This window comes from Pseudomonas sp. NY15356, assembly GCF_048068175.1.
Taxonomy (GTDB): domain Bacteria; phylum Pseudomonadota; class Gammaproteobacteria; order Pseudomonadales; family Pseudomonadaceae; genus Aquipseudomonas; species Aquipseudomonas putida_K.
Window position 1 is genome coordinate 55,116 of the sequence record NZ_JBLUPW010000016.1, and the last position, 54,917, is coordinate 110,032.

Here is a 54,917-nt window from a genome sequence, read left to right on the forward strand (position 1 = left end):
ATGAATGGTCGCGGGCGTGGAGAATGCCCAGGCCCTCGGGCAAATGCGCCGCGGCTGGCTAAGCTTGTTCTGTTCATTTCTTTCCACTGGAGCCAACCACCATGCGGACCCTGATCGCCGTCGGCCTGCTGCTCGCAAGCAGCGCCGCCTTCGCCACCACCAAATGCACCACTGCCGACAAAAGCACCTGGCAAGACCAGGAGAAATTCCAGGCCCAGCTCAAGGAGCAGGGCTATCGCATCAACAAGTTCAAGGTCACCGAGGGCAACTGCTACGAGATCTACGGCTTCGACAAGGACGGCCGCAAGGTCGAGATCTACCACGACCCAGTGACCGGCAAGGCGGTCAAGACCGAGATCCATGACTGATGGCCAGTGTGCGGCTCTGGGACCCGTTGCTCAGGTGCTGCCACTGGTCCCTGGCCTTGGTGTTCTTCGCCAACTCGTTCTTCAACGAAGAGGGTGACGACTGGCACCAATGGCTGGGCTACTACGCCCTAGCCTGCGTGGCCGTGCGCCTGGTCTGGGGCTTCGTAGGGCCGCCCAGCGCGCGCTGGGCGGACTTCTGGCCGACGCCGTCGCGGCTGGCGGCACACGCCAGGGCGTTGATAACGGGCGCGCCTTATCATCGCCTCGGCCATTCGCCGATCGGCGCGTTGGTCATGCTGTTGATGCTTGCCTGCGTCGTCGGGCTGGGCGTGACCGGCTGGCTGTCCCAGGAGGTCGATGCCCTGTGGGGCGTCGATTGGCCTACGGACGTGCACAGCGTGCTGGCCAATACTTTGTTGGCGTTGGTTTGCGTGCACCTGCTGGCCGCGGTGGTGGAGAGCGTGCGCCTGCGGGAGAACCTGCCGCTGTCGATGCTCACCGGCCGTCGCCGCCTGCCGGACGACCGGCGCTGACCCGCCAGGTTGTTTTGAATCGTGCCAATCACCTCCGTAATATGTGTCGGATAACCTGCGGGGGTAGTCTCACCCTCTGATCAAACGGAATCGTCCCCTGCGGCGCGCTTCCTCGGCACAAACCTGAAGAGGTACAGACATTGGCCATCATTCATCCCAAGGTTCGCGGTTTCATCTGCACCACGACTCACCCGAAGGGCTGCGAGCTCAACGTCCGTGACCAGATCGAAGCCACCCGCAAGCAGGGTGTGCGCGAAGATGGTCCGAAGAAGGTCTTGGTGATCGGTGCATCCAGCGGCTACGGCCTGGCTGCACGTATTACCGCAGCGTTCGGCTTCAAGGCCGACACCCTGGGCGTATTCTTCGAAAAGCCGGGCACCGAGACCAAGGCCGGTACCGCCGGCTGGTACAACGCTGCCGCCTTCGACAAGTTCGCCAAGGCCGAAGGCCTGTACAGCAGGTCGATCAACGGTGACGCCTTCTCCGACGAAGCCCGCGCCAAGGTCATCGAGCTGATCAAGAACGAAATGGGCGGCAAGGTCGACCTGGTCGTCTACTCCCTGGCCTCGCCGGTGCGCAAGCTGCCGCAGACCGGCGAACTGGTGCGCTCGGCGCTCAAGCCGATCGGCCAGCCGTACAAGTCGACCGCCATCGACACCAACAAGGACACCATCATCGAGGCCAGCATCGAGCCGGCCACCGAGCAGGAAATCCAGGACACCGTTACCGTCATGGGTGGCCAGGACTGGCAGCTGTGGATCGACGCCCTGGCCGGCGCCGGTGTGCTGGCCGAAGGCGCACGTACCGTGGCCTTCAGCTACATCGGCACGGAAATCACCTGGCCGATCTACTGGCACGGTGCCCTGGGTCAGGCCAAGCAGGACCTGGACGAAACCGCCCTGCGCCTGGACAAGAAACTGGCCGCTGAGGTCAAGGGCGGCGCCAACGTGGCGGTGCTCAAGTCGGTCGTTACCCAGGCCAGCTCGGCCATCCCGGTGATGCCGCTGTACCTGTCGATGGTCTTCAAGATCATGCAGGAGAAGGGCGTGCACGAAGGCACCCAGGACCAGCTGGACCGCATGTTCCGCGACCGCATGTACCGCGCCGATGGCGCTGCGATGCCGGTGGACGAGAAGGCCCGCCTGCGCCTGGACGACTGGGAGCTGCGCGATGACGTACAGGACGCCTGCAAGGCCCTGTGGCCGCAGGTGACCACCGAGAACCTGTTCCAGCTGACCGACTATGCCGGTTACAAGAAGCAGTTCCTCAACCTGTTCGGCTTCGAGCGTGCTGACGTCAACTACGACGAAGACGTGGCCACCGACGTGAAGTTCGACTGCATCGAGCTGTAATCGCCTGCAGTTTTGGGGGGCCGCTGCGCGGCCCTTTCGCGGCACAAGGCCGCTCCTACGGACCGAACCTCCGGCCCCTGTAGGAGCGGCCTTGTGCCGCGAAAAGAGGGCAAAGCCCTCCCAATACTCCAATCTGTCTGCGAAACGGCCCCCACAAGCCGCTTGTTTTTGCTAGCGTTGGCGCACCAGCACAGGAAGCGCGCCATGAGCAGCCTCATCCAACCCGCCACCGCCTTTCGCCACACCGCTGCCGACGGCTACACCCTCGGCGGTTTCTGCTGGCGCCATGCCGAACCCGACGCCCAGCGCCCGCTGGTGATTATCAACGCCGCCACCTCGGTGCGTTGCCGCTACTACGCGCGCTTTGCCGACTACCTCTTCGCCCAGGGCTTCGATGTGCTGACCTATGACTACCGGGGCATCGGCGAGTCACGCCCGGTATCGTTGCGCGGTTTCCAGGCGTCCTGGAGCGACTGGGGGCGGCTGGATTTCGAGGCCATGCTGCACCTGGCCGCTGAAGCCTTCCCAGGCCAGCCGGTGGATGTGGTAGGCCACAGTTTCGGCGGCTGTGCGGTGGGCCTGGCGCCGTCCGGCAGCCGGTTGCGGCGGGTGGTGATGGTGGGCGCGCAGTTCGCCTATTGGCGCGACTACGCAGCCGACCAGCGTTGGCGCCTGCTCGGCAAATGGCACCTGGTGATGCCGCTGCTGACCCGCTTGTGCGGCTACTTTCCCGGCAAGCGCCTGGGCTGGATGGAAGACACCCCGGCCGGGGTGGTGCACGACTGGACCACCCGCACGCCGCGCTACGAGCATCGCCCCAGTGGCCGGGCGTTGGCCGAGCTGCCGTTCGCCAGGGTGCGCGCGGCGACCCTGGCGATCAGCCTGACCGACGACCCGTTCGGCACCGTGGCCGCCACCGAGCGTCTATTGGGGTACCTGCAAGGCGCCGAGCGTCGGCACCTGCGCCTGGCGCCTGGGGATATCTCGGCGGGTGAGATCGGCCATTTCGCCTTCTTCCACGACCGTTTCCGCGAAAGCCTGTGGCCGATTGCCTTGGCCTGGTTGCAGCAGGGCGGGCTGCCCGATCAGGTGCCGGGACGAGTCATCGGTTGAGGTGGCCTGATCCGGCCCAATCGCGGGACAAGCCCGCTCCCACGAGACCCGTGGTTGCAACTTGCCGTGCAACTGCCTTGCGACATTTTCGGAGTTGCTGCGGCCCCTGTGGGAGCGGGCTTGCCCCGCGATTGGGCCGGCCCTGCTGACTTCAAACGTGATACCCATACAGCGTCGCCAGCAACCCCGCCAACGCACAGGCAATCAATACCTCCAGCACCCCGCGGCGGAACAGCAGCAAACCCACCGCCGCCAGCACCGCAATCAGCAACGCCAGCCAATCGACCCCCGCGCCGAACCCATGGGGCCAGAACACGTGGTAGCCGAAGAACAGCGCCAGGTTGAGGATCACCCCCACCACCGCCGCGCTGATCGCCGTCAGCGGCGCGGTGAAACGCAGCTGCCGCCGTGTGCTTTCCACCAGCGGCGCGCCGATCAGGATGAACAGGAACGAAGGCAGGAAGGTGAACCAGGTCACCAGGCACGCCGCCAGGGCGCCGGCGAGGAACGCCTGGTCGGCGCCGAACTGCGCCTGTACGTAGCCGCCCACGAAGCCGACGAAGGCCACCAGCATGATCAAAGGTCCCGGTGTGCTTTCGCCCAAGGCCAGTCCATCGATCATCTGCGTCGGCGTCAGCCAGCCGTAGTAGGTCACCGCTCCCTGATACACATACGGCAACACCGCATAGGCGCCACCAAAGGTCAGCAAGGCGGCCTTGGTGAAGAACCAGGCCATCTGCGTGAAGGTACCCTCCCAGCCGAACAGCAACGTCAGTGCGGCCATCGGCAGGCACCACAGTGCAGCGCCACAGGCCACCAGCCACAGCAGGCGTGGCCAGTGGAAGCGGGTGTGCTCCGGCTGCGGCGAAGGCTCTTCGGCCACCGGTTGCTGCCCGGCGCTGGTGCGCCCGGTCTGGAACAGCTGGGGTTGCCAGCGCCCACCCAGGTAGCCGAGCACCCCGGCACCGATGACGATCACCGGAAACGGCAGGCCCAGGCCGAACAAGGCCACGAACGCCGCCAGGGCGATAGCCCACAGCGCGGCGTTGTGCAGCACACGCGAGCCGATGCGCCACGCGGCCTGCAGTACGATGGCGGTGATCGCGGGCTTGAGCCCGTAGAACAGGCCGGCCACCACCGGCTGCTGGCCGTGGACGACATAGATCCATGACAGGCCGATGAGGATGAACAGCGACGGCAGGACGAACAACCCGCCGGCGACGATACCGCCCCAGGTGCGGTGCATCAGCCAGCCCAGGTAGGTCGCCAACTGCTGGGCTTCGGGGCCGGGCAGCAACATGCAGTAGTTGAGGGCGTGGAGAAAGCGCGACTCGCTGAGCCAGCGGCGTCGCTCGACGATCTCGCGGTGCATCAGGGCGATCTGCCCGGCGGGGCCACCGAAGCCGATGAAGCCCAGCTTGAGCCAGAACAGCATGGCCTGGCGGAAGGGGATAGGGGGCTCGGTCTGCATGCAGGTCTATCCAGGGGGCAGGGGAGGGCTGTGCCCTCCCGATCGCCGGCAAGCTGGCTCCCTCATGGCCAGTGGGAGCCGGCTTGCCGGCGATCGGGCGGTGATGTCAGGCGTTACGGGTCAGTGGCTGCGCCGCGAACTTCACCCCGGCCAACCCATGCTTGATCAGCGCACGGATATTGGCATGGTCGCTCCCTTCAGGGGTGGCCAGCACACTGCGGTAGTGCTCGCCAAACGCCAGCAACGCTTCCTGGTCGCTCAACCCTTCGAGCAAGGCCAGGCCCAGGGTCTTGCACGACCCTTCGTTCTGCCCGGCGGCGTTGGCCACACCGCCATTGTCGAATGCCTGTGGCTGGTAGCTGTAGTGGGTGGCAACGAACGCCAGGGTATCGGCAAATACATGCTCACCGCTGGCGAGGCTGGCGCGCAGGCTGGTCAGATCAGTCACGGGGCTTTCCTTTTTCGAACGTAGCTTGTTGCTCGGCGCTGGCTTCTTTCTGGTACTGGGCCTTCCAATCGGCATAGGGCATGCCATACACGCGCTCGCGGGCGTCATCCAGGCTCACCTCGATCTGACGTTCGTCGGCGGCGGCCTTGTACCACTTGGACAGGCAGTTGCGGCAGAAACCGGAGAGGTTCATCAGGTCGATGTTCTGCACATCGGTGCGTTTTTGCAGGTGTTCGACCAGGCGCCGGAACGCGGCGGCCTCGAGTTCGAGCTGTTGTTGCGGGGTCATGGGGCTTCCCTCAGGTCATGCGGTTCTTCAGGTGGCGGCCACCGTTGATGACCACCTGGCTGCCGGTGCTGTACTGGCTTTCGAGCAGGAACATCACCGCCTCGATCAGCGGGCGGGCGCCGGGCTCGAATTCCAGCAAGGCTTTCTTCAGGGTCTGCTGGCGGTAGGCGTCGTCGCCGCCCTCCTTGAGGATCAGCAGGCCAGGAAGAATACCGTTGACGCGCACCTTCGGCGCGTATTTTTCAGCGAACGAGAGCACCATGTTCTGCAGCGCGGCCTTGGTCGCGGCGTAGCCGATATGGCTCTTGCTGCCTCGCGAGGAGGTCTCGTCGCAAATGTGGATGATATCGGCCTTTTCCACCTTGGCCAGCAGCTCGCCGAGGGCCAGGTTGAGGTGGTAAGGCGCCTCGACGTGCAGGCGGAACATGGTCTGCAGGTTGTCCAGGCCATCGTCGAGCCACAGCGACGCGTTGTGGATGATCGCCCGCAGGCCGTCGTGGTTGTCCTGCAGGTAGTCGATCAGGGCCTGGCGGTCGGCCTCCTGGCAGAGGTCGGCCTGGAACTGGACGATGTTCGGGTGTGGCGTGTGCGGGTGGATGCTGCGGCTGGCACTGACCACCGTATGGCCGGCCTGTGCCAGTTCGAGGGCCAGGGCCAGCCCGACGCGCTGGCTGGCGCCGGTAACGAGGATTGGGCTGTTCATGTTCGAGGCAGTCAACTTGTCTGTCCGTGCATTGATGGCCCCAGCATACCCGAACTGCTTCCCTCTTGTGCGCTCGCACCCCGGAACCAGGGCGGCCGCGTCATGTGCGCGCAACTTTCATGAACGAATCGGGTAGCGCTTGCCTCTGGGCGTGGGCCGCTGACCGCCCACCGGTGGGCGGGCTGTGCTGGACCTCGACCCAAGCCATCGTAGAATGCGTTCAATCATCAGGATACAGGGTGCCCGTGCACATGATCAGTCAGCTTCAAACGCCCCTGGGCGTCGCGAGCCTGGAGCACCAGGAGCTGTTTCCAATTCGCGAGGTGGCCCGCCTGACGGGCGTCAACCCCGTGACCTTGCGCGCATGGGAGCGTCGCTACGGCCTGATCCAGCCGACGCGCACCGACAGCGGCCATCGGCTGTATTCCCAGGCGGACATCGACAATATCCGCAGCATCCTTGGCTGGTTGGAGCGCGGCGTGGCGGTGAGCAAGGTCGGCAGCATCCTGGCGCGCGACCAGGCGTTGGCGCAGGAGGCCCAGGGCTCCGGCAGTGAACATGAGCGGGCGCGCTGGCGCATGCAGGTGCAAGAGGCCGCCCAGCGCTTCGATGGCGCAGCGCTGGAGCGATTGTTCGCTCAGGTATTCGCCAATTACGCCCTGGACCAGGTGTTCGGTGAGGTGTTCATGCCGGCCTGGCAGGCCTTGCGCGCGGGGCAGAACGGTTTCGGGCGCGCCAGCCAGTGGCTGTTCCTCGACCAGTTCCTGCGGGCCCGGGTGCTGTTGCGCCTGCAACTGGCCCGGGAGCCCTGGAGTCGACGCGTGGTGCTGGCGCCCTTGTCAGGCCAATGCCAGGAATTGGAGCTGTTGGTGGCTGGGCTGCTGCTGGGCAGCGAGGAAGTGGGCGTCACGGTGTTGCCGGCCGGGCAGCCCCTGGAGGAGCTGATGTTGGTTTGCGAGCGCCTGGGGCCCCACGCCTTGGTGATATTTTCCAACCAGCAGCCCACGGCACAGCTGGGCAAGTGCCTGGCAAAGCTGAACCAAGGCGTTGGGTGCCCGGTGATGTTGGCGGGGGAGGCGGCGGAACTGGCCCAGGACAGCCTGGCGGGCAGCCCGGTGGCCTGCCTGGGGGCGGAGGGTAGCCTTATGCGCAGGCGCCTGCGACAGTACCTGGCCGGTCAGTTGGATACGTGAACGTGTAGTTCCGGGTGCGCCTGGCGGTGTGCCTGGAGAATGTATTCGCGCAGGCGTTCGATCTCTTCCTGTGGGCTGTTGCCCAGGTCGTAGGCTGCCAGATCCGGGCCGATGCGACGGCGCAACGTGCCATGCAGGTGAATGGCCGGGATGCCCTCGGGGGCGAAGCGCAAGTCGAAATCAGCGGGGGTCGTGGGCAGGTCGCGGATCTGTACCAGCACGCCCTTTGAGGAAATTTCCCGTACCCACAGGCCGCTGGCCTGGTCTTGTGCATCCAGCAGGGCTGCCGGTTGTTCCAAGGTCAGGCGCCATGGGCGTGGCTTGGGGCCGTTCTCATAGATTTCCGGTGAGCCCAACTGCAGGTGCAGGGCATGGAATTCATCTTCGACCAATTGCAGCGGGAAGCTGATCTGCTGGTTGTTGAATTGCGCCTGGAGCTGGACCTGCTCGTTGGCCACCAGGCGGGTCAGCAATTCCTGGATTCGACGGTCGCCATTGACCAGCAGGCTCGACATGGAGTCGGCTAGGTTCAACTGGGGCGAATGTTGCATGTTCTGGATGAAGTCCAGTTCGTCCTGGGTCAGGAGGGCGTCGGCTTGCATGATCGGGCTCGAAGGCGATGATTTCTTCAAGGTGATGGACAGCGTCCAAGGCGCTTCGTTCAGCTACGTTCGTCGGGTTCCTGCAGGCCCAGGCGCGCCCGGGCCTCGGCCAGTTCCCGTTCCAGCTCGACCTGGCGGCTGACGTCCTTCTGGATCCCGATGAAATAGGTGCGTTGGTCGGCGGCGTTGTAAACCGGGGTGATCGACAGCTCGTTCCAGAACGCGCTGCCATCTTTGCGGTAGTTGCGCAGCACTTCCCGGCACGGCAGCCCTTCGGCCAGGGCCCGGCGGATCCGAGCGCGGCCGAGCTGGTCGCGGTCGTCGCCCTGGAGGAAGCGGCAGTCCTGGTAGAGGATGTCGTCGCGGAGGTAGCCGGTCAGCCGTTCGAAGGCTGCGTTCACGTAGATCAGGATGGTGTCGTCGCCTTCCCGTTCGGTGACCACGATACCGTCGTTCGAGGCATCGACCATCGATTGCAGCAGTTGCGCGTTGATCATGTCCGGGCCATTGGCGTGAGGGGACTTTGGTGGAAGGCGGCCTTTTGCCACTGGTGAATGCTAGTATCCTACGTTTTCACTCAGTTTCGGAATCCTCTGCCCGATGAAAATCGCCATTATTTCAGGCTCCGTGTACGGCACCGCCGAAGAAGTCGCCCGTCACGCCGAGTCGCTGCTCAAGGCTGCCGGTTTCCAAGCCTGGCATGCTGCCCGCGCCACCTTGCAGGATCTGCAGGGCTTCGCCCCGGAGGCATTGTTGGCCGTGACCTCGACCACCGGCATGGGCGAGCTGCCCGACAACCTGATGCCGCTGTACTGCAGCATTCGCGATACCCTGCCGGCCGCCTGGCGTGGCTTGCCGGGGGCGGTGATCGGGCTGGGCGATTCCAGCTATGGCGACACCTTCTGCGGCGGCGGCGAGCAGATGCGCGAGCTGTTCGCTGAGTTGGGCGTACGGGAAGTGCAGCCGATGCTGCGCCTGGATGCCAGCGAGACCGTGACCCCCGAGGCCGATGCCGAGCCTTGGCTGGCGGATTTCATGGCCGCGCTCAGAGCCTGACCCCAGCCATCGCACGCCTGGCCTACACCGCCTTCCCTGTAGGAGCGGCGATGTTCCAAAGCCCAGGCTAGTCACTGATCGCCGGATGCTCGCGCACCAACTGCAACCACGCCTGTGCCGCTCGTGACAGGTACGCCCCGCGCCGCCAGATGAAAGCAATGTCCCAGCGCAAATGGCGCGGCGCGCCCAATGGCACCCGCACCACCCCAGGCCGCTCCAGCGCCCGGGCCACCACCCTGGGCAACAGCACCACCCCTTGCCCGGCGGCCACCAGCGCCGCCAGGAAGTCCGCCTGCCCACTGCGCCCCCCTTCCTTCGGGGTGAACCCCAACTGCTGGCACGCGCTCAGCAGCCGATCATTGAGCACGAAGCTGCGCTGGTACAGCAGAAACGGCGTATCGGCCAGTTGCTGCAGCTCGACCTGCGGAGCCTCTGCCAAGGCATGCCCCTGGGGCAGCAGCGCATCCAGCGGCTCGTTGCAGAATGGCTGGTAGTCGAACGCCGTGTCGCTGGGCGTAAGGCTGCCGCCCAGCTCCAGTTCCCCGCTTTTCACCGCCTGTTCCACGGTACGGCTGCCGCCTTCGAGCAGCTGGATCGCAATATTCGGGTGCCGGCGGCGGTACTCGGCGAACAGCCCTGCGAACAACGCATCGCTGCCCAGCAAGGGCAGGCCCAGGCGCAGCTCGCCGCGGGCCATGTGGCTGAGGTCGTCGAGTTCGTTCTGCAGTTCCTGACGCTGGCGTAACAAGGCCTCCCCCCGCTCCAGGACAATGCGCCCGGCCGCGGTCAGGTGCAATTGCGAGCCCTGGCGTTCCAGCAAGGGCTGGCCGATGTCCTGTTCGAGCTGGGCGACCTGCTTGCTCACGGCAGACTGGCTGATGTGCAGGGTCGTTGCCGCCTGGGTGAAGCCGCCGCGGTGGACCACTTCGATGAAACTACGCAGCTGTTTGAATTCCATGATCGAATTCCATTTTGGAATGGATGCAAGTCTAACAATTCGCTTCTGGCCTGGGCAGCGCAAATCTAGAATGGGAGCCTCTCGAGGACCTGTCTGATGAACCCTGCGTTACTGAAAAAAAGCCTGCGCCTGCTCACCGAACTGGCGGTGTTACTGGTCTTGTTCCTGCTCGGCGGCCAGCTGTCCACCTGGCTTGGCTGGCCCATTCCCGGTGGGGTGATGGGGCTGGCGCTGCTGTTGCTGTTGTTCGCCTTCGGCGTGCTCAAGCCGTCCATGCTCCAGCTGGGTGCTGGCTGGCTGATGGCGGAGATGCTGTTGTTCTTCATTCCCGCCCTGATGAGCCTGCTCGACTATGGCAGCCTGCTGCGCAGCGAGGGCTGGCGCATCCTGCTGGTGATCGCCATGAGCACCGTGCTGGTGATGGTGGTCACGGCCGTCACGGTGGAGCTGGTATGCCGCTGGAGGTTGCGTCATGAGCCTTGAACCCATGCCGCTGTTCTGGCTTGCCCTGACAGTGCTTGCCTACCTCGGCAGCCGTTGGTTGTACCGCCGCAGCGGGCGCTACGTATTGTCACCGCTGATCCTGGTGCCGGCGGTGCTGTTGGCCGTCGCTGTGCCGTTGCACACCGCCTACGCCGAGTACGCCCGCAACACCCACTGGCTGATGGGGGTGCTGGGCCCGGCGACCGTGGCCTTCGCCGTGCCGATCTGGCAGCAACGGGCAATGCTGGCGCGCCATTGGCCAGCTTTGCTGGTCGGTATGCTCGCCGGCAGCCTGGCCTCGATCGGCAGCTCCTGGAGCCTGGCGCACTTGTTGGCGCTGGATGATGCGGTCAGCCTGTCGTTGGTGCCGCGCTCGATCACCACGCCTTTCGCCATGCCGCTGGCCCAGGACCTGGGCGGTGTGCCGGAACTGACGGCCGTGTTCGTCATGTTCACCGGCGTGCTGGGCGCGATGTTCGGCGGCATCCTGCTGCGTGTGCTACCGCTGCGCACGCCCCTGGCCCGCGGTGCGCTGTTTGGCGTGGGGGCCCATGGCGCCGGCGTCAGCCGGGCCCAGGAGGTAGGGCGCGAGGAAGGCTCGGTCGCCGGCCTGGTCATGGTCCTGACCGGCCTGCTCAACCTGTTCGCCGCCCCATTGTTGGCCATGCTGCTCTGACCGTTCGTACCCCTGACCCGCAAAGCCAGCAAGCTGGCTGCCAACGCAAGTTCCGCCACCCGGTGGGCTGACTAGACTGAGGCTCTACATAGAGCGCACATCCAAGTGCCCAAGGGCGGGCCGCGAACGCCGCCTGCCTTTTCGCCAACACGTAACCACCGGGACAATTCTGATGCCACTGGCAGAGATACCTTTGTGCGTCTGGCGTACCCGAGCCCAGAATTTTGCCTTTCGGGGCCAGACCATCCGCTATTGGACCGCAGGGCAAGGAGAGCCACTGCTGCTACTACACGGTTTCCCCACGGCCAGCTGGGATTGGCATTACCTGTGGACGCCCTTGACCCAACGTTTTCGCGTGATCGCCTGCGACATGCTCGGCTTCGGCGATTCAGCCAAGCCTCTGGACCATGACTACAGCCTCATGGAGCAGGCCGACCTGCAACAGGCACTGCTCGCCTACCTGGACGTCGACCAGCCCGTGCACCTGCTGGCCCATGATTATGGCGGCAGCGTCGCCCAGGAGCTGCTGGCGCGGCACTGCGAGCTGCGCATCGAAATCGCCAGTTGCGCGTTCCTCAACAGCGGCCTGTTCCCGGAGTGCTACCAGGTGCTGCTGGTGCAGAAACTGCTGCTCAGCCCGTTGGGCTGGCTGGTGGGCCGCAGCTTCGGGCGCGACGACCTGGTGCGCAATGTCAGCCATATCTATGGCCCGTGCACCCACCCCAGCGAAAGTGCCTTGGACGATTACTGGAGCCTGATCGTCGCCAACCAGGGCACGCGCATCCTGCACAAGCTGATCGGCTATCTGCCCGAGCGCAGGCAGCACCGCGAGCGGTGGGTCGGCGCGTTGCTGCGCCGCTGTGTGCCGCTGCGCTTCATCAACGGTGTGGCCGACCCGATCTCCGGCGCGCGCATGCTCGAGCGCTACCGGCAATTGGTGCCGGCGGCGGACACCGTAGCGTTGCCGGGTATCGGGCATTACCCGCATACCGAGGCACCACACCAGGTGTTGCGGCACTACCTGGCGTTTCGCGAGCAGCCTGTGAGTTATGCCCCGCAGAAGGTCGCCTGGTCGTAGCGGGGTGATTCTTGCGGGCATAAAAAAGGCCGCTGCAGACGCAGCGGCCAATCGAGACGTTAGATCAAGGAGCTTCAAAATCAACGTCGGTGAACCTTGCAGGCGCGAAAGGCAGGGGGTAGAGCCCTTCGTGCCAGCCAGTGAGATCAGAATAAGCGCTTGATGGCGTAGGAAAAATAGCTGCTTCGGACATTCACCTTTACGTTTTGGGTAAAAGTGATTACCTGAGCGGGCTTGTCCCGCGATCGGCTGCAAAGCAGCCGCAAACTCCGCCGGGCTCGGTCGGCCTGTTATATCGGGATGTCTGATTTTACGGCTGCTGCGCAGCCGATCGCGGGGCGAGCCCGCTCCTACAGGGACGCAGTGCTGGCCGGTTTAACAGGGCAGGGCGCATAACCCATCCGCCAGCTGGTGGCCTGGGTCGCCGCCAGCAGCCGCTTGGCCGCCGGGCCGTGTTCATCGGCATGGAAGATCGAGGTCGGGCCGACCACGGTCATCACCGCTGCAATCTGCCCCATGGCGTTGAACACCGGCGCCGACAGGGCGTCCACGCCCGGCATCAGCAGGCCATGCACGTGGTGCAGGCCGCGCTCGCGAATCTGCGCCAGCAACGGCTCGTAGTCGCCATACACCTGGTTCATCGCCGCCAACTCCTGCTCGCGCAGCTCCACCGTCTCCCGCTCCGGCAAGTGGGCCGCGAATACCAGGCCGGTGGAGGAGCTCAGCAACGGCAGCACCGAGCCGATCTGGGTCACCACCGTCACCGCCCGCACTGCAGGTTCGATGGTCACGACCGTCGCCCCCTGGTTACCCCACACGGCGATGAAGCAGCTTTCGTTGAGCTCGTCGCGCAGTTGCGACAGCGGCAGTGCCGCCACCTTCAATACGTCGATGCTGCCCAGCGCCGCCATGCCCACCCGCAGTGCCTCACGGCCCAGGCCGTAGTGATTGGTGGCCGGGTCCTGCTCGGCGAAGCCGCTGGCGATCAAGGCCTGCAGGTAGCGGTGCACCTTGCTCGCCGGCATCCCCACATGTTCGGCCAGGCGTGACAGCGAGGTGGACGGGGAGAGCTCGGCAAGCGCCTTGAGTATGTCGGTGCCGACTTCCGCCGAGCGAACCTTCTGCTTGCCGTTGTCGGCAGGGGAGCTGGCTTTGGTCATGGTGCGGGTATCCAGGGAGACAGGTGGGCGTCTTTATAGCTTGACGCCTTTCGGCAATCAAATTACGTTATTCGTAATCTGATTACGATAAAAACAATGCAGACGTGCTGCCATGCCTGGATCGCTCGCTCGAATGCAGCAGCAGGCCCACAGCCAGCTGCCCACAACGGCTCCCATCGAGCCCGGAGGCACCGATGACCCGCGACTCTTCCCCAGACCTTCAGTACCTGAGCGGCTTCGGCAACGAATTCGCCAGTGAAGCGCTGCCCGGCGCACTGCCGGTCGGGCAGAACTCTCCGCAGAAAGCGCCCTACGGCCTGTACGCCGAACTGCTTTCGGGCACAGCGTTCACCATGGCCCGCAGCGAACAGCGTCGTACCTGGCTGTACCGCATCCGCCCCTCTGCGCTGCACCCGCGCTTCGAGCGCCTCGAGCGCCAGCCGCTGGCCGGTCCGCTGGGCGCCTCCACGCCCAACCGCCTGCGCTGGAGCCCGCAGCCGATCCCCGCCGAGCCCACCGATTTCATCGACGGCTGGCTGCCCATGGTGGCCAACTCGGCCGCCGAGAAGCCGGCCGGCGTGAGCATTTACATCTATCGCGCCACCCGCTCCATGGAGCGGGTGTTCTTCAACGCCGACGGCGAGCTGTTGCTGGTACCGGAGCACGGCCGCCTGCGCATCGCCACCGAGCTTGGCGTGATGCAGGTCGAGCCGCTGGAGATCGCAGTGATCCCGCGTGGCATGAAGTTCCGGGTCGAGCTGCTCGACGGCCAGGCCCGCGGCTACATCGCCGAGAACCATGGCGCACCGCTGCGCCTCCCGGATCTGGGCCCGATCGGCAGCAACGGCCTGGCCAACCCGCGCGACTTCCTCACCCCGGCAGCGCACTACGAAGAGGCCACAGGGCCCGTGCAGCTGGTGCAGAAGTTCCTTGGCGAGCACTGGGCCTGTGAGCTGCAGCATTCGCCGCTGGACGTGGTCGCCTGGCATGGCAACAACGTGCCCTACAAGTACGACCTGCGCCGCTTCAACACCATCGGCACGGTCAGCTTCGACCACCCGGACCCGTCCATTTTCACCGTGCTGACCTCGCCGACCAGCGTCCACGGCCTGGCCAACATGGACTTCGTGATCTTCCCGCCACGCTGGATGGTGGCCGAGAACACCTTCCGTCCACCGTGGTTCCACCGCAATCTGATGAACGAGTTCATGGGCCTGATCCAGGGTGCCTACGATGCCAAGGCAGAAGGTTTCCTGCCCGGTGGTGCCTCGCTGCACGGCGTGATGAGCGCCCACGGGCCGGATGCGGAAACCTGTGAGAAGGCCATCGCCGCCGACCTGGCGCCGCACAAGATCGACAACACCATGGCCTTCATGTTCGAGACCAGCCAGGTGCTGCGTCCGAGTCTGCACGCCCTCGAGTGCCCGCAGTTGCAGGCCGACTACGATAGTTGCTGGGCCACCTTGCCGAGCACCTTCAACCCGAATCGGAGATAACCCATGAACCAGACCGCCATCGCCCGTAGCTGGGTCGAGCACGCCAATGGGCACAGCGACTTCCCGCTGCAGAACCTGCCCCTGGGCATCTTCAGCCGCCCTGGCCAGGCACCGCGTTGCGGTGTGGCCATCGGCGACGCCATTCTCGACCTGGAAGCGGTGCTGGCTGCCGGCCTGTTCGATGGCCAGGCCAAGGCTGCCGTGGAGGCCACCCGTGGCGGTGCGCTGAACGCCTTCTTCGCCCTCGGCCGTCCAGCCCGTGTCGCCCTGCGCGAACGCCTGCTGGCCCTGCTCGGCGAGCACAGCGAACATCAGGACGCGCTGAAGGCTGCGCTGCATCCGGCCAGCGAGTGCCAACTGCACCTGCCGGCGAAGATCGGCGACTACACCGACTTCTACGTGGGCATCGAGCACGCCAAGAACGTCGGCAAGTTGTTCCGCCCCGACAACCCGCTGCTGCCCAACTACAAGTACGTGCCTATCGGCTATCACGGCCGCGCCTCGACCATCCGCCCCAGCGGCGCCGACGTGCGCCGGCCCAAGGGCCAGACCTTGCCGGCCGGGCAGGCCGAGCCGAACTTCGGCCCCTGCGCGCGTCTGGACTACGAACTGGAGCTGGGTATCTGGATCGGCCAGGGCAACGACATGGGCCAGTCCATTCCGGTAGGCGACGCCGCCGAGCACGTGGCCGGCTACTGCCTGCTCAACGACTGGTCGGCGCGCGACATCCAGGCCTGGGAATACCAGCCGCTGGGCCCGTTCCTGTCCAAGAGCTTCATCACCACCATCTCGCCGTGGGTGGTCACCGCCGAGGCGCTGGAGCCGTTCCGCTGTGCCCAGGCCAAGCGTCCGGAAGGCGACCCGCAGCCGCTGCCCTACCTGCTGGACGAGCGTGACCAGGCCGCTGGCGCCTTCGACATCGAACTGGAAGTGCTGCTGCTCACCGAGCGCATGCGCGAGCAGGGCCTGCCGGCCCATCGCCTGACCCTGAGCAACACCCGCAGCATGTACTGGACCGTGGCGCAGATGGTCGCCCACCACAGCGTCAACGGCTGCCAGCTGCAGCCAGGCGACCTGCTCGGCTCGGGCACCTTGTCCGGCTCGGCGCCGGGTTCGTTCGGCAGCCTGCTGGAGATCACCGAGGGCGGCAAGCACCCGGTGGAGCTGGCCAGCGGCGAGGTGCGCAAGTTCCTCGAGGACGGCGACGAAGTCATCCTGCGCGCTCGCTGCACCCGTGACGGTGTGGCGAGCATCGGCTTCGGCGAGTGCCGCGGCAAAGTCATCTCGGCCAACTGAGGGGCAGGGCGCATGGAGCTGTTCACCTATTTCCGTTCCACGTCGTCGTACCGGATACGCATCGCCCTGGCGCTCAAAGGCCTGGACTACCAGGCCCTGCCAGTCAACCTGCTCAAGGGCGAACAGCGTGGCGCAGGCTACCTGGCACTCAACCCGCAAGGGCGCGTGCCGGCCCTGCGCACCGACGGCGGCGAGCTGCTGGTGCAGTCGCCGGCCATCATCGAGTACCTGGAGGAGGCTTATCCACAGGTGCCGTTGTTGCCCACGGCGGCCGAGGCGCGGGCCAAGGTGCGTGGCGTGGCGGCGATCATCGGTTGCGATGTCCACCCGCTGCACAACGTCAGCGTGCTCAACCAGCTACGCCAGCTGGGGCATGACGAAACCCAGGTCAACCAATGGATCGCCCATTGGGTCGGCCAGGGCCTTGCCGCGGTGGAGCAACTGATCGGCGACGAGGGCTTCTGCTTCGGCGACCAGCCGGGCCTGGCGGATGTGTACCTGATCCCGCAGCTGTACGCTGCCGAGCGCTTCAACGTCGACCTCGCGGGCTACCCGCGGATTCGCCGCGTGAAGGCCTTGGCCGAGGCGCACCCGGCCTTTGCCAAGGCGCATCCTTCCCGCCAACCGGACACGCCGGCTCAGTGAATCGAACGCTTGGCCGACGGCAGTTGGCCAAGGCGTTCACTCAGTTTCAGGCGCTGTACCGGGTCGTCGGTCAGTAGCAGGGCATGCTCCAGGTCGTAGCGTTCGGCCTGGGGGCAGTCCAGTTGCTGATAGAGCGTGGCCCGGGCCAAATAGTCGCTGACCAGCACAGGGCCCAGCTGCATCACCCGTTCGGCGTCGACCAGCGCGGCCAGGGCATTGTCGTTGCTACCGTGCAGGTGGCGCAGGTTGCGCGACAGGCGTTGGAGCATCTGCGCGGGGGTGGCGCTGCGCATGTGTTCGGCGGTCAGCGGCATGTGCGGGCCGAACTGGCGGGCCAGCAGCTCACGGCAGTCCGCCGGGTACAGGCGCCGGCCGCCGCAGGGGTCGAGCAGGTGATCGGCACCGGGCACCCGGAGCAGGAAATGGCCGGGGAAGTTCACCCCTTCCAGCGGTATCGACAGGCGTCGCGCCAGCTCCAGGGCGAGGATGGCCAGGGTCAGCGGCTGGCCGCGACGACGTTGCAGGACCTTGTCCATCAACGCCACCTGAGGCCGCAAGGGGTGGTACTCGTCCTGTTGGAAGCCCAGGGCGCTGAGTTGACGCAGCAGCGGCTGGGCCAGCTCGTGCAGGGGCAGGAGCGGCAACTGCGTGCTGATCTCCCGTTGCAGGTCCTGCAGATGGGCGAGGCTCGGCGCCGGGTCCAGCGACCGGTCGTGTTCGGCAGCTATCCACAGCGTGGCTTCCAGCAGGGCGACAGGTTCGCGATCCAGGCAGGCCAGGCAGGCTTGGCGTGGGTTCATGGGCATCTCCACATACGCTTATCTTTTAGCCCTGGCGGGTGCTTTCGTCCAGTGGTCCGCCGGGGGATCAGGCCTTGGCGGGCTGCCTATACTGGTAGGAGCACCTCTCTGGGGAGCCCGTTGATGTTCGCGCTCATGCAAAGCACCCGTACCCAGTCGCTGCACCTGTGCATCGATCCGCCCACGGGCCTGAAGGCCGTGGTGGTGATTCACAGTGAGCAACTGGGGCCAGCCATGGGCGGCTGCCGCTACTTGCCATACGCCGATGACGAAAGTGCCATGACCGATGCCATCCGCCTGGCCCAGGGTATGAGCTACAAGGCGGCATTGGCCGGCCTGCCGTTGGGGGGCGGCAAGGCGGTGATCGTGCGTAACCCCCATGTGGAAAACCGTGCGGCGCTGTTCGAGGCGTTCGGTCGTTTCGTCGACAGCCTGCAAGGGCGTTTCATCACGGCCGTGGACAGCGGCACCTCGACCCTGGACATGGACTGTATCGCCCAGAGCACCCCCCACGTCACCAGTACCACCGCCTCGGGCGACCCTTCACCGCACGCGGCCATGGGCGTGTTCGCCGGCATCCGTGCCACGTCCATGGCACGCCTGGGCAGCGACAACCTCGAAGGGTTGCGGATAGCGGTGCAGGGATTGGGCAATGTCGGCTATGCCCTGGCCGAACAACTGCATGCGGCGGGTGCGGAGTTGCTGGTCAGCGACCTGGACCCAGGGCGCGTGCGCCTGGCAGTGGAGCAGTTGGGGGCCCACCCGGTCGCCAGCGAAGCGTTGGTCAACACCCCTTGCGATATCTTCGCGCCATGCGGCGTGGGTCCGGTGCTCAACGGCCAGAGCGTGATGCAGTTGCGCTGTGCGGCGGTGGCCGGGGCAGCGAACAACCAGCTGACCACGCTGCAGGTGGCCGACCAACTGGAAAAACGTGGCATCCTCTATGCCCCGGACTATGTGATCAATGCCGGAGGCCTGATCTACGTGGCGCTGACCCACCGAGGCGAGAACCTGGGGACGATCACCTCGCACCTGGCGCGCATCCCCACGCGGCTGACCGAAGTGTTCGCCCATGCCCAGGCGGAAAAACGCTCGCCGGCCAGGGTGGCGCAGATGCTGGCGGAGCGGTTGCTGTATGGGTGAGCCGGTGTTGCCTGTACGGGCGCAATTGCACACTCCAGTCCCTACTCCGTACCGCCCTCAAGCAGTTCCGCCAACGCATCCGGCTGGTTCTTGAACGCCCGGGCGAATACATCGCGGTTCTTGGCCATATAGATACCGGCCTCCTCGACCTGCTGCTCGGTCAGCGACGGCACCGCCTTGTGCAACACGTCGGCCAGGCGCTCGGCCAGTTCGAGCATTTTATCGTGACGGTCTGCCTCGGCCTTATCCATGAACAAGCGCTCCGGGTCGCGGCTGCTGCGGTACACCACTTCGACGGCCATTCATCACCTCTGTGCCTTTTGCTGTGGGTTGCGGTTTGCTGTATGCATATACAGTATCCGGTCAGGCCATGCAGATGCAACCACGGTGATGGCCTTTTTTCCACTAGCGTGCCTTGCGGCAATCGGTCGCCTTCCAAGCCAAGGGCCTGGCCTTTTAACTGCATGCAAAAGCGTCACAGGCGTGACGCATCATCCTTCAGCTCGTATCGGGGAATCGAACATCGTGAACATCAAATGGGCAGAAAAACTGCGCAAGGGCCTGCACGGCTCCGCCGACTCGCTGGGCAACCTGTGTGTCGAGGGTTTCCACTACCTGGCGTTGTTCGGCATCGGTGCCATCACGGCCTACGCGGCGGTGATGACTTTCCTGGACATGCTGGGCAAGGGTGGGGTCAGCGTCGATGACATCCTGCTGCTGTTCATCTACCTGGAGCTGGGGGCGATGGTCGGGATCTACTTCAAGACCAACCACATGCCGATCCGCTTCCTGCTGTACGTGGCGATCACCGCCTTGACCCGCCTGCTGATCGGCGACGTCTCGCACCACAAGGCACCCGACGTTGGGCTGCTGTACCTGTGCGGTGGCATCCTGTTGCTGGCGTTTTCCATCCTGGTGGTGCGTTACGCCTCGTACCGCTATCCCTCCACCAAGGTGCTCGATGCCAACGGCAAGGAAGTGGAAGACGGCAAGTAAGGGTGGTATGCCGCTAACGCCGGTCGGGGCGGGCAGGGTTGTGAAATCCGGGGCGTGGCCGCGGCCTGGGATCACGCCAAGGGGGCGTGAGGTTTGCGCGCCGCCCTGGATATCAACATGAGCTTTGACGACTACCTGCTGACCGACGAGATCCGCCAATACCTGAGCGCGTTCTTTCTCCCCCTGGGCATTGATCCGGACGCCACCTACCTCAACGAAATCGCCGATGTCATCGACGAAGAAGTGGTGAGTGTCCGCACCTTGGTCGAGGAGGCTGAATACTGGGTCGAGCGCGAGGAAGTCCCAACCTACGACCAAGGGCTGGTCGGCTTTTTCCACGCACCGGCCACCTTCGACCCGGCATCGCGTGTACGTGGCTTGCGCTTGTCCGACTTCGAGCGAGCCATAGACAGCCTGCTGCTATCGCGCTGAATGCGTGGCAGCCTGCGACTGTGTGCGTGGCAGGCTGGCGAGGATTTTAACCGCGCTGCCGTGGTGGTCCGTGGCCAGGCCCAGGCGGATGCTGTCGATGACACGCTGCAGGCGCTGCGGGTCGTTGCGCTGGGCGGGGGTGATCAACCGCTTGGCCGCTACCCCATTGTCGTCCGAGAGCGTGAGCATGATGCTGCCATCCAGGCTTTCGATACTCAGGTTGACCCGATAGTCGGGGGCGAAGGCGTCGCTGATCTGGTCGAATGGATTGTGCATGGTCGTTGTCTGCGAAGAATGACTGCAGGGGTTGACCGGGTGAACGCCAGGTTGGTTCAGGAAGGCTGACCAGCGGAAACGAAAACGCCCGGCATGTAGCCGGGCGTTGCCGTGCCCTACAGGGGGTCAGGCTTCGGGGTCACTCAGCTGCAGCACGCCACGTTTGCTGCGCAACTTGCCGTAGAAGTGTTCCAGCGCATTGTTCAGCTTGCTGGCGGCGCCATCGATCGCCTGGTCCAACGAAGTGGCGGTATGGGTCACGGAAATCGGTTGATGGCCTTTCGGGCGAGCCTCCATCTGGCAGCGTTTGTCATGCGGGCCGGGCTTGGTGCCGTTCTCGTCGCGCAGGTGGACCTCGATGCGGGTAAGGTCGTCCTCGTAGCGTTCGAGGCTGCTTTCCAGCGTACTGCGGACCCACTCATTGAGCCGGATGTTGCTTTCGATGTGGTTGCTGCTGTTGACCTGGATTTGCATGATTCAATCCTTATTCAGCTTGCTCGCAAGAGGCGCGCCTAGGCCACTGAGGCCCTTGGAATTTCTTCGCCTCTTGACTCTAAAGTCAGGCAACGGCGAAGCGAAATCAACCCCCTCCGGAAAATAAATTTCCTGTTGCAAATCCAGCCCGCGAGCCGGTGATACGCATCCCTTGTGGGAGCGGCGGTCCGACTTGCCCCGCGATCGCACCTTCAGCGACTGAACGCCGCCCTGTATTCCCCAGGCGTCGCCCCCAGTGCCTGGCGAAACCGGTTGCTGAAATGGCTGGCACTGGCGAACCCACACAGCAGCGCCACTTCGCCCAGCGGCAACGGGCCCAGGCGCAGCAGCCCGCAGGCCCGGTGCAGGCGCCGCGCCAGCAGGTACTGGTGCGGCGGCAGGCCGAAGCTTGCGCGGAACATGCGGGCGAAATGGTATTCGGACAGGTTGCAGCGCAGGGCCAACTCCCCCAGGGTGATGGGCTGCTCCAGGTGCGCTTCGATGTAATCGACCAGTTGCCGACGTTGATGCGGCGCCAGCCCGCCTTTCAAGCGCAGCCCCTGGCGCAACCCGGCCTGGCAGAGCACGGCATGGTCGATGATTTCATGGGCCAGGCTGCTGGCCAGCAGGCGTTCGCCAGGTTCGTCCCAGTCCATGGCTACCAGTTGGCGGAAGCGTCGGGCCTGTAGCGGGTCGTCGAGGAATGTCGCCTCCTGCAACTGCATCTCCCGGGGGTCTCGGTCGAGCAGGCGGATGCAGCCGAGGGCGAACTGTGCCTCGCTGACGTACAGGTGGGCCAGGCGGACCGCACCGTTGACTACCCAGTTGGATTCGTGGCCGGCGGGCATGATGCACAGCTTGTCCGGTGCGCCTTTGTCCGCCGGGCGCTGGCGACGGAAGATTCCAGTGCCGTCGGCGATGTAGCAGGACAGGGTATGGTGGCTGGGCGACTGGTAGTCGCGGGCGTCGTTGCGGTTGCTCCACAAGGCTGCAGCCAGGCCGTCACCCAGCTGCGCGCTCAGTTCCAGGCGGGCATGGGGCGAGGCGTGCATGGCATTGAAGACTTGCAGCTGGGTCAGTGGCGTCATGGGCGATTCCTCTCGACGCCATCCTACTGCGGCGCTGGGTGGCTGGCAGCCCCCGTGGCGGGAAAAGCGCAAGTTTGTGCAAGCGGGGCAATCGAAAGCGAGCAGAGACTGGTACCCGGCGAGGGCCGCACCGCGGCCCCGTTCAGGTAGCCTGGAGAAACCTCATGAACCTGTCGCTGTATTTGCTCACCGTCCTGATCTGGGGCACCACCTGGATCGCCCTGAAACTGCAGTTGGGCGTGGTCGCCATCCCGGTGTCGATCGTCTACCGCTTCGCCCTGGCCGGCCTGATCCTGTTCGCCATCCTTGTGCTCAGCCGTCGCCTGCAGCCGATGGGCAGGCGTGGGCACTTGGTCTGCCTGGCGCAGGGGCTGTGCCTGTTCTGCGTCAACTTCATGTGTTTCCTCACCGCCAGCCAATGGATCGCCAGCGGGCTGATCGCCGTGGTGTTCTCCACCGCCACCCTGTGGAATGCCCTGAATGCGCGAATCTTCTTCGGCCAGCGCATCGCCGCCAACGTAGTGGGTGGCGGCGCGCTGGGGTTGCTGGGCCTGGGGTTGCTGTTCTGGCCGGAGCTGGCCAGCCATGGTGCCAGCCGCCAGACGCTCTATGGCCTGGGCTTGGCGTTGCTTGGCACCTTGTGCTTCTCGGCGGGCAACATGCTGTCCAGCCTGCAGCAGAAGGCCGGCCTCAGGCCGATGACCACCAATGCCTGGGGCATGGTATACGGTGCGTCGATGCTGGCGGTCTATTGCCTGTCGAGCGGCATTCCCTTCGACATGGAATGGAACACGCGCTATATCGGCTCGCTGCTGTACCTGGTGATCCCGGGCTCGGTGATCGGTTTTACCGCCTACCTGACGTTGGTGGGGCGTATGGGGCCGGAGCGGGCGGCATATTGCACGGTGCTGTTCCCGCTGGTGGCGTTGAACGTGTCGGCGGTGGCCGAAGGGTACCAGTGGACGGCGTCGGCGCTGTTGGGGCTGGTGGCGGTGATGGCGGGGAATGTGCTGGTGTTTCGCAAGCCCAGGACAAGCAAGGTGGGCGATGCGGTTGCTGTCAGGTGAGGGCAGGGTACAGCGGGGGCCGGTGGGAGCGGGCTTGTCCCGCGATTGGGCCGGCCCTGCCATCGGGGTGGCATGGCAAGGGCTTCGCCCTTGATCGCGGGACAAGCCCGCTCCCACAGCGCAGCCCGAAGGGCTGGGTAATCTCCCACAGGATCTGCGAGGCCTTAGCCCTTCCAGACCTGCGGGTTCACCAGGTCACGCGGCCGATCCCCCAGCAGCGCCGCCCGCAGGTTGTCGATCGCCCGGTTGGCCATGGCCTCGCGGGTTTCGGCGGTGGCCGAGCCTACGTGAGGCAGGGTCAGGGCGTTGGGCAGCTTGAACAGCGGCGAGTCTGCCAGCGGCTCCTTCTCGTACACGTCCAACCCGGCGCCGCGAATCGTGCCGCTCTGCAACGCCTCGACCAACGCCACCTCGTCCACCACCGGCCCACGGGACACATTGACCAGGAACGCACTGGGCTTCATCAGCTTCAGCTCGCGGGCGCCGATCAATTTGCGCGTGGCCTGTGACAGCGGCACCACCAGGCACACGAAGTCGGCTTCAGCCAGCAGTTGCTCCAGGCTACGGTATTGGGCACCCAGCTCCTGCTCCAACGCCGGCTTGCGGTTGTTGCCGCTGTACAGCACCTGCATGTTGAAGCCGAAGCGGCCGCGGCGCGCAATGGCCGCACCAATGTTGCCCAGGCCGACGATGCCCAGGGTCTTGCCGTGCACATCGCTGCCGAAATGGGCCGACCCGACGGTGGCCTGCCACTGGCCGGCCTTGGTCCAGGCGTCCAGCTCGGCGACCCGGCGAGCACACCCCATGACCAGGGCGAAGGCAAGGTCCGCGGTGCTCTCGGTGAGTACGTCTGGGGTGTTGGTCAGGGCGATGCCGCGTTCGTTGAAGTAGTCCAGGTCGTAGTTGTCGTAGCCGACCGAGACGCTGGACACCACCTCCAGCTTGGCCGCGCCCTCAAGTTGCGCGCGGCCGAGCTTGCGACCGACGCCGATCAGGCCGTGGGCCTCGGGCAGGGCTTCGTTGAACTGGGCGGCAACGTCACCGAGCTTGGGGTTGGGCACGATCACGTTGAAGTCTTGCTGCAGGCGTTCGGCCATGGCCGGGGTGATGCGGCTGAAGGCCAGGACGGTCTTTTTCATCGGCAACTTCTCTGCAAGGCAGGGGAACGGAGTCAGGCAGGAAGACGGGGCCGCATTGCGGCCCTTTCGCGGCACAAGGCCGCTCCTACAGGGGGGCGCTGTAGCTGTAGGAGCGGCCTTGTGCCGCGATGGGGGGCAAAGCCCCCCAGGTTCAACTGCCTGGAACGAGTGACCGGCAACCTACCATTGTCTCTGGTCCTCGTGCAGCAGCTTTCTCAGTTGGCGATCAACAGCTCGTGGGTCTTGAGGTCCGCCTCGTGCGCCGCGAGGATCTCCGGCAGCGAGTTGCGCAGGTACTCGACCCAGGTCTTGATCTTCGCATCCAGGTACTGGCGCGACGGGTAGATCGCATACAGGTTCAGTTCCTGCAGGCGGTAGTCGGGCATGATCCGTACGATGCTGCCGTCACGCAGGCCGTCGATGGCCGAATAGATCGGCAGCACGCCCACGCCCATGCCACTGCGGATGGCGGTCTTCATGGCATCGGCCGAGTTCACCTGGAACGGCGAGCTGGTGATGTTGACCACTTCCTGGCCTTCCGGGCCGTCGAACAGCCATTTCTCCAGCGGGATCACCGGGCTGACCATGCGCAGACACGAATGCTTGAGCAGGTCGGCGGGCTTGTGCGCGGTGCCATGCTTGGCCACGTAGTCGGGCGATGCGCAGACGATGCTGTAGGTAATGCCCAGGCGCTGGGAGACGAAGCCGGAGTCCGGCAGTTCGCTGGCCAGCACGATGGACACGTCATAGCCTTCGTCGAGCAGGTCCGGCACGCGGTTGGCCATGGTTAGGTCGAAGGTCACGTCCGGGTGCGAGTCGCGGTAGCGGGCGATGGCATCGACCACGAAGTGCTGGCCCACGCCGGTCATCGAGTGCACTTTCAACTGGCCGGCGGGGCGGGCATGGGCGTCGCTGGCCTCGGCCTCGGCCTCCTCGACGTAGGTCAGGATCTGTTCGCAGCGCATCAGGTAGCGCTTGCCGGCCTCGGTCAGGGCGATACGCCGGGTGGTGCGGTTGAGCAGCCGGGTTTGCAGATGGGCTTCCAGGTTGGAGACCGCCCGCGAGACGTTCGCGGTGGTCGTATCCAGTTGCGCCGCGGCGGCAGTGAAGCTGCCGAGCTGGGCCACGCAACTGAAAGCACGCATGTTTTGCAGGGTGTCCATGGGTCACTCTCAAGGTAGAGGACAAAATTGTGACATGAAGTAACCGAAGCGGTCTTCAGACTAAAGCCGGATTATCGCTGTTTTGGTAACAAAGATTCGCAGGAATATACGCTTATCGCCAGTGCGACCGCCCCCTAGAATTGCCCGGCCTCATCCACCTCTTCCTCGGGAAATCGCAGCTGTGCCGCGTCGCATCATCAGAGCGCTGAATGCGCTCAGTGCCTGTGCCCTTAGCCTCACCTTGAGCGGCTGTATCGGAACCTGGGGCATCGCCCCGCAAAGCAAGACGCTGCAAGCCAACACCCTGACCACCGACGATGCGATCCGCGAAGCGGCCACCGACGCCCATTGGCCGGCCCGGCAGTGGTGGCGCGCCTACGGCGACCCGCAGCTGGACCGCTGGGTCACGCTGGCCCTGGCCGGCAGCCCGAGCCTGGCCATGGCTGCGGCGCGAGTACGCGAGGCCAAGGCCATGGCGGGTGTGGTGGAATCGGCGGAAAAGCTCCAGGCCGATGGCCAGGCCACGCTCAAGCGCCATAACTGGCCTGAGGACCCGTTCTACGGCCCTGGCGCGCTCTCTGGGGCCAACACCTGGGACAACAACGCCGCCATCGGCTTCAGCTACGCCCTGGACCTCTGGGGCCGCGAGCGCAATGCCAGCGAACAGGCCGTGGACCAAGCGCACATGAGCGTCGCCGAGGCCCGCCAGGCCCAGCTCGAGCTGGTGAACAACGTGGTGCGCGCCTATATCCAGCTGAGCCTGCATTTCGCCCAGCGCGATATCGTCAAGGCCGAACTGGAGCAGCAGGAGCAGATCCTGGCGCTGGCCCAGCGTCGCCTGGACAGCGGCCTGGGCACCCATTTCGAAGTCAGCCAGGCCGAGGCGCCGCTGCCCGAGACCCATCGCCAGCTCGACAGCCTCAACGAAGAAATCGCCCTGACCCGCAACCAGCTGGCCGCCTTGGCCGGTAAAGGGCCAGGGGAGGGGGCGCAGCTCCAGCGCCCGACCTTGGCCTTGGGCGTACCGCTGAAGCTGCCCTCGAACCTGCCCGCCGAACTGGTCGGCCAGCGCCCCGACGTGGTCGCCAGCCGCTGGCAGGTGGCCGCACAGGCCCGTGGTATCGATGTCGCCCATGCTGGTTTCTTCCCCAACGTCGACCTGGTCGGCAGCCTGGGCTTCATGGCCACTGGTGGCGGCCCGCTGGAGTTTCTCACCGGGCGCAAGTTCAACTACAACGTAGGCCCGGCAATCAGCTTGCCGATCTTCGATGGCGGCCGCCTGCGCTCGCAATTGGGCGCGGCCTCGGCGGGCTATGACATCGCCGTGGCCCGTTACAACCAGACCGTGATCGGTGCACTGAAGAACATCTCCGACCAACTGATCCGCCGCGAGTCGATGAAGGAGCAGGCGCATTTCGCCGCCGAGTCGGTGGCCGCTGCGCGGAAGACCTACGACATCGCCATGGTCGCTTTTCAGCGTGGCCTGACCGACTACCTCAATGTGCTCAACGCCCAGACCTTGCTGTTCCGCCAGCAGCAGATCGAGCAGCAGGTCCAGGCCGCGCAACTGGCCGCCCATGCCGAGCTGGTCACCGCGCTGGGCGGGGGCCTGGAGGCCGGTCGGGACGTGCCCGACGAACAGCGCCAGGCGGCCCCGAAAACGCCTGCCACGCTGGCCATCTTCGACACGCCAGGCCACGCCGAATGAGTACCTCGAGCCTACCCCTGCGCTGGCTGCAAAGCCTGGAGTGGCGCCGGGGCTTCTTCGCCTGGGCGCGCACCGACGGCGTGACCTGGGTCTACATCTTCAAGATCCTGGTCGCCGCCTTCGTCACCTTGTGGCTGGCCATGCGCCTGGAGCTGCCGCAACCGCGTACGGCGATGATCACGGTGTTCATCGTCATGCAGCCGCAAAGCGGGCATGTGTTCGCCAAGAGTTTCTACCGGGTGCTCGGCACCCTGGCCGGCTCGGCGATGATGGTCGCGCTGATCGCGATCTTCCCGCAGAACACCGAGCTGTTCCTGCCCAGCCTGGCCCTGTGGGTCGGCCTGTGTTCGGCTGGTGCCATGCGCTATCGCACCTTCCGCGCCTATGGCTTCGTGCTGGCCGGCTACACCGCGGCGATGATCGGCCTGCCGGTGCTCGAGCACCCGGACCAGGCGTTCATGGCGGCGGTATGGCGGGTGCTGGAGATCTCCCTGGGGATTCTGGTGTCGACCGCTGTCAGTGCCGCGATCCTGCCGCAGTCGGCCAGCGCCGCCATGCGCAACGCGCTGTACCAGCGCTTTGGCGTGTTCGCCGGGGTGGTGGTCGAAGCGCTGCGCGGCGACAGCCAGCGTGATCGCTTCGAGACCAGCAATGTACGCTTCATCGCCGAGGCCGTGGGCCTTGAAAGCCTGCGTAACGTCACCGCGTTCGAAGACCCGCACATGCGCAGGCGTTCGGGCCGGCTGGTGCGCATGAACAGCGAGTTCATGGCCATCACCACGCGCTTCAACGCCTTGCACCGCCTGCTCGAGCGCCTGCGCGCCCGCGGCCCGCTGCAGATCGTCGGCGCCATCGAGCCGGGCCTGGCGACGCTCGCCGAACTGCTCGAGCCCTATGTCGGGCGGGCACTGACCGATGCCGATGCACTGCGCCTGACCCTGGAACTGGCCGCCTACAAGGAGGGCCTGCAAGCCCAGGTGCGTACGCTGCGCGCCGAGTATGTCCAGACCGCCCCCAGCGAGGCCGACCTGCTCGACTTCCACACCGCCTTCGAGCTGCTGTACCGCTTCGTCGACGAGATGTACAGCTACGCCCAGACCCACGCCTCGCTGTCTGCGCACAACCATGAGCGCGAACACTGGGACGAACCCTACGTGGCCCAGACCAACTGGCTGGTGTCCCTGGCTGCCGGCGTGCGGGCCTCGGCGGTGCTGTTGCTGCTGGGCAGCTACTGGTTGCTCAGCGACTGGCCCAGCGGCGCCATGATGACCCTGATCGCCACAGTGACCGTGGGCCTGTCGGCCGCCTCGCCGAATCCCAAGCGCATGTCGTTCCAGATGGCCTGCGGGACGATGATCGGCGCCTTCGTCGGCTTTTTCGAAACCTTCTTCGTGTTTCCCTGGATCGACGGCTTCCCGCTGCTGTGCGCTGTGCTGGCGCCGGTGTTCGTGTTGGGCGCGTTCCTGTCCTCACGCCCGGCCTACGCAGGCTATGGCATCGGCCTGCTGGTGTTCTTCGCCATCGGCTCGGTGCCCAACAACTTGACGATCTACAACCCGTACACCTTCATCAACGACTACATCGGCATGGTCATCGGCATGCTGGTCTGCGCCGCCGCCGGGGCGATCATCCTGCCGCCCAACAGCCGCTGGCTCTGGAGCCGCCTGGAGCAGGACCTGCGCGAGCAGGTGCTGTTCGCCATCACCGGGCGCCTGCGCGGGCTCGGCTCGGCCTTCGAAAGCCGCACCCGAGATCTGCTGCACCAGGCCTATGGCTTGGCCGCCGGCAAGCCCCAGGTACAGAGCGAACTGATGCGCTGGATGTTCACCGTGCTGGAGATCGGCCACGCGATCATCGAGTTGCGCAAGGAACAGGTGCGCGCGCCGGTGCATCCGGCCTATGCCGAGTCGCAACCCTGGCGCCAGGCCATCCGCGTCATGGGCCGGGCCCTGGCGCGGTTGTTCCTGCAGCCCAACGCCAGCAACCACGAACGCGCCCTGGTGGCCGTGGACCACGCCATCAGCCGCGTGCAAGCCACCGACGAACCCTTCGCCCGGCACTTCGACACCTCGGTGTTGCGTCGGGTGCAGAGCTACCTGCATTTCATCCGTACCTCCCTGCTCGACCCACAGTCGCCGTTGGCCCCGGCGAAAGGACTGCACCGTGCTCCGTGAAATCATGCCCCGCGAAATCGCCTTCCATGGCGTGTACATGCCCTCCATGACCTTGATGTTCCTGTTCGCCGCGGGCCTGGCCTGGGGCCTGGACCGCTTCATCGCGAGCATCGACGGCTATCGCTTCTTCTGGCACCCGGCGTTGCTGCGCCTGTGCCTGTTCATCTGCCTCTTCGGCGCCATGGCGCTGTCCTTGTATTGGTGAGAAACCTTCGATGAAAAAGTTCTTCAGCCTGATCGCCACCTTGCTGGTGCTGGCGGGCGCCGTGGTGATCGGCCGCCAGTTGTGGCTGCATTACATGACCACGCCCTGGACCCGCGACGGCCGGGTGCGCGCTGACATCATCAACGTCGCCGCCGATGTGCCGGGCTATGTGGTGGACGTGCCGGTGCGGGACAACCAGCGGGTGAAGAAGGGTGACCTGCTGATCCAGATCGACCCCGAGCATTACCAGCTGGCGGTGAACCAGGCCAAGGCCCTGGTCGCCTCGCGCAAGGCCACCTGGGAGATGCGCAAGGTCAACGCCAAGCGCCGCGCCGACCTGGACAACTTGGTGATCTCCAAGGAAAACCGCGACGATGCCAGCAACATCGCCAGCGCCGCCCTGGCCGACTACCAGCAGGCCCAGGCCCAGCTGGCTGCCGCCGAGCTGAACCTCAAGCGCACGCGGATCATTGCCACGGTCGATGGCTACGTCACCAACCTGAACGTTCACAAAGGGGACTACGCCCGCACCGGCGAGGCGGTGATGGCGGTGGTCGACGAGCACTCGTTCTGGGTGTACGGCTTCTTCGAGGAAACCAAGCTGCCCCATGTGAAGGTGGGCGACCAGGCCGAACTGCAGATGATGAGCGGCGAGCGCATCAAGGGCCATGTGGAGAGTATCGCCCGGGGCATCTACGACCGTGACAACCCGCAGAGCCGCGAACTGGTTGCCGATGTGAACCCGACCTTCAACTGGGTGCGTCTGGCCCAGCGGGTGCCGGTGCGGATTCACATCGACGAAGTGCCCGACGGCTTCCTGCTGGCTGCGGGCACGACCTGCACGGTGGTGGTCAAGCCGAGCGTTCTGTAGGAGCGGCCTTGCGCCGCGAAAGGGGCGCAACGCGTCCCCAATCGCTAGACCACCCCCACCAACACCGGCACCTGCACCCGATCGATCACCTTCGCACTGACCGAAGGGTCCAGCAACCGTCCCAGCCTGGACAGGTGCCGGTGGCCCATGACGATCAACTCGCACGCCAGCGCCTGGGCTTTTTCGACGATGGCATCGACCGGCTCCGCGGCGACCACGCTGCCATGGCAATCGAAGCCTGCCTCGCGCAAGGTGCGCACGGCACCGGCCACGGCCTGTTCGGCCAGGCGCTGCTCCTCGCAGGCGGCGGGGTATTCCGCCTGTTCCTGCTCGGTGTAGCTCGCCGGGCGCTCATGCACGGCGAAGGTCGTGTCGATGGCCAACAGCACATGCAGTTCATGCTCGCCGGGGCGGCAGTAGCGGTGGGCGAGGTCGAGCAGGGTGTGGCTGGCGGGGGAGGCGTCGATGGCGATCAGGACCGGGCGGGGCATGGGGGTTCCTTCAGGCTGCAAAGGCTGGGTTGGCAGTTCCGGCCCAACCGCTGGCAAGCCAGCTCCCAGCGGCCCTGCGTTGCATGGGCAGCACCTGTGGGAGCCGGCTTGCCGGCGATGAGGGCCAGGCCATTGTTCAAGCTTTGCGCCAGGGAATAAATGGCCTGCCACGCACGGCGTCGTTGCGTCAGACGCAATCCACCAACCTGCTAACATCGCATTTCCTACAGCTGTCACGGAAAACGGCCATGCAACTGCCAGACATGAACCTGCTCGTCGCCCTCGATGCGCTGCTCGACGAGGGCAGTGTGGTCGGTGCGGCCCGGCGCATGAACCTGAGCCCGGCGGCGATGAGCCGTACCCTGGGCCGGATCCGCGATGCCCTGGGCGACCCGATCCTGGTCCGCGCCGGTCGCGGCCTGGTGCCCACACCCCGGGCGCAGGCCTTGCGCGAGCAGGTCTCGGCCCTGGTGGAGCAGGCCGGTCAGGTATTTCGCAGTGGTGACGACGTCGACCTGCCGAATCTGGAGCGGGCCTTCAACATCCGCACCAACGACCTGTTCATCGCACTGTATGGCGCGCAGTTGCTGCGCATGATGCACGAGCAGGCGCCGCGTACCGTGCTCCGGTTCGTCCCGGAGAGCCCAGGCGGGGATGACGACAGCGTACTGCGGGATGGGCGCACCGACCTGATCATCAGCTCGACCATCGACCTGGGGCCGGAGATCAAGGTGCAGAGCTTGTTCCAGACCGTCTACATCGGTCTGGCCCGGCGCGACCACCCGATCTTCGACGCCGAAATCACGCCTGAACGCTTCGCCGCCTACCCGCAGATCAGCGTATCGCGACGTGGCCGGGCCAACGGGCCGATCGATATGGAGCTTGCCAACCACAAGGTGCAGCGGCGCGTGGCGTTGATCACCCCAAGCTTCCACTCGGCGATGTTTTCGCTGCCCGATTCGGACCTGCTCCTGCCGATGCCGGCCAACATCCTCAACAGCGTGAACAAGCTGGGGCTGCCGCTGCGCTCGTTCCAGATCCCATTGCCGCTCGAGCAGGTGACCGTCATGCAGGCATGGCACCCGCGCTTTCAGAACGACCCGGCGCATCGCTGGTTGCGCCAGACGCTGAAGGCCTGTTGCAGCGTCGATCCGTGAAGAGGGGCGCTGTGCGCCCATCGCGGGACAAGCCCGCTCCTACATATTCTCTACGGCTTTCTAAAACGGCGCGGTACCTGTGGGAGCGGGCTTGTCCCGCGATGGGGGCGGTAAGCTCTTGGCATGGATTGCGCCTGACGCAACTTAAAACTGCCAATAAGTCAGTTTTCGTCAGCATTCGACCTTTTTAGACTTCTCCTCTGCTCTAAATTGTTGCTGGAGATGTCTGCCCATGAGTTCCCTGTCCGCGCCTGTTTCTGCGGTCGCCGCTGCCCCTGCGCCAGCCGCCCCGGCGCAAACGGCGTTCGGCCTACGGGTGGTGGTCGGGCTGTTCGGCGTGCTGCTGGCGGTGCTCTGTGCCGGCCTCAACGAGGCGGTGACGAAGATTTCCCTGGCCGATATCCGCGGTGCCATGGGCATCGGCGCCGACGAGGGAGCCTGGCTGCTGGCGGTGTATTCGGCGGCCTCGGTCTCGGCCATGGCCTTCGCGCCGTGGATGGCCGGCACGTTTTCCCTGCGTCGCTTCACTTTGTGCGCCATCGGCGTGTTCGCCGTGCTTGGCCTGGTACAACCTTTCGCTCCCAACCTGCACAGCCTGATGCTGCTGCGTATCGTCCAGGGCCTGGCCTCTGGCGCCCTGCCGCCGATGCTGATGACCGTGGCGCTGCGTTTTCTGCCGCCGGGCATCAAAGTCTACGGCCTGGCCTGCTACGCCCTGACCGCCACCTTCGGCCCCAACCTGGGCACGCCCTTGGCGGGCCTGTGGACCGAGTACGTCGGTTGGCAGTGGGCCTTCTGGCAGATCATCCTGCCGTCGGGCCTGGCCATGTTCTGCGTCGGCTGGGGCCTGCCCCAGGACCCCCTGCGCCTGGAGCGTTTCAAGCAGTTCGACTGGCGTGGCGTGGTGCTTGGCCTGCCGGCCATCAGTTGCATCGTCTTGGGCCTGTCGCTGGGTGACCGCTGGGGCTGGTTCGACTCGCTGCTGATCTGCTGGTTGTTGGGCGGTGGCCTGCTGTTGCTGGTGCTGTTCATGTACAACGAATGGTCCGAGCCGCTGCCGTTCTTCCAGCTGCGCCTGTTGTCGCGCCGAAACCTGAGCTTTGCCTTGGTCACGTTGGCCGGCGTGTTGATCGTGCTGTCGGGCGTAGGCAGCATCCCTTCGGCGTACCTGGCGCAGATCCAGGGTTACCGCCCGGCGCAGACCAGCCCATTGATGCTGCTGGTGGCCATGCCGCAGTTGATCGCCCTGCCGCTGACGGCCGCGCTGTGCAACATCCGCGCGGTGGACTGCCGCTGGGTACTGGCCGTGGGCCTGGGCATGCTGGCGCTGAGCTGCGTGGGCAGCAGCCTTTTGACCTCGCAATGGATCCGGGGCGACTTCTATCCGTTCTACCTGCTGCAGGTGTTCGGCCAGCCGATGGCCGTGCTGCCGCTGCTGATGCTGTCCACCAATGGTATGACGCCGCAGGAAGGCCCGTTCGCCTCGAGCTGGTTCAACACCGTCAAGGGCCTGGCCTCGGTGGTCGCTGCCGGCCTGCTGGACGCCCTCGGCACCCTGCGCCGACATTTTCATTCCAACCACCTGGTGGACAGCCTGGGCAACGCCCCGCTGGTCGACGACAACGCTGCCGGCCTGGCCAAGCGCATCCATGAACAGGCCCTGGTACTGACCTCGGCCGACCTGTACCTGGTCCTGGCCGGCATCGCCGTGGCCCTGATCTGCCTGATTCCTTTCGTGCCTACCCGGGTCTATCCACCGCGTGCGGTGGCCTGAGCCCTGGATGAAATTCGAGACCACTGAAATGACGAACAATCGCAAGACCCTCGTGATCGGCTCGGCACTGGCCGTGGCCGTGCTCGCTGCCCTGGTGATGCCCTGGATGCTGGGCAGCGACCACGAGCAGAGCACCAACGACGCCTACGTGACCGCCGACTACACCGTGGTCGCGCCCAAGGTTGCCGGTTTCATCAAGCAAGTGCTGGTCGAGGACAACCAGCAGGTCAAGGCCGGGCAGTTGCTGGCGACCATCGATGCCCGTGACTACCAGGCCGCCCTGGATGCCGCCCAGGCCCAGCTGCTGGTGGCCAAGGCGCAGAGCGCCGATGCTCGCGCCACCCTGGAGCGTCAGGGCTCGCTGATCGCCCAGGCCGAGGCTGCGGTGAAGGCGGCGCAGGCCGAGATGGCCTTCGCCGAGCATGAGGTCAAGCGCTACAGCCGTCTGGCCGAGCAGGGCGCCGGCACCGTGCAGAATGCCCAGCAGGCGCGCAGCCGGGTCGACCAGGCCCGTGCACGCCTGGCCAATGCCCAGGCGGCGCTGGTGGCCACGCGCAAACAGGTGGATATCCTCAGCGCCCAGGTGGCCAGTGCCGACGGCCAGCTCAAGCGTGCCGAGGCAGGGCTCGAGAAAGCCCAGTTGGACCTCTCCTACACCCAGATCACCGCCCCGGTGGACGGCATGGTCGGCGAGCGCGCCCTGCGCGTGGGCGCCTACGTCAACCCGGGCGCGCGCCTGCTGTCGGTGGTGCCGCTGCAACAGGCCTATGTGGTCGGCAACTTCCAGGAAACCCAGCTGACCCACGTGCAACCCGGTCAGCCGGTGAGCATCAGTGTCGATACCTTCTCCGGCGAAACACTGCGTGGTCACGTCCAGAGCATTGCCCCAGCCACCGGCGTGACCTTCGCTGCGGTGAAGCCGGACAACGCCACCGGCAACTTCACCAAGGTGGTCCAGCGCATTCCGGTGAAGATCGTCTTCGATGACGGCCAGCCGCTGCTCGAACGCCTGCGGGTCGGCATGTCGGTGGTAGCGACCATCGACACCCACGGCGACACGCTCGAAGGCAAAGAGGTGAGCGCGCGATGAAACCTGCATCCCGCTTGAGCCCCTTGTTGCTGGCGGTGCTGCTGGCCGGCTGCACCCTGGGCCCGGACTTCCAGCGCCCTGACAGTCAGCCACCGCAGGCGTGGTCGCCGGTGCAGGGCGAGGCCGCTGCCAGCCAGCCCACTGGCGACCCTCTGGAGCTGCGCTGGTGGGACAGCTTCCACGATGCCCCGCTGAGCGCGCTGATCCAGCGCGTGGCCGAGCGCAATCTCGACCTGCAGATGGCCAGCGCACGCCTGCTGCAAAGCCGTGCCTTGCGCAGTACCGTGGCTGCCGACGAGGTGCCCTCGGTAGACATGAATGCCGGCTACAGCCGTGCGCGCAACAGTGCCGAAGGCCTGAACGACCCGTCCGGCAAGGCGGGCAAGTCGGCCTTCAATCTGTGGCAGGGCGACCTGGTGGCAGGCTGGGAGCTGGACCTCTGGGGACGGGTGCGCCGACAGGTGGAGGCCGCCGATGCCACGGTGGAAGTGGCCGAGAACGATCGTCGTGGCGTGCTGCTGGCGCTGCTGGCCGAAACGGCTGGTGACTATATCCAGCTGCGTGCGGTGCAACACACCTTGCAGATCACCCACGACAACCTCAAGGTCGCCCGGCATAGCCTCAAGCTTTCCCAGGATCGCCAGGCCGAAGGCGTCGCCACGCGCCTGGACGTGGCCCAGGCCAGCGCCCAGGTGGCCTCCATCGAGGCCCGTCTGCCCACCTTGGAAGCCCGGCGTGACGACCTGATCAACGCCCTGAGCCTGCTCGCCGCCGAGCCGCCGCGCAGCCTGCAACGCCAGTTGCTGGCCACTGGCGAGCTGCCGGCGCCGCGCCAGTCGTTCGCCATCGGCCTGCCTTCGGAGCTGGCCGAGCGTCGCCCGGACATCCGTCAGGCCGAGGCGCGCCTGCATGCGGCCACCGCCAGCATCGGCGTGGCCAAGGCCGATTTCTACCCCAGTATCCGGTTGTCGGGCAGTGTCGGGTTCCAGGCCATGCAGCTCTCCGATTTCGGCGCCTGGGATGCTCGGCGTTTCGCTTTCGGGCCGCAGCTGTCGTTACCGATCTTCGAAGGTGGGCGTTTGAAAGGCACCCTGCAATTGCGCGAGGCCCAGCAGCAGGAGGCGGCGCTGAACTACCGCAAGGTGGTGTTGGCGGCGTGGCACGAGATCGACGATGTGCTGCGTTTGTACAACGCCAGCCAATTGCGTCGTGATCATCTGGCCGAAGCGGTGGCGCAGAACCGCATCGCGCTGGAGACCGCGCAGCGTCAATATGTGGAAGGGGCGGTGGACTTCCTCAATGTATTGAGTGTGCAAGGCGCGCTTCTGGCCAGCGAAGAGCAGTGGATCGACAGTTCTGCGGCCGTGTCCCAGGCATTGGTGGGGCTGTACAAGGCGTTGGGCGGTGGGTGGCAGGCGTTCGACAAGCCGGTGTAGGGGGCCGCTGCGCGGCCCTATCGCCGGACAAGCCCGCTCCTACAGGTTCGCGTGGGAGCTGCCGCGCAAGGGCGCAAAGCGCCCCTAAAAATGTCACAGAGGGCGCAGCAACCCGAACCGCTTGCGCAGCACCTTGTCCAGCAACCGCCGCGGCACCACCCGGGCCAGCAGCGGCAGGGCCGTGCTGCCATTGCCCAGGCGCACCAGCGCGGGCGTCGGGGTCTTGCCGGTAGCCGCCAGCACCCCTTGGGCGAACACCGCAGCTGGCGTGGGCTTGTCCTGCGAAGCCCGGGCCCGCGCCTGGACGTACTCACGCAACGGCCACCACGGCGAGTCTGCGGCCAGTACCTCATTCGCCCGGCGCTGGGCGTTACTGGCGAACTGCGAGGCGATCGCCCCCGGCTGCACCTCCATCACCCGGATGCCGAACGGTGCCAGCTCCAGGCGCAGGGCATCGCTCAGCGCGTTCACCGCGGCCTTGGACGCGCAGTAGGCACCCGCGAACGGAGTCACCAACACCCCCGAGACGCTGCCGATGTTCACTACCAGGCCGCGTGCGCGGCGCAGCAGCGGGAACAGTGCGCCGGTCACCCCGACCACAGCGAAGACGTTGGTCTCGAACTGCTGGCGCAGGGCTTCGACACCACCATCGAGCAAGGGGCCCATGGCGCCGTAGCCGGCGTTATTGATCAGGATGTCCAGGCTGGCGTGGCGATCTTCCAGCTCCTCGGCCAGGCGTGCCAGGGCGTCGGCGTCGTTCACGTCCAATTGCCGGGCGGCGAAGCCGGCAGCGGCCAGTCGCTCGACGTCTTCGGCTTTGCGGGCTGTGGCCCAGACTTCATGGCCGGCGTCGCGGAAGGCTTCGGCCAGGGCGCGGCCGATGCCGCTGGAGCAACCGGTGATCAGGACAGTGGGCATGGGAAAGACCTGTCATCAAGGAAGGGAGGTGTTGCCAATACCGGCCCGATCAATTGGCGAATGTACCTTGCAGATGCTCGGCCCGGAACTCCAGTGTCTGCGGGCGATACCCGGCGCGCAGCGGTGGCAGGGGCAGGCAGTCGGTCCACGTGGCGCCGGGCTGCAGTTCGCCGGGGCCGCGGTAGCGCGGGGCGTTGTAGGTGTTCTCGGCCAGGTTGACGGTATCGCCCGGGGTATAGGCAGCGACGCGCCAGCGCAACTCGACCAGGGGAACATCGTTGCCGTTCTTCATGCGCACCTGTAGGGCGCGATCGGCGGGGCACTGGTCGGGGGCGTAGGCCAGGCGCAGGTCCAGGCGTGCCAGCTGGGAGGCTTCGCGGGTGTCCTGCCAGACCACCCACAGCGCCACCACTCCTAGGCCGAGCACGGCGGCCAGGGAAATCGGCAAGGCCTTGGCCGGGTAGCGCAGCAGCAGTACCAACCAGGTGAGGATGAGCAGGGCGCCGATGAGCATCGCGAGGTAGACCTTGTTGCAGCGGGTCAGGTCATCCTAGCTGGAAAACGGGGAGGGCTCAAAAGCGGGAGGGCATTACCCTCCTTTCGCGGGCCAAGGGCGCGCCGAAAAAGGTGGCAATCCGTAGGGGCGGCCGTGTGCCGCGAAAGGGCCGCAGTGCGGCCCCAGGGTCTTGCTTCACTGCGCGATGGTCTTCACCGAAACCCCGCGCTCCATGGGCGTGGAAGTACGCCCGTAGACATCCTCGAAGCGCTCGATGTCGTCCTCGCCCAGGTAGCTGCCGGACTGCACTTCGATGATCTCCAGCGGGATCTTGCCCGGGTTGCGCAGGCGGTGGATCGATGCGATGGGAATGTAGGTCGACTGGTTCTCGGTGAGCAGGAACACGTTCTCGTCGCAGGTCACCTCGGCCGTACCCGATACCACGATCCAGTGCTCGGCGCGGTGGTGGTGCATCTGCAGCGACAGGCTCGCGCCCGGTTTGACGGTGATGTGCTTGACCTGGAAGCGGCCACCCATGTCCACCGAGTCGTACGAGCCCCACGGGCGGTACACCTCCAGGTGGTTCTGGGTTTCGCTGCGGCCCTGCTGGTCGAGGGTGTTGACCAGCTGTTTGACGCCTTGGACCTTGTCCTTGTGGGCGATCATCATGGCGTCCTTGGTCTCGACCACGACGATGTTCTCCAGGCCGATCACCGACACCAGCTTGCCGTTGCCATGGATCATGCAGTTGCGGCTGTCCTGCACCACCACGTCGCCCTTGGTGACGTTGCCGTCGGCGTCCTTGTCGTGCACTTCCCACAGCGACGACCAGCAACCCACGTCGCTCCAGCCGGCCGACAGCGGCACCACGCAGGCACGCTGGGTCTTCTCCATCACCGCGTAGTCGATGGAATTGTCCGGGCAGCAGGCGAAGGTGGCGGCATCGATGCTCAGGGCGTCGCCGTCTTCCTCGCTGCGCTCCAGGGCCAGCAGGCAGGTGTCATAGATATCCGGGTCATGCTTCTTCAGCTCTTCGAGGAAGCGGCTGGCGCGGAACAGGAACATGCCGCTGTTCCAGAAGTAGCCACCGGCACGGACGAACTCGTTGGCACGCTTCTCGTCAGGCTTCTCGACGAACTGCGCCACCCGCGCCACGCCTTCGGGCAGCAGCGCGTCCTGGCTGGAGCGGATGTAGCCATAGCCGGTCTCGGGCTTGGTCGCCGGCACGCCGAACAGCACCATCTCGCCGCGCTCGGCCGCCACGGTGGCCAGGGCCAGGGCACGCTGCAGGGCTTTCTGGTCCTCGATCACATGGTCGGCCGGCAGTACCAGCATCAGCTCGTCACGGCCTTCGTTGACCAGTTTCATGGCAGTCATGGCCACCGCCGGGGCGGTGTTGCGGCCGAAGGGTTCCATCAGCAGGCCCTGGGTCTGGAGGTTCAGGCCGGCCAACTGCTCCTGGACGATGAACTTGTGGTCCTTGTTGCACACCACGATGGGGGTGTCCATGCCTTCGAACACCAGGCGCTGGAGGGTCTGTTGGAACAGGGTGTGTTCACCGGTCAGGGCCAGGAACTGCTTGGGGAACTGCTTGCGCGACAGAGGCCACAGACGCGAACCGCTACCACCAGAAAGAATTACCGGAATCATGATGTTTCTCCAAAAGGTCGATAGGGGCTTGGATCAGTTGCTGGCGACTGGGCGGGTGACCCAGACCGGCGACAGGCTGCTGCCGGAACCGGTGACATAAAGCACCGCCGCTTCGCCGCGCTCGAGGGCGACAGGCTTGAGGTCGCTGACCTTCTTGTCGCCTTCGTACAGGGCCAGGTTGACCTTGACCGGGTTGATCTCGCGCTCGCCGCGGCCGTTGGCGGCCACGGTCTTGACCACTTCGGTCTTGCCGTCGGCGGTCTTGAGGGTCAGCGGCTGGTCGGTGAGGTTCTGTACCCGCACCAGGGCCTTCTGCTTGTTCTTGAACGGTGGCTCCTCAATCAACTGCGGGGTGCCGCTGGCGTTGTTGACCAGGGTGTAGTACTTGTCCGCGGCCAGCTTGACCGGGACGCTCTTGCCGCCGACCTGGGCGGTGTAGTCACCGCCTGGCAGGAAGCTGAAGTCGCTGCTGGCCTGGGCGCCGACCTGCTTGATCTGGGTGTTGCCCACCGACGCGGCGGCCGGGGCACTTGCGGCGTTGTACAGGCGCACGAAGGTCGAGCCCTTCGGTGCGCTCGGGCCATACAGCGCGGCATCGGCGCCTGCGAGGGCCTGCAGGGAGAGCAGGGACAGACCTGCCGCGAGGGTGAACGCTTTGGCGAAGGAAGGTTTGTTGGTCATGTGCATGTCCTCTTCAGTGAACCGTCCGATTGGACGACAGGGCCAGGTTTTCTTCGGTCTTGCGGGTGTTCTTCAGCTGCGCGATCCACTGTGGATCGAATGCGCTGAGGTCGTTCTTCATTGGCAGATAACGTTCCGGGAATTCCCACACCACCACTTGCGGGGCGTTGTCCTTGAAAGCGTCGCTCTGCAGGTACTTGAGCATCGGCAGCAGCGGGCCATGGCCGTCTTCGGCGTAGTTGGCCACGTCGCTGCGCAATGCCTGTTGCAGGGCGCCGAGGAAGTTCCAGTGCGGGTTGGCGCTGTAGCTGGTGCCCACCAGCGCCACCGGGATCTGGGTGTCGGCGAACAGCGCATCGCCTGATTCACCCGCGGCCTCGGCCGGTCGGGTGGTGCGTTGTTGCAGGTTGTCCGGGCTCGGCAACAGGTTGCTGAACAGCGGGTCGAGCGGCAGGAAGTTGGTCAAGTCGCCCTTGTACGGGCTGGTGCCACCGGCCTCGGTGATGAACTGTTGCGGGTCGCCATTGAGCAGGTTCTGGCGCGATACCGCCTCGGCCAGGGCCTGGGCCGCGACTTCGGCGCCCATGGGCGTCCAGTGGGTGTCGGTGCGCAGGAACACCTGGCCGCGGGCCTTGGCCTGCTCCAGCGGCGCCATCAGGTCCGGGGCGAACACGCCGGCTTGGCGGGCCTGGGCATGGAACTGGTTGTACAGGTCGTTGTGCAGGCTGGCTGGCAGGGCCTTGCCCAGGTACTCCGAGTAGACCCGCGCCTTGGCCGGGACGATCGCCAGCACCAGCTGGGTGCCGTGGCGCTGCAAGGTGTCGCGCACGCCGCGGATCAGTGCCAGGTTCTCCTGCATCAGTTGCTCGGCGCCGGCGGTGGGCTTGAACTCCTCGTCGGTGAACAGCCACTGGTCGCGGCCCAGCACCACGCCCGGGCGGCCTTCGTTGAACAGCTTGAAGTCCAGGGCTGCCCACAGGTTGGTGCCGATGCGCTTGATCGGGAACTGCTCGTCGTAGTGGGTCTCGGCGGCCTTGGCCAGCTTGCCGTTGAGCAGGGTCATCTGCTCGGTACGGTTGAAGCTCTCCAGGCCACCCACCGACCAGGCACCGAGCCCGGTCAGCAAGCCCAGGAACGACAGCGAATAGGTGATGCGTAGTGTCCGGTTCATGATTCAGGCCTCAGAACTGGAAGTAGAGGAACGGTGAGTAGCTCTGTGCCGAGAGCTTGAGCACCGAGGCAACGAACAGCAGCAGGACCAGGGCGCGGGTCATGACGCGAGTCCAGTCCAGGCCGATGGAACCGTCGGCGTTGATTTGCACCGGGGCCGCCTTGGGCGTGGGCTTGGCGTTGCGGTAGAAGTCGCGCAGGCCGAACACCGCCAGGGTGACGTAGGCCAGCACCAGGGTCGCGACCTGAAGGCCGGTGAGCTGGGCGCGGTTGAGCTCCGAGAGCTGCCAGTCGCCGAAACTGAACATGGCGCCGTACATACGGCCGGCCACGTGCAGGTTCTCGGCGCGGAAGATCACCCAGCCGATCACCACCAGCAGGAAGGTGAAGGCCCACTTGACCGGGTTGAAGCGTTGCGGGTTGGTGTCCAGGCCCAGGGCGCGCTCGATGGCGAGCCAGGTGCCGTGCCAGGCGCCCCAGATGATGTAGGTGAAGTTGGCGCCGTGCCAAAGGCCACCGAGCAGCATGGTCAGGAACAGGTTGCGGTAGGTGTTGAAGGTGCCTTTGCGGTTACCGCCCAGGGTGATGTACAGGTAGTCGCGCAGCCAGGTGGAGAGGCTGATGTGCCAACGCCGCCAGAACTCGGTGATCGACTGGCTGATGTACGGCTGCTTGAAGTTCTCCATGAAGCGGAAGCCCATCATCAGGCCCAGGCCGATGGCCATGTCGCTGTAGCCGGAGAAGTCGAAATACAGCTGAGCGGTGTAGGCCAGCGCGCCGAGCCAGGCATCACCAGTGGTGGGGTTCTGCAAGGCGAAGCAATGGTCCGCCACCACTGCCAGGGTGTCGGCGATGAACACTTTCTTGATGAAGCCCTGCATGAAACGGGTGCAGCCTTCGGAGAACTTGTCCAGGGTGTGGGTGCGGTTGTTGAACTGGTCGACCAGGTCCTTGAAACGCAGCACGGGGCCGGCGATCAGGTGCGGGAAGATCGCCACGAAGGCCGCGAAGTCGATCAGGTTGCGCGTGGCCGGGGTGTCGCCCCGGTACACGTCGATGATGTAGCTGATCGACTCGAAGATGTAGAACGAGATACCGATCGGCAGCAGCACATGGGTGAGGATGAACGGCTGCATGCCGAACGAGGTGATGATCGCGTTGAGGCTGTCGACGCCGAAGTTGGCGTACTTGAAATAGCCCAGGATCGCCAGGTCGACGCCCACGCCCAGCAGCAGCCAGCGCTGCGCCGGCTTGGTGCGCACACCCGCGGCGCCGACTCTCAGGCCGATCCAGTAGTTCCACAGTGTGACGCCGGCGAACAGGGCAAGGAAATCCACCCGCCACCAGGCATAGAAGATATAGCTGGCGATCAGCAGCAGCAGGTTTCGATAGCGTTGCCCGCTCAAGTAGTACAGGCCGAGGAATATCGGCAGGAACAGGAACAGGAACACGTTGGACGAAAAGACCATCCGGGTTCTCCTTGTCGTTCACATCAACCGGGGCAAAGGCCCCCCAAACCCCCCAGCCCGAAGACGGGGAGCAACCAAGTATTCGGTGGGAGCCGGCTTGCCGGCGATGCAAGGCGAAGCCTTGCCCAGCGGTAGTCCGGGGCCGCAGTGCGGCCCATCGCCGGCAAGCCGGCTCCCACAGGGTTTGTGTTACTTCTTGCTTTGCGCGCTCGGGTCATAGACCCGCGTCAGGTCGCCACCCAGGCGGAAGTTGTTGAACGGCTGCATGCCGCGCTTGCGCTTGAGGGTGTCGCCGCTGCACTGGTACAAGCTGCACCACGGTTCGAGCCAGGCGTACTTGCTGTCGACCTTCAGGTCCTTCATGTCCTGCTTCTCGCCGTTGCGCTTCTTGAACGCGCTCGGGTCGCGGGCGCCGTAGAGCACCTTCTGGCCCAGGCGATGCAGGGCGTTGTTGTTCTCGCCGCGCAGGTCTACACCGTTGGCCTGGGCGAAGCTTGCGATCATCGCCAGCGGCGGCAGGGCATAGTTGTGGTAGGCCAGGGCGCGCTGCTTGCGCTTGAGCTCGTTGGGCAAGAAGCCCTGCTCATCGACCTGGTTGGCGCCGACCTTGTATTCCTTCACCGCCCAATCGAACAGGTCGCGCCGGTCGGTGGCCACGGCGGTGGCCATGACCGCCCAGGCCGCCCAATAGCTGTGGTTGTTGATCTTCTCCAGCGGCAGGTCGCTCCAGTCGCGCACGGTCTGTTCGGCCAGGCGCGCCAGCCATTTCTCGATCAGCTCGGCCTCGGCCTGGTGCGCGGCCAGCGGCTGGGAGTTGGAGAACTTCAGGCGCAGCCATGAACCGCTCATGCTGCCCAGCGCCCATTTGCGCATGGACTTGCCGGTGTGGTTGTAGTCGGTGGACTCCAGCGCCCCGGCCCGGGCCCAGGTACCGAGCCAGGTCAGGGTGCAGTCCAGCTGCGCCGGGCGGCCGTCGCGCATGTACTGGCCGACCATCTTGCTCACGCCACGCTCGAGGGTGGTGATGTCCTCGGTGGACTCGCGGAAGGCCTTGTCGGAGGCGGCATTGAACGTCGCCCGGGCCTTGTCGGAGCCTTCGTATTTGCTGCGAAACTGCAAGGCGCCTGTGTAGGGCCTGGGCGCGGGTTCGCAGCGGAAGTTGCCGTCCTTGGTCTTGAGCTTTTCGATCCCGGCGTAGTACCCCTGTGGGGGCACCAGGCCGCCGGCCTGCGCGGCCGGGCCGAACAGGGCCAGGGCGAGCAGGGCGGGGGTGGTGATCTTGCGCAATGGAGTCATGGTCGCCTCACTGGCCAGCCTGCGCGGTGTTCTGCGCATGGCCGGCGAAGTTGTTGCGTTTGCACAGCTTGGCCTCGACCTTCTGGGTACCGTTTTCCGGCCCCTGGACTTCGAGGGCGAGCAGGTTCTGGTCAGCCCAGTCCTCGTCCTCGCGCATCTGGAAGACGAAGCGGCCATCGGTGTCGGAGGTCTCCGGTTTTTCGATCTTGATGTCCTCGTGGCGACCGTTGAGGTACCAGAGGGTGGCCTGCAGCACCTTGACCGAGGGGTCCTCGAACTTGATGTCCATCTGCAGGTTGCGGTTGATCAGATCCTTGATCACGCCGTTCTTGCCATTGACCATCAGCTCGTTCTTGCCGGGCTTGAGGGTGGCGCTGGCGCTCATCTGCGCAGGGCGGCCATCACAGCCGTCGTCGAGCAGCGCGAGGATCTGCCGCCAGATGGTTTCCTGGTCCAGGCGATAGAGTGGGGAGAATTCCCAGATCAGGATCTTGGGTGGGTTCTTGCGGAACTCCTCGCTGCCCAGGTACTGGATCATCGAACCTTCCAGGCCGCCGCCGGGGAAGGCGACGTTGAGCACGTCGGCACCGATGTACTGCTGCAGGAAACCGGAGAAGTTGTAGTTCTTGCCACTGTGGCTGGTGCCGACCAGGGTGATCTGGGCGTTGCCCGAGTCGCCGAACAGATCATCACCACCGCTCGCACCACCCTTGGGCTCGGTGGCGAACTGGTCCATGTACTGCACCGCGTAGCTGGTGCCGCACAGCTGGCCGGCCACGTTGTGCAGGGTGCCGGTCTTGCCCATGCGCCCGGACTTGTGGGTCTCGAATTCCTTGCGCGGGATGCCTTCGAAGGCTGGCATGTCATGCACGGTGTCGGCCACGATCTTGGCCGCGCGCTCGGCGCCGTACGGCGTCCAGTGCTGGTCGCCGCGGAAGTAGAAGTCCTTGCCCTGGTCGGCCGCGGCGAGTTGCTCGTTGGTCAACGGCGACAGGTCGGGCACGTTGTAGCCCATCTTGGCGAAGCGTTGGAGCATGGCGCGGTAGTTGCCCAGGGCCTTCTGGTAGTCGAAGGCGGCTTTCTCGGCCGGGTTGAGCATGTTGCGGTTCACCAGGCCACGGGTCGGCTGGTACACCAGCACCAGTTCGATGCCGCGTTTCTTGAAGGCATCGTGGACCTGCTGCAGGCGTTTGTAGCCGGCCGGGGTGGTGCTGAACTCGGTGCGCAGGTCTTCGCGGGTACGGAACAGCCAGTCGCCCTGGGCCTGGACCAGGGTGGTGAAGTTCTGCTGGTAGCGGGTCACGTAGCGGCTGGCGTCGTGGGCTTCGGGGCACAGCTGGCAGCAAGGCTCGGCAGTGAAGCTCGGGGCCTGCACGTCGGCGGCGCGCACGCCCTGGCTGATGGCCAGGAGGGCGGCGGACAGGCCGAGCAGTTTCATCAGGTGTGGGGTCATGGTCTGGGCTTCCTTAGTCGATCATTTCGGCCTGGCGTTCGACCGGGTCGATCAGCACAGCCTTCTGCTGGCGCACCAGCAGGTCGAGGATTTCGTCCTGGCGCTCGCCCAGCACGCCGTTGAGGCTGATGCCGTTGGCCTTGCGTGGCGCCAGCATGGAGACCTTGTACAGCTCCACCGACAGCGGCGAGTCGATCGACAGCGGGCCGGAGCCGTTGGCCGCCAGTTCGCCACCGACGACGATCAGCGAGACCTTGGTGTCGAACGGATCGAGGGCGATGTCGCGGTCGGTGTCGGAAAGGTCCTTGATGTGCCCGTACACACCGACCAGGCCGTTGGCCATGGCGACGTTCTCGTACAGGCGGATGTTCACGCTGTTACGCACGCGGATGCCGTGGCGGCGGTTGTTGATCAGCTTGTTGCCCCAGATCAGGTTGTCGCCGCTCTCGTACAACGTGATGCCGTCGGTGTGATTGCGGTAGATCTCGTTGTAGGCGACCAGGTTGTTGACGCTGTTACGGTCCAGGACCACACCGGAGAGCTTGTTGTCGTAGCTCTTGTTGTTGATGATCCAGCTGTCATTGACCTCACGGGAAATGATGATCCCGTGCTTCTTCTTGGTGCCGTACACGGTATTGCCGGCGATGATCAGGCGGTGCGAGCGGTCGTGGGGGTCGATGCCATAGACGATGTTGTCGCGGTAGGTGTTGTCCTTGACCACGAAGTCCTGGGTCTCGTAGCAGTAGAAGCCGTACCACATGTCGCTGAATTCCGAGCCGATGATCCAGCCGGTGGGTTCCGGGCGGCCCATGCGCTTGGCCATGTTCGGCGTGTACTGGGAGATACTCACCCCGTACGACTTACTCTTGGCGTAGCCGAAGCTGGCCATCTTGGTGTTGACGATGTAGGTCTCGGTGCCGCCCCAGGACAGCAGGAACGGGCGGAACTCGTCCGGCTTGCGGAAGGTGGCCGGGCCGTTGGCCTGCTCGCGCCAGCCGGTGACCTTGGTGTCGGTGACGAACAGTTTGCCGTCGTTGACGATGAACGAACCGCCCTCCTGGGACAGGCGCAGCTCCTTGACCTTGTCGTTGATTTCCAGCACGCCGTTGCGGCCGACCACGATCGGCAGACGCGCCAGGTACACCCCCGGTTCGGTCTCGCGCAGGTACTGCTTGGGCACCTGCTTGCTCAGTTGTACCAGGTCGACATGCCCGTCATCGACGAAGATCGCCTGGGGAATGCCGTGCTGGCGTCGAACCCATTCGGCGCCCTTGTTGTCGCCGCCGATGAATTCCTTGAGCGACTCCTCCTGGAGCATGCGGCGCACGCTGACCTTGCCCTTGCGGCTGCGATCGAGCTTCTTTTGCACCGCCTCAGCGGTATAGCCGGTGAGGTCGGGCAGCTTGGGCGGGTCCATGTGCAGCGGTTCGACCGGTGCGCTGGAGACCGTGTAGGTCTTGACCTGCTGCAACTCCTTGACCACCGGCTTGGCCGGCTCGGCCAGGGCCAGGCCGCTGCTGGCGAGCAGCAGGGCGCTGGCCAGCAGGCCGTGGCGGAAATTCGGGTGAAGGTTCATGAGTGTCCTCTCCCGGGCCTCAGTAGCGCCAGATCACGTCGACGAAGGCGCGGTGCATGTAGGAGTCGGTCTCGCTGCCGTAGGCGTCGCCCGGCTTGAACACGCCGGCACGCAGGCGCACCAGGGCCGACGGCTCGTCGATCGACTGGCTCAGCGAAGCCGGCAGCAGGCCCTGCTTGAAGTACTTGGTGACCACCACGTCCATCTCCTGGCCCAGGTCCTTCTCGCCGTTGATCAGCGGACGGTTCACGCCGTTGTCCTCGACCACGGCGTTGATGCCGCTGGAACCGATGTTCTGCTGGTCATCGACGCGCCAGAACTTGTGGTAGATGAAGCTTGCGTCATAGTCGTCGCGCAGCTGCCAGGAGGCGAACAGGGTGGCTGCCTGCAGGTTGCCCAGCTCGCCACGGAAGGCTTCGCCGAAGCGGTGTACGCGCGAGCGGGTGCCGGTGTAGTTGGAGCGGTTGCTCTCGAGGCCGGTCTGCTCGTAGTTGCTCGAGCCGTCGCTGCCGCCACCGCCGCTGCCGCGGGCGTAGGCTGCACCGACCTGCCAGTTGGGGTTCAGGCGCAGGCGCACGCCCAGGTCGGTGGCCCAGGCATTGACGTCACCGCTCTGCTTGCCGGTGGCGACCTGCTCGTTGCCCACGGTCTGGCTGCTGAGGGTGTCGCGATCGCCGGTCAGCCAGGTGACGCTGCCCCAGTAGTTGACGGTGTGGTCGTTGCGCCAGTTGTAGGCGTCGCTGTTGGCTTCCAGGCCCAGCCAGGTGAGATCGCCGGTGCGGGTCTTGTCCAGCGCATCGACGGTTTCGCCCGGGTCTTTCAGGCTGCCGCTGTCGTGGGTGTGGTGGGCACGCACGCCAACCCAGTGCCCCGGCGTCCATTGGGTGGCGACGTTACCGTAGACGTGGGTGCGGTCCTTGTCCTCGGGGGCGAGCTCGGTGAGGTCGGTGCGGTATTCGCTGAAGCGCTGGGCTACGCCCAGGTCAGCCTTGAGCAGGGTGGTGTCGAAGGTCCAGTTCAGCGCCTCGATGTTGGTGTCGCGCCACATGCCGTCGTCGCTGCGCAGGCGCTGGCGACCGAAGCGCAGCTGCTCGCCCGGGTACGGGGTGAAGCCGCTGTAGCCGACCCAGAATTCGCGCATCGCCAGGTAGCTCTTGTCGGGCTTGCGGCCATCGTCGGCGTTGTCCACTGTGCTGCCGTCGTCGGACTGGCGCAGGGTGTCGGTCTCGATGATGTCGGTGGCGGCCACCGCCTGGCCCATGGCGAAGGCGCTCCAGTTGCCACGCTCGCCGTACACCCAGGGGCGCAGGTCAAGGCCAAGGCCGTTGACGTCGCCGCCGGAGCGGGTGCCCAGGTCGCGGTCGTCCTCGGACTGGCCGGTGATCTTGATGTCCAGGCCGAAGTTCTTGTCGGCTGTCATTTCCGCCAGGGTCGGGCAGGACCACAGCAGGGCGAAGCTCAGGCCAATGCCGGCTTTCACGAATGGATTGAGCGTCATAGCGAGTCCTCACCGTCTACTTCTTTTTCTTCGTCTTGCAGGGCTTCCTGGGCCAGGGTGCTGTTGCCGACCTGGGCCATGCTGCCGCGCGCCTGCTTTTCCTGATCCAGCAGTTGCTGGGCCTGGTTGCGTTGCTCGGGGGTCAATTGCTGGTCGAGCTTTTGCAGCAGCTCGGCCGACTGGGGCGTCGGGTTGGCCTGGGCCAGTTGGGCGAATACCCACGCGTTGGTCGGCGCCGGGCGGATGCCACGGCCTTCGCTGAACAGCTGGGCCAGGGCGTAGTCAGCGCTCAGCTGGCCGCCACGGGCAGCGCTGAGCAGGTGATCGACGGCCTTCTGCGGCTCGACGTGGCCCAGGTAGCCGCGGCGGTACAGCTGGCCGAGGTAGTAGTGGGCGCTGATCTCGCCGGCATCGGCGGCGGCCTGCAGGTGTTGCTCGGCCTTCTTGGCATCGGCCGGCAGGGCCTTGCCTTCGTAGTAGAGGCGGCCCAGCAGCAGTTCGGCGCGAGGCTGTTCGGCCTTGCGGCCTTTGTCGATGTAGGCCAGCAGTTGATCGGTGTCGCCGAGCTCGGGGAAGTCGTACACCAGCTGCGCCAGGCTCACCCAGGAGGCTGGGTTGACCGGGGCCACGTGTTCGAGCAGTTCCTTGGCGGTCTTCTCGTCGGTCTGGCCCAGGCTGCGGTCGGCCAGGACGCGGGCGACGCTGTCGACCCGGGTGGCCGGTACCGCGCCGCTGTCGTAGGCGGCCTTGAGCTGCTGGATCAGCGCGGCCTGCTGGTCGGGCTGGGCACGCTTCTGATAGACGGTGGCCAGTTCCACGTAGCAGATGTCGGTGGTGCTCAGCGCGGCCTTGCAGATCTTCTCCACATCGCCCAGATGCTGGTCGTAGGTGCCCTGGGTGCGATAGAGCAGCACCTGGGCCAGGCCCGCCTCGGGGTTGCCGGCGGCGCGCCACTGGTCGATCTGCTGTTGGGCGTTGACGTTGGGGAAGCTCTGCGGGTACTGCAGGTAGAGCATCGCCAGGGGGATCAGGGTGTTGCTCTCACCTTGTTGTGCCGCGAGCTTGAGCAGGGTCTCGGCCTCCTGGCGCTCGGCCTGGGTGGCGTCGGGCTTGGCCACCAGCAGGCGGCCGAGGCGGGCCTGGGCACGCGGCGAAGTGGCCGCAGCGGCGCGGTAGGTGGCCTCGGCCTGCTTGAGCTGGGCCGGATCGCGGGTGGCGACCTGGATATCGGCCAGGCCGACCTGGGCATCGCTGTAGCCCAGGTCGGCCAGGGCCTTGTAGTTGCGCTCGGCCAGGGCGGTATCGCCGCGCTTCATGGCCTCGTTGGCCAGGCGCTGGTCGGGCAGGCCGGCACAGCCGGCCAGGGCGACGGCCAGGGCCAGGCCACAGAGCCCCAGGTTTTCCCGGGCCCAGTGAGAGCTGGCTTGCCAGCGATTGGCCAATGCCGCGGCTGGGCGTGCGCTGCGCGCTCGATCGCCGGTAAGCCGGCTCCCACAGGGGGTGCGAAGTCCGCTAGTCATCGTTCGATCCCTCTTACAGCCCGCGAGCCACGGCCTTGTCGATCAGCCAGTCCAACGACGGGCCACGGTCGGCATTGACGGAGGCAGGGCGGCCAGCCAGTTCGGCAGGCAGGGCGCCGTCGGGCTTGATCTGCACGCGGATGTCCGAAGCCAGATCTTCACTGTTGAGGTTGGCGCTGCTGACGATCTGGCCGGTACGTACGTCGTCTTCGCCGGCGATCTGGAACTGCACGCGGGTGCCGGGCTTGACCTGGTCGAACTGGCGGTAGCTGAAGCGTGCCTCGATCATCGGGTTGCTGGTACGTGGGACCAGTTGGAAGATCGGCTGGCCTTTGGCTGCATACTGGCCGTCGTCCACCAACTGGCGCGAGACCACGCAGTCGCAGGGGCTGGTGAGGGTGCCGGACAATTGCTTGCCGAACAGCTCCTCGACCTTGGCCGGCTCGAGCTGCGAGTCATCCAGGTGGCCCTTGAGCATGTCCAGCATGCTGGTGCTGAAGCTCGCCAGCGGCGCGCCCTTGACCACCTGGCCGCCACTTTCCACCAGGCTCTGCACGGTGCCATCGCGGGGCATGGTGACGTTGGTGGTGGGTACGGCGACCACACCGGCCTCGGCGTGGCTGACGAAGTACATGCCATACAGCGACTTGGCGATGAAGCCGAAGGCGGCCACGCCGACCACGAACACGCCGAGGCTGACGGTGACCGCGCGCAGGCGGCCGAAGGCCGACAGGCCCGAGCCGTTGTCCTTCTGCTTGCGCGCCTTGGTGAAGTTGTCGCGCTGCAGGGTGCTGAGCACGCCGCCCACGTCGATCATCTCGCCGGACAGGAAGGTGGTTATGATGTGACGCAGGGTCGCCACGTCGCGCGGCTCCAGGTTCTGGAACTGCACGCCGGTGCGGCCGGTGCTCTGGTAGGAGCGGACCTGGAACTCGACGTCCATGGACAGGCCCAGGTTGTCGACCGTGAACTGCAGGCGGCCACGCAGCACGTCCCCGACATTCAGCGGTTTGTTGGTATGGAAGGACAGGCCCCCGGCGGAGAGATCGTCCACCTTCACATCGTGCGTCTCGCGATTGCGGTCCAGGTAGCGCAGCTTGGCGGGGATGCGTACCCGTACATGCTGGCGCTGGGCTTCGGACTCATGCACGACATTGGCGTTCACGGCGGTATTCATGGCGATTTCTTTCCTGTTAGTTCCGTTCCGGGGGGCTCACACGATCATGAACAGCACAGCGACGAAGATGCTGGCCGCCGAGAAGGTCATGGTCCGCGAGGACCAGGTGTTGAACCATTGTTGAAAACTTGCGAGGTCACGCTTGAGCGCAGTCGGTTGGCGGGTCCACGACTGTTTGTCGAGGCGGAAGAACACGTAGATCTTCATGATCGCGCCGACGATCTGGTTGTAATAAAGGATCAGCGGGTAGGCCGGCCCTACGTTGTGGCCCGAGCACAGCAGCATGATGGTGAGGATCAGGCGGGTGATGCCGATCCACAGCAGGTACACCAGCAAGAAGCCCAGGCCGAACTTGAGGCTGGCGATCACCGCCACGGTCAGGCCCAGCAGGCTGGTCCACATGGACACGCGCTGGTCGAACAGGACGATGCTGGTGAACAGCCCCAGGCGCTTGAGGCCCAGGCCCAGTGCGCGGGAGTTCTGCCGCAGGTTGTTGCCGTACCAGCGGTACATCAGCTTGCGGCTGGCCTTGAGGAAGCTCTTCTCCGGCGGGTGCTCGACCGTGTTGATCGCCGCGTCCGGCACGTAGAAGGTGTCGTAGCCCAGGCGCATGAGGCTGAACCAGCTGGACTTGTCGTCACCGGTAAGGAACTTGAAGCGGCCCAGGCGCCAGTGGTGCAGCGAGTCGCTTTCCACGTCGGCGATGAACTCGGGGTTGGTCACCACGCTTGCGCGGAACATCGACATGCGCCCGGTCATGGTCAGCACGCGCTTGGACAAGGCCATCGAGCACATGTTGATGTGGCGCTGGGCGAAGCGCAGCTTGTGCCACTCGCTCATGATGTAGCCGCCGCGCACTTCGCAGAATTCGTTGGTGGTCAGGCCACCGACATTGGGGAACAGCTTGAACCAAGGTACGGTCTTGCGGACCACGCCTTCGCCGAGCACGGTGTCGCCGTCGATCACCGCGACCACCGCATGCTCGTCGGGCATCATCCGCGAGATGGCGCGGAAGCCGAAGGCCAGGCCGTCGCGCTTGCCGGTACCGGCGATGCGCACGAAGTCCAGCTTGACGTGGGCGGGCGGGTTGTAGCGGGCCCACAGGCTCTTGACCAGCAGCTCATCGGACATCTCCACCAGCGAGCAGACCACGGTGGTGGGGTAGCCACAATCGATCGCCTCGCGGATCACCGAGCTGTAGACCTGCGCGGTGGTGTGGGCGTCGATGCGGAAGCTGGTGACCATCAGGTACACGTGGGACGGGTCGGCCGCCTTGCCCAGCTTGCGCACTTTGCGGCGCAGGTACGGGTAGACGCCGTAGAGGAAGACCATGCCACGGATGAAATGGGTGGCGCCCATGGAATAGCGCCAGATGCCGACAGCGCCGACCAGGAAGATGAAGTGCTTCGACTGCGAGTCGAAGATGTCGCTGGGCAGGGCCAGGGCGATCAGCATGAGCAGGCTCACGTAGAGCAGCCACCCGGCGCACTGCAACAGCACTGTCTGGAGCCTTTGCATGTTCAGCATCCGTCGCGAGAATCAGGGGGAAGGGCAGCGGTTGCCCGCTGCCCGGCCGGTTACCAGCAGATGCCTTCGGTACGGCTGGTGGTGCAGGTCGGCTTGGTCATGAAGCCGACCAGGTCGATCACCTGCTTGCCTTCCGGTGCCTGCTGGGCGAGGGCGCGGAACTTCTCGTCGCGGTTGCCCAGGACGATCACGTCGGCGTTGTCGATGACGTGCTGCAGGTCATCGTTGAGCAGCGAGGACACGTGGGGGATCTTCGACTCGATGTAGTCCTTGTTGGCGCCGTGGACGCGGGCGTACTGGACGTTCTGGTCGTAGATGTTCAGCTCGTAGCCCTTGCCGATCAGGCGCTCGGCCAGTTCCACCAGCGGGCTTTCACGCAGGTCGTCGGTGCCGGCCTTGAACGACAGGCCCAGCAGGGCGACCTTGCGCTTGTCGTGGCTTTCGATGATGTCGAAGGCGTTCTGCACCTGGGACTCGTTGCTGCGCATCAGCGAGTCGAGCAGCGGTGCCTTCACGTCCAGGCTCGAGGCGCGGTAGGTGAGGGCGCGCACGTCCTTGGGCAGGCACGAGCCGCCAAAGGCGAAGCCTGGGCGCATGTAGTACTGGGACAGGTTCAGCACCTTGTCCTGGCAGACCACGTCCATCACGTCGCGGCCGTCGACACCCACGGCCTTGGCGATGTTGCCGATCTCGTTGGCGAAGGTGACCTTGGTGGCGTGCCAGACGTTGCAGGTGTACTTGATCATCTCGGCCACTTCGACCGGCTTGCGGATGATCGGCGCGTCCAGCTCCTCGTAGATAGCTTGGAGCACGTCGCCGCTGGCTTTGTCCAGCTCACCGATGACAGTCATCGGTGGGCGGTCGTAGTCGGCGATGGCGGTGCTTTCGCGCAGGAACTCAGGGTTGACCGCGACGCCGAAGTCGACGCCGGCCTTCTTGCCGGAGCAGTCTTCGAGGATCGGGATCACCACGTTCTTGACGGTGCCCGGCAGTACGGTACTGCGGACCACGATGGTGTGGCGGCGCTCGGTATCGCGCAGTACGTAGCCGATCTCGCGGCACACCGATTCGATGTACTCAAGGCCCAGGTCGCCGTTCTTCTTGCTCGGGGTGCCGACGCAGATCATCGACACGTCACTGGCACGAATGGCTTCGGCGAAGTCGGTGGTGCCACGCAGGCGGCCATTGGCGATGCCCTGCTGCAGGAGCGGTTCCAGACCCGGCTCGACGATGGGCGACTTGCCCTGGTTGATCAGGTCGATCTTGGTCTTGGACACGTCCACACCAATCACTTCATGGCCCCGTGCCGACAGGCAACCTGCACAGACGGCACCCACATAACCCAAACCAAAGATGCTGATACGCATCGTATTCACCTCGTGTGTTTATCACGTCGGTTCCTCCGGGAAGAACCGAACCGGGTTGATTGACCAGCAGTTTTCGGGCGCACGGCTCCCTGGCGAATGGACAGTTCGCCGAACGCAGGCATGAATAAATCCGGAGCGCGCAAAGTTGTGCACTCACTATTGGCAGTCAAAGGCCAGTAATTAAAAGGCGTGCCCTGAAATGCAGCCGTCTTTATTGCAGTGTGCTAGTTCGCATACTGCTGTGCTTGTTCTTTCAATTGGAAAAATCCTATGAAATCAACCACTAGGACGATTAGTAGGGGCGCGTCTCTCCTTCGTGGACAGGGCCCTCGGTCGGTACCGTTGCGCCTGTCGAAGTTATTGGAGCCGGTAGTGGATACCGGCCGGTTGTCATCTGTAAGTCATTTCTCACGTCTGCCGCAGGAAATGCGTTACGGGTCCTATGAGCCATCGTCGGTAGCAGAAGTTCCAAGGTCGGTTTCGCACCGGCGAAAGATTTCTAAATATTTTCTCAATCGAAAATACTTTCAAACTGATAGCACGGTCCGGTTTAACCCCTATATATAAAGGGCCGAATTGGTGCGGGATGGTTATATGCCAGCATGTGAAAAAATTTTTCAAAAAACGTCAAAAAACTACGAACGGTCTTATGGCATTTTGCGATAAGGGCTTGGTCGCCAGGATTTTGGCGTCGAGCTCATGACGTGGTGGCGTT

54 protein-coding genes are annotated in these 54,917 nt (G+C 65.1%); 24 read left to right on the top strand and 30 right to left on the bottom strand.

The window, feature by feature from the left end; genetic code table 11:
* Positions 1-101 precede the first annotated feature (101 nt).
* The 4 genes from ACNFCI_RS14480 to ACNFCI_RS14495 all read left to right on the top strand — a co-directional run bounded on the left by ACNFCI_RS14480 (position 102) and on the right by ACNFCI_RS14495 (position 3,366).
* Positions 102-368 carry a PepSY domain-containing protein gene (locus ACNFCI_RS14480; RefSeq protein ID WP_368829370.1) on the top strand — a complete coding sequence of 89 codons (267 nt, stop codon included), beginning with the start codon at positions 102-104 and terminating at the stop codon, positions 366-368.
* Entirely contained in the window at positions 368-901 is a 534-nt protein-coding gene (locus ACNFCI_RS14485; protein ID WP_084857071.1) for a cytochrome b/b6 domain-containing protein, read from the top strand. The genes ACNFCI_RS14480 and ACNFCI_RS14485 overlap by 1 nt, the downstream gene beginning before the upstream one ends.
* 140 nt (positions 902-1,041) lie before the next feature.
* Positions 1,042-2,253 carry an enoyl-ACP reductase FabV gene (gene fabV, locus ACNFCI_RS14490; RefSeq protein ID WP_324816147.1) on the top strand — a complete coding sequence of 404 codons (1,212 nt, stop codon included), beginning with the start codon at positions 1,042-1,044 and terminating at the stop codon, positions 2,251-2,253.
* Between the two features lie 204 nt (positions 2,254-2,457).
* A complete protein-coding gene (locus tag ACNFCI_RS14495) occupies positions 2,458-3,366 on the top strand; it encodes an alpha/beta fold hydrolase (RefSeq protein WP_324816144.1) in 909 nt (302 codons plus the stop codon).
* A 151-nt stretch (positions 3,367-3,517) separates the two neighbouring features.
* Here ACNFCI_RS14495 and chrA read toward each other — a convergent pair whose 3' ends face one another.
* From chrA to folM, 4 genes are all read right to left on the bottom strand, one after another.
* Positions 3,518-4,837, bottom strand: coding sequence for a chromate efflux transporter (gene chrA / locus ACNFCI_RS14500; protein WP_084857076.1), 1,320 nt, complete (start codon positions 4,835-4,837; stop codon positions 3,518-3,520).
* A gap of 106 nt (positions 4,838-4,943) precedes the next feature.
* A complete protein-coding gene (locus tag ACNFCI_RS14505; protein ID WP_084857078.1) occupies positions 4,944-5,285 on the bottom strand; it encodes a HopJ type III effector protein in 342 nt (113 codons plus the stop codon).
* Complete coding sequence (locus ACNFCI_RS14510) at positions 5,278-5,574, bottom strand: DUF1244 domain-containing protein (protein WP_084857080.1); 297 nt, start codon at positions 5,572-5,574, stop codon at positions 5,278-5,280. Before ACNFCI_RS14510 ends, ACNFCI_RS14505 begins: the two co-directional genes overlap by 8 nt.
* A gap of 10 nt (positions 5,575-5,584) precedes the next feature.
* Positions 5,585-6,277, bottom strand: a complete 693-nt coding sequence (folM, locus tag ACNFCI_RS14515; protein ID WP_084857082.1) for a dihydromonapterin reductase — start codon at positions 6,275-6,277, stop codon at positions 5,585-5,587.
* 251 nt (positions 6,278-6,528) lie between these two features.
* Here folM and ACNFCI_RS14520 point away from each other — a divergent pair, with 251 nt between their 5' ends.
* The gene (locus ACNFCI_RS14520) at positions 6,529-7,470 is read left to right on the top strand and encodes a MerR family transcriptional regulator (protein ID WP_084857085.1); all 942 of its coding nucleotides are present in this window, start codon (positions 6,529-6,531) and stop codon (positions 7,468-7,470) included.
* Here the strand turns inward: ACNFCI_RS14520 and ACNFCI_RS14525 are convergent.
* Positions 7,455-8,072, bottom strand: coding sequence for a hypothetical protein (locus tag ACNFCI_RS14525; protein WP_084857088.1), 618 nt, complete (start codon positions 8,070-8,072; stop codon positions 7,455-7,457). The two genes, ACNFCI_RS14520 and ACNFCI_RS14525, sit on opposite strands and share 16 nt — an antisense overlap.
* A gap of 59 nt (positions 8,073-8,131) precedes the next feature.
* Entirely contained in the window at positions 8,132-8,569 is a 438-nt protein-coding gene (locus tag ACNFCI_RS14530) for a PAS domain S-box protein (protein ID WP_368829369.1), read from the bottom strand.
* Between the two features lie 103 nt (positions 8,570-8,672).
* On the opposite strand from ACNFCI_RS14530, the gene ACNFCI_RS14535 reads away from it, so the two are divergent.
* Positions 8,673-9,128, top strand: a complete 456-nt coding sequence (locus ACNFCI_RS14535; protein ID WP_084857092.1) for a flavodoxin — start codon at positions 8,673-8,675, stop codon at positions 9,126-9,128.
* A 67-nt stretch (positions 9,129-9,195) separates the two neighbouring features.
* Here the strand turns inward: ACNFCI_RS14535 and ACNFCI_RS14540 are convergent, their stop codons facing one another.
* Positions 9,196-10,086 (bottom strand): LysR family transcriptional regulator, encoded by an 891-nt coding sequence (locus tag ACNFCI_RS14540; protein WP_368829368.1) that lies wholly within the window; start codon positions 10,084-10,086, stop codon positions 9,196-9,198.
* Between the two features lie 96 nt (positions 10,087-10,182).
* Between ACNFCI_RS14540 and ACNFCI_RS14545 the strand changes: the two genes are divergently transcribed.
* From ACNFCI_RS14545 to ACNFCI_RS14555, 3 genes are all read left to right on the top strand, one after another.
* Positions 10,183-10,569 (top strand): CidA/LrgA family protein, encoded by a 387-nt coding sequence (locus ACNFCI_RS14545; RefSeq protein ID WP_368829367.1) that lies wholly within the window; start codon positions 10,183-10,185, stop codon positions 10,567-10,569.
* The gene (locus ACNFCI_RS14550) at positions 10,559-11,245 is read left to right on the top strand and encodes an LrgB family protein (RefSeq protein WP_084857101.1); all 687 of its coding nucleotides are present in this window, start codon (positions 10,559-10,561) and stop codon (positions 11,243-11,245) included. Before ACNFCI_RS14545 ends, ACNFCI_RS14550 begins: the two co-directional genes overlap by 11 nt.
* 172 nt (positions 11,246-11,417) lie before the next feature.
* Positions 11,418-12,323, top strand: a complete 906-nt coding sequence (locus ACNFCI_RS14555) for an alpha/beta fold hydrolase (protein ID WP_084857103.1) — start codon at positions 11,418-11,420, stop codon at positions 12,321-12,323.
* A gap of 350 nt (positions 12,324-12,673) precedes the next feature.
* Here ACNFCI_RS14555 and ACNFCI_RS14560 read toward each other — a convergent pair whose 3' ends face one another.
* Positions 12,674-13,483, bottom strand: a complete 810-nt coding sequence (locus tag ACNFCI_RS14560; RefSeq protein ID WP_084857105.1) for an IclR family transcriptional regulator — start codon at positions 13,481-13,483, stop codon at positions 12,674-12,676.
* A 194-nt stretch (positions 13,484-13,677) separates the two neighbouring features.
* On the opposite strand from ACNFCI_RS14560, the gene hmgA reads away from it, so the two are divergent.
* The 3 genes from hmgA to maiA are packed head-to-tail and all read left to right on the top strand — an operon-like array spanning position 13,678 to position 16,920.
* Positions 13,678-14,979: a homogentisate 1,2-dioxygenase gene (gene hmgA / locus ACNFCI_RS14565; protein ID WP_368829366.1), complete on the top strand. Its 1,302-nt coding sequence runs from the start codon at positions 13,678-13,680 to the stop codon at positions 14,977-14,979.
* A gap of 3 nt (positions 14,980-14,982) precedes the next feature.
* Entirely contained in the window at positions 14,983-16,275 is a 1,293-nt protein-coding gene (fahA, locus tag ACNFCI_RS14570) for a fumarylacetoacetase (RefSeq protein ID WP_324816119.1), read from the top strand.
* Between the two features lie 12 nt (positions 16,276-16,287).
* Positions 16,288-16,920, top strand: a complete 633-nt coding sequence (gene maiA / locus ACNFCI_RS14575; protein ID WP_368829365.1) for a maleylacetoacetate isomerase — start codon at positions 16,288-16,290, stop codon at positions 16,918-16,920.
* On the opposite strand, the gene ACNFCI_RS14580 is transcribed toward maiA, so the two are convergent.
* Complete coding sequence (locus ACNFCI_RS14580) at positions 16,914-17,720, bottom strand: SirB1 family protein (RefSeq protein ID WP_084857113.1); 807 nt, start codon at positions 17,718-17,720, stop codon at positions 16,914-16,916. The two genes, maiA and ACNFCI_RS14580, sit on opposite strands and share 7 nt — an antisense overlap.
* A gap of 123 nt (positions 17,721-17,843) precedes the next feature.
* Between ACNFCI_RS14580 and ACNFCI_RS14585 the strand changes: the two genes are divergently transcribed.
* Entirely contained in the window at positions 17,844-18,863 is a 1,020-nt protein-coding gene (locus tag ACNFCI_RS14585; RefSeq protein WP_084857114.1) for a Leu/Phe/Val dehydrogenase, read from the top strand.
* A 41-nt stretch (positions 18,864-18,904) separates the two neighbouring features.
* Here ACNFCI_RS14585 and ACNFCI_RS14590 read toward each other — a convergent pair whose 3' ends face one another.
* Entirely contained in the window at positions 18,905-19,165 is a 261-nt protein-coding gene (locus ACNFCI_RS14590) for a YebG family protein (protein ID WP_224457978.1), read from the bottom strand.
* A 223-nt stretch (positions 19,166-19,388) separates the two neighbouring features.
* Between ACNFCI_RS14590 and ACNFCI_RS14595 the strand changes: the two genes are divergently transcribed.
* Together ACNFCI_RS14595 and ACNFCI_RS14600 are read left to right on the top strand one after the other, a co-directional pair.
* Positions 19,389-19,859 carry a phosphate-starvation-inducible protein PsiE gene (locus ACNFCI_RS14595; protein ID WP_084857119.1) on the top strand — a complete coding sequence of 157 codons (471 nt, stop codon included), beginning with the start codon at positions 19,389-19,391 and terminating at the stop codon, positions 19,857-19,859.
* Between the two features lie 117 nt (positions 19,860-19,976).
* Entirely contained in the window at positions 19,977-20,291 is a 315-nt protein-coding gene (locus tag ACNFCI_RS14600) for a hypothetical protein (RefSeq protein WP_143515213.1), read from the top strand.
* On the opposite strand, the gene ACNFCI_RS14605 is transcribed toward ACNFCI_RS14600, so the two are convergent.
* The 3 genes from ACNFCI_RS14605 to ACNFCI_RS14615 form a co-directional block, all read right to left on the bottom strand.
* Complete coding sequence (locus tag ACNFCI_RS14605) at positions 20,280-20,567, bottom strand: DUF3509 domain-containing protein (protein WP_084857123.1); 288 nt, start codon at positions 20,565-20,567, stop codon at positions 20,280-20,282. The genes ACNFCI_RS14600 and ACNFCI_RS14605 overlap by 12 nt on opposite strands.
* Positions 20,568-20,693: 126 nt before the next feature.
* The gene (locus ACNFCI_RS14610) at positions 20,694-21,041 is read right to left on the bottom strand and encodes an HPF/RaiA family ribosome-associated protein (RefSeq protein ID WP_368829364.1); all 348 of its coding nucleotides are present in this window, start codon (positions 21,039-21,041) and stop codon (positions 20,694-20,696) included.
* 212 nt (positions 21,042-21,253) lie between these two features.
* Positions 21,254-22,129 (bottom strand): helix-turn-helix domain-containing protein, encoded by an 876-nt coding sequence (locus tag ACNFCI_RS14615; protein WP_368829363.1) that lies wholly within the window; start codon positions 22,127-22,129, stop codon positions 21,254-21,256.
* Positions 22,130-22,293: 164 nt separating this feature from the next.
* Between ACNFCI_RS14615 and ACNFCI_RS14620 the strand changes: the two genes are divergently transcribed.
* Positions 22,294-23,196 carry a DMT family transporter gene (locus tag ACNFCI_RS14620; RefSeq protein ID WP_368829362.1) on the top strand — a complete coding sequence of 301 codons (903 nt, stop codon included), beginning with the start codon at positions 22,294-22,296 and terminating at the stop codon, positions 23,194-23,196.
* A 164-nt stretch (positions 23,197-23,360) separates the two neighbouring features.
* Here the strand turns inward: ACNFCI_RS14620 and ACNFCI_RS14625 are convergent, their stop codons facing one another.
* Together ACNFCI_RS14625 and ACNFCI_RS14630 are read right to left on the bottom strand one after the other, a co-directional pair.
* The gene (locus ACNFCI_RS14625) at positions 23,361-24,335 is read right to left on the bottom strand and encodes a 2-hydroxyacid dehydrogenase (protein WP_368829361.1); all 975 of its coding nucleotides are present in this window, start codon (positions 24,333-24,335) and stop codon (positions 23,361-23,363) included.
* Between the two features lie 215 nt (positions 24,336-24,550).
* The gene (locus ACNFCI_RS14630) at positions 24,551-25,498 is read right to left on the bottom strand and encodes a LysR family transcriptional regulator (RefSeq protein ID WP_084857133.1); all 948 of its coding nucleotides are present in this window, start codon (positions 25,496-25,498) and stop codon (positions 24,551-24,553) included.
* Between the two features lie 181 nt (positions 25,499-25,679).
* On the opposite strand from ACNFCI_RS14630, the gene ACNFCI_RS14635 reads away from it, so the two are divergent.
* Genes ACNFCI_RS14635 through ACNFCI_RS14650 form a run of 4 tightly spaced genes read left to right on the top strand, consistent with a single transcriptional unit; the run spans position 25,680 to position 30,456 of the window.
* Positions 25,680-27,206 (top strand): efflux transporter outer membrane subunit, encoded by a 1,527-nt coding sequence (locus ACNFCI_RS14635; RefSeq protein WP_084857135.1) that lies wholly within the window; start codon positions 25,680-25,682, stop codon positions 27,204-27,206.
* Complete coding sequence (locus tag ACNFCI_RS14640; protein WP_084857138.1) at positions 27,203-29,380, top strand: FUSC family protein; 2,178 nt, start codon at positions 27,203-27,205, stop codon at positions 29,378-29,380. Before ACNFCI_RS14635 ends, ACNFCI_RS14640 begins: the two co-directional genes overlap by 4 nt.
* Before the next feature lie 4 nt (positions 29,381-29,384).
* Positions 29,385-29,585, top strand: a complete 201-nt coding sequence (locus ACNFCI_RS14645) for a DUF1656 domain-containing protein (RefSeq protein ID WP_084857307.1) — start codon at positions 29,385-29,387, stop codon at positions 29,583-29,585.
* 10 nt (positions 29,586-29,595) lie between these two features.
* Positions 29,596-30,456, top strand: coding sequence for an HlyD family secretion protein (locus ACNFCI_RS14650; RefSeq protein WP_084857140.1), 861 nt, complete (start codon positions 29,596-29,598; stop codon positions 30,454-30,456).
* Positions 30,457-30,500: 44 nt separating this feature from the next.
* Here ACNFCI_RS14650 and ACNFCI_RS14655 read toward each other — a convergent pair whose 3' ends face one another.
* Complete coding sequence (locus tag ACNFCI_RS14655) at positions 30,501-30,947, bottom strand: universal stress protein (protein WP_084857142.1); 447 nt, start codon at positions 30,945-30,947, stop codon at positions 30,501-30,503.
* A gap of 248 nt (positions 30,948-31,195) precedes the next feature.
* Here ACNFCI_RS14655 and ACNFCI_RS14660 point away from each other — a divergent pair, with 248 nt between their 5' ends.
* The 4 genes from ACNFCI_RS14660 (at position 31,196) to ACNFCI_RS14675 (ending at position 36,404) form a co-directional block, all read left to right on the top strand.
* Entirely contained in the window at positions 31,196-32,104 is a 909-nt protein-coding gene (locus ACNFCI_RS14660; protein WP_084857144.1) for a LysR family transcriptional regulator, read from the top strand.
* Positions 32,105-32,336: 232 nt separating this feature from the next.
* Entirely contained in the window at positions 32,337-33,878 is a 1,542-nt protein-coding gene (locus ACNFCI_RS14665) for an MFS transporter (protein WP_084857147.1), read from the top strand.
* A gap of 28 nt (positions 33,879-33,906) precedes the next feature.
* Positions 33,907-34,968: an HlyD family secretion protein gene (locus ACNFCI_RS14670; protein ID WP_084857309.1), complete on the top strand. Its 1,062-nt coding sequence runs from the start codon at positions 33,907-33,909 to the stop codon at positions 34,966-34,968.
* Positions 34,965-36,404: an efflux transporter outer membrane subunit gene (locus ACNFCI_RS14675; protein WP_368829360.1), complete on the top strand. Its 1,440-nt coding sequence runs from the start codon at positions 34,965-34,967 to the stop codon at positions 36,402-36,404. Before ACNFCI_RS14670 ends, ACNFCI_RS14675 begins: the two co-directional genes overlap by 4 nt.
* A gap of 93 nt (positions 36,405-36,497) precedes the next feature.
* On the opposite strand, the gene ACNFCI_RS14680 is transcribed toward ACNFCI_RS14675, so the two are convergent.
* The 14 genes from ACNFCI_RS14680 to ACNFCI_RS14745 all read right to left on the bottom strand — a co-directional run bounded on the left by ACNFCI_RS14680 (position 36,498) and on the right by ACNFCI_RS14745 (position 54,202).
* On the bottom strand, positions 36,498-37,322 hold the full coding sequence (locus ACNFCI_RS14680) for an SDR family oxidoreductase (RefSeq protein WP_368829359.1): 825 nt from the start codon (positions 37,320-37,322) through the stop codon (positions 36,498-36,500).
* A 49-nt stretch (positions 37,323-37,371) separates the two neighbouring features.
* Positions 37,372-37,836, bottom strand: a complete 465-nt coding sequence (locus ACNFCI_RS14685) for a multidrug transporter (protein ID WP_368829358.1) — start codon at positions 37,834-37,836, stop codon at positions 37,372-37,374.
* A gap of 177 nt (positions 37,837-38,013) precedes the next feature.
* On the bottom strand, positions 38,014-39,468 hold the full coding sequence (locus tag ACNFCI_RS14690; protein WP_084857154.1) for a mannose-1-phosphate guanylyltransferase/mannose-6-phosphate isomerase: 1,455 nt from the start codon (positions 39,466-39,468) through the stop codon (positions 38,014-38,016).
* 33 nt (positions 39,469-39,501) lie between these two features.
* Entirely contained in the window at positions 39,502-40,155 is a 654-nt protein-coding gene (locus ACNFCI_RS14695) for an alginate O-acetyltransferase AlgF (protein WP_253249338.1), read from the bottom strand.
* 7 nt (positions 40,156-40,162) lie between these two features.
* Entirely contained in the window at positions 40,163-41,320 is a 1,158-nt protein-coding gene (locus tag ACNFCI_RS14700; protein ID WP_368829357.1) for an alginate O-acetyltransferase, read from the bottom strand.
* A 10-nt stretch (positions 41,321-41,330) separates the two neighbouring features.
* Positions 41,331-42,788 (bottom strand): MBOAT family O-acyltransferase, encoded by a 1,458-nt coding sequence (locus tag ACNFCI_RS14705; RefSeq protein WP_084857160.1) that lies wholly within the window; start codon positions 42,786-42,788, stop codon positions 41,331-41,333.
* A gap of 189 nt (positions 42,789-42,977) precedes the next feature.
* Complete coding sequence (locus ACNFCI_RS14710; protein ID WP_368829356.1) at positions 42,978-44,084, bottom strand: mannuronate-specific alginate lyase; 1,107 nt, start codon at positions 44,082-44,084, stop codon at positions 42,978-42,980.
* A gap of 7 nt (positions 44,085-44,091) precedes the next feature.
* Positions 44,092-45,537 carry an alginate O-acetyltransferase gene (locus tag ACNFCI_RS14715; RefSeq protein ID WP_084857164.1) on the bottom strand — a complete coding sequence of 482 codons (1,446 nt, stop codon included), beginning with the start codon at positions 45,535-45,537 and terminating at the stop codon, positions 44,092-44,094.
* A gap of 13 nt (positions 45,538-45,550) precedes the next feature.
* Positions 45,551-47,113: a mannuronan 5-epimerase AlgG gene (gene algG, locus ACNFCI_RS14720; RefSeq protein WP_084857166.1), complete on the bottom strand. Its 1,563-nt coding sequence runs from the start codon at positions 47,111-47,113 to the stop codon at positions 45,551-45,553.
* Positions 47,114-47,132: 19 nt separating this feature from the next.
* Positions 47,133-48,611: an alginate export family protein gene (locus ACNFCI_RS14725; RefSeq protein ID WP_084857168.1), complete on the bottom strand. Its 1,479-nt coding sequence runs from the start codon at positions 48,609-48,611 to the stop codon at positions 47,133-47,135.
* Positions 48,608-50,131: an alginate biosynthesis TPR repeat lipoprotein AlgK gene (gene algK, locus ACNFCI_RS14730; RefSeq protein ID WP_253249339.1), complete on the bottom strand. Its 1,524-nt coding sequence runs from the start codon at positions 50,129-50,131 to the stop codon at positions 48,608-48,610. Before algK ends, ACNFCI_RS14725 begins: the two co-directional genes overlap by 4 nt.
* A 13-nt stretch (positions 50,132-50,144) precedes the next feature.
* On the bottom strand, positions 50,145-51,308 hold the full coding sequence (locus tag ACNFCI_RS14735; protein ID WP_084857172.1) for an alginate biosynthesis protein Alg44: 1,164 nt from the start codon (positions 51,306-51,308) through the stop codon (positions 50,145-50,147).
* 36 nt (positions 51,309-51,344) lie between these two features.
* Positions 51,345-52,826 (bottom strand): mannuronan synthase, encoded by a 1,482-nt coding sequence (gene alg8 / locus ACNFCI_RS14740; protein WP_216356236.1) that lies wholly within the window; start codon positions 52,824-52,826, stop codon positions 51,345-51,347.
* 59 nt (positions 52,827-52,885) lie between these two features.
* On the bottom strand, positions 52,886-54,202 hold the full coding sequence (locus ACNFCI_RS14745; protein ID WP_368829355.1) for a nucleotide sugar dehydrogenase: 1,317 nt from the start codon (positions 54,200-54,202) through the stop codon (positions 52,886-52,888).
* Positions 54,203-54,917: the final 715 nt, after the last annotated feature.

Coding starts and splice junctions, on each gene's coding strand:
- ACNFCI_RS14480 (WP_368829370.1), top strand. CDS start 102: ATGCGGACCCTGATCGCCGTCGGCCTGCTGCTCGCAAGCAGCGCCGCC.
- ACNFCI_RS14485 (WP_084857071.1), top strand. CDS start 368: ATGGCCAGTGTGCGGCTCTGGGACCCGTTGCTCAGGTGCTGCCACTGG.
- ACNFCI_RS14495 (WP_324816144.1), top strand. CDS start 2,458: ATGAGCAGCCTCATCCAACCCGCCACCGCCTTTCGCCACACCGCTGCC.
- chrA (WP_084857076.1), bottom strand. CDS start 4,837: ATGCAGACCGAGCCCCCTATCCCCTTCCGCCAGGCCATGCTGTTCTGG.
- ACNFCI_RS14510 (WP_084857080.1), bottom strand. CDS start 5,574: ATGACCCCGCAACAACAGCTCGAACTCGAGGCCGCCGCGTTCCGGCGC.
- folM (WP_084857082.1), bottom strand. CDS start 6,277: ATGAACAGCCCAATCCTCGTTACCGGCGCCAGCCAGCGCGTCGGGCTG.
- ACNFCI_RS14520 (WP_084857085.1), top strand. CDS start 6,529: ATGATCAGTCAGCTTCAAACGCCCCTGGGCGTCGCGAGCCTGGAGCAC.
- ACNFCI_RS14525 (WP_084857088.1), bottom strand. CDS start 8,072: ATGCAAGCCGACGCCCTCCTGACCCAGGACGAACTGGACTTCATCCAG.
- ACNFCI_RS14530 (WP_368829369.1), bottom strand. CDS start 8,569: ATGATCAACGCGCAACTGCTGCAATCGATGGTCGATGCCTCGAACGAC.
- ACNFCI_RS14535 (WP_084857092.1), top strand. CDS start 8,673: ATGAAAATCGCCATTATTTCAGGCTCCGTGTACGGCACCGCCGAAGAA.
- ACNFCI_RS14540 (WP_368829368.1), bottom strand. CDS start 10,086: ATGGAATTCAAACAGCTGCGTAGTTTCATCGAAGTGGTCCACCGCGGC.
- ACNFCI_RS14545 (WP_368829367.1), top strand. CDS start 10,183: ATGAACCCTGCGTTACTGAAAAAAAGCCTGCGCCTGCTCACCGAACTG.
- ACNFCI_RS14550 (WP_084857101.1), top strand. CDS start 10,559: ATGAGCCTTGAACCCATGCCGCTGTTCTGGCTTGCCCTGACAGTGCTT.
- ACNFCI_RS14555 (WP_084857103.1), top strand. CDS start 11,418: ATGCCACTGGCAGAGATACCTTTGTGCGTCTGGCGTACCCGAGCCCAG.
- ACNFCI_RS14560 (WP_084857105.1), bottom strand. CDS start 13,483: ATGACCAAAGCCAGCTCCCCTGCCGACAACGGCAAGCAGAAGGTTCGC.
- hmgA (WP_368829366.1), top strand. CDS start 13,678: ATGACCCGCGACTCTTCCCCAGACCTTCAGTACCTGAGCGGCTTCGGC.
- fahA (WP_324816119.1), top strand. CDS start 14,983: ATGAACCAGACCGCCATCGCCCGTAGCTGGGTCGAGCACGCCAATGGG.
- maiA (WP_368829365.1), top strand. CDS start 16,288: ATGGAGCTGTTCACCTATTTCCGTTCCACGTCGTCGTACCGGATACGC.
- ACNFCI_RS14580 (WP_084857113.1), bottom strand. CDS start 17,720: ATGAACCCACGCCAAGCCTGCCTGGCCTGCCTGGATCGCGAACCTGTC.
- ACNFCI_RS14585 (WP_084857114.1), top strand. CDS start 17,844: ATGTTCGCGCTCATGCAAAGCACCCGTACCCAGTCGCTGCACCTGTGC.
- ACNFCI_RS14590 (WP_224457978.1), bottom strand. CDS start 19,165: ATGGCCGTCGAAGTGGTGTACCGCAGCAGCCGCGACCCGGAGCGCTTG.
- ACNFCI_RS14600 (WP_143515213.1), top strand. CDS start 19,977: ATGAGCTTTGACGACTACCTGCTGACCGACGAGATCCGCCAATACCTG.
- ACNFCI_RS14605 (WP_084857123.1), bottom strand. CDS start 20,567: ATGCACAATCCATTCGACCAGATCAGCGACGCCTTCGCCCCCGACTAT.
- ACNFCI_RS14610 (WP_368829364.1), bottom strand. CDS start 21,041: ATGCAAATCCAGGTCAACAGCAGCAACCACATCGAAAGCAACATCCGG.
- ACNFCI_RS14615 (WP_368829363.1), bottom strand. CDS start 22,129: ATGACGCCACTGACCCAGCTGCAAGTCTTCAATGCCATGCACGCCTCG.
- ACNFCI_RS14620 (WP_368829362.1), top strand. CDS start 22,294: ATGAACCTGTCGCTGTATTTGCTCACCGTCCTGATCTGGGGCACCACC.
- ACNFCI_RS14625 (WP_368829361.1), bottom strand. CDS start 24,335: ATGAAAAAGACCGTCCTGGCCTTCAGCCGCATCACCCCGGCCATGGCC.
- ACNFCI_RS14630 (WP_084857133.1), bottom strand. CDS start 25,498: ATGGACACCCTGCAAAACATGCGTGCTTTCAGTTGCGTGGCCCAGCTC.
- ACNFCI_RS14640 (WP_084857138.1), top strand. CDS start 27,203: ATGAGTACCTCGAGCCTACCCCTGCGCTGGCTGCAAAGCCTGGAGTGG.
- ACNFCI_RS14645 (WP_084857307.1), top strand. CDS start 29,385: ATGCCCCGCGAAATCGCCTTCCATGGCGTGTACATGCCCTCCATGACC.
- ACNFCI_RS14650 (WP_084857140.1), top strand. CDS start 29,596: ATGAAAAAGTTCTTCAGCCTGATCGCCACCTTGCTGGTGCTGGCGGGC.
- ACNFCI_RS14655 (WP_084857142.1), bottom strand. CDS start 30,947: ATGCCCCGCCCGGTCCTGATCGCCATCGACGCCTCCCCCGCCAGCCAC.
- ACNFCI_RS14660 (WP_084857144.1), top strand. CDS start 31,196: ATGCAACTGCCAGACATGAACCTGCTCGTCGCCCTCGATGCGCTGCTC.
- ACNFCI_RS14665 (WP_084857147.1), top strand. CDS start 32,337: ATGAGTTCCCTGTCCGCGCCTGTTTCTGCGGTCGCCGCTGCCCCTGCG.
- ACNFCI_RS14670 (WP_084857309.1), top strand. CDS start 33,907: ATGACGAACAATCGCAAGACCCTCGTGATCGGCTCGGCACTGGCCGTG.
- ACNFCI_RS14675 (WP_368829360.1), top strand. CDS start 34,965: ATGAAACCTGCATCCCGCTTGAGCCCCTTGTTGCTGGCGGTGCTGCTG.
- ACNFCI_RS14680 (WP_368829359.1), bottom strand. CDS start 37,322: ATGCCCACTGTCCTGATCACCGGTTGCTCCAGCGGCATCGGCCGCGCC.
- ACNFCI_RS14685 (WP_368829358.1), bottom strand. CDS start 37,836: ATGCTCATCGGCGCCCTGCTCATCCTCACCTGGTTGGTACTGCTGCTG.
- ACNFCI_RS14690 (WP_084857154.1), bottom strand. CDS start 39,468: ATGATTCCGGTAATTCTTTCTGGTGGTAGCGGTTCGCGTCTGTGGCCT.
- ACNFCI_RS14695 (WP_253249338.1), bottom strand. CDS start 40,155: ATGCACATGACCAACAAACCTTCCTTCGCCAAAGCGTTCACCCTCGCG.
- ACNFCI_RS14700 (WP_368829357.1), bottom strand. CDS start 41,320: ATGAACCGGACACTACGCATCACCTATTCGCTGTCGTTCCTGGGCTTG.
- ACNFCI_RS14705 (WP_084857160.1), bottom strand. CDS start 42,788: ATGGTCTTTTCGTCCAACGTGTTCCTGTTCCTGTTCCTGCCGATATTC.
- ACNFCI_RS14710 (WP_368829356.1), bottom strand. CDS start 44,084: ATGACTCCATTGCGCAAGATCACCACCCCCGCCCTGCTCGCCCTGGCC.
- ACNFCI_RS14715 (WP_084857164.1), bottom strand. CDS start 45,537: ATGACCCCACACCTGATGAAACTGCTCGGCCTGTCCGCCGCCCTCCTG.
- algG (WP_084857166.1), bottom strand. CDS start 47,113: ATGAACCTTCACCCGAATTTCCGCCACGGCCTGCTGGCCAGCGCCCTG.
- ACNFCI_RS14725 (WP_084857168.1), bottom strand. CDS start 48,611: ATGACGCTCAATCCATTCGTGAAAGCCGGCATTGGCCTGAGCTTCGCC.
- algK (WP_253249339.1), bottom strand. CDS start 50,131: ATGACTAGCGGACTTCGCACCCCCTGTGGGAGCCGGCTTACCGGCGAT.
- ACNFCI_RS14735 (WP_084857172.1), bottom strand. CDS start 51,308: ATGAATACCGCCGTGAACGCCAATGTCGTGCATGAGTCCGAAGCCCAG.
- alg8 (WP_216356236.1), bottom strand. CDS start 52,826: ATGCAAAGGCTCCAGACAGTGCTGTTGCAGTGCGCCGGGTGGCTGCTC.
- ACNFCI_RS14745 (WP_368829355.1), bottom strand. CDS start 54,202: ATGCGTATCAGCATCTTTGGTTTGGGTTATGTGGGTGCCGTCTGTGCA.